Origin of the sequence: Actinokineospora cianjurensis, assembly GCF_003663795.1 — a bacterium.
Lineage (GTDB): Bacteria > Actinomycetota > Actinomycetes > Mycobacteriales > Pseudonocardiaceae > Actinokineospora > Actinokineospora terrae.
Genome location: NZ_RCDD01000010.1, coordinates 57672 through 115342, shown reverse-complemented (window position 1 = coordinate 115342; position 57671 = coordinate 57672). Strand labels below are relative to the sequence as shown.

At 71.7% G+C, this 57671-nt stretch carries 49 protein-coding genes (2 of these 49 cut by a window edge); 30 read left to right on the top strand and 19 right to left on the bottom strand.

Annotated elements, in window-relative coordinates; all coding sequences use genetic code 11:
• Window positions 1-9 carry the final stretch of a helix-turn-helix transcriptional regulator gene (locus CLV68_RS32085; protein ID WP_121394781.1) on the top strand. Its footprint begins 966 nt before the window's first position, so only the last 9 of its 975 coding nucleotides appear in the window; its start codon lies beyond the left edge, outside the window; the stop codon is at window positions 7-9.
• 173 nt (window positions 10-182) lie between these two features.
• On the top strand, window positions 183-581 hold the full coding sequence (locus CLV68_RS32080; protein ID WP_121394780.1) for an STAS domain-containing protein: 399 nt from the start codon (window positions 183-185) through the stop codon (window positions 579-581).
• Here CLV68_RS32080 and surE read toward each other — a convergent pair.
• The gene (gene surE / locus CLV68_RS32075) at window positions 578-1342 is read right to left on the bottom strand and encodes a 5'/3'-nucleotidase SurE (protein WP_121394779.1); all 765 of its coding nucleotides are present in this window, start codon (window positions 1340-1342) and stop codon (window positions 578-580) included. The genes CLV68_RS32080 and surE overlap by 4 nt on opposite strands.
• 374 nt (window positions 1343-1716) lie before the next feature.
• Here surE and CLV68_RS32070 point away from each other — a divergent pair, with 374 nt between their 5' ends.
• Both CLV68_RS32070 and CLV68_RS32065 read left to right on the top strand, forming a co-directional pair.
• Window positions 1717-2706 (top strand): GDP-L-fucose synthase family protein, encoded by a 990-nt coding sequence (locus CLV68_RS32070; RefSeq protein ID WP_246010233.1) that lies wholly within the window; start codon window positions 1717-1719, stop codon window positions 2704-2706.
• Between the two features lie 228 nt (window positions 2707-2934).
• A complete protein-coding gene (locus CLV68_RS32065) occupies window positions 2935-3690 on the top strand; it encodes a GntR family transcriptional regulator (RefSeq protein WP_245782761.1) in 756 nt (251 codons plus the stop codon).
• Between the two features lie 322 nt (window positions 3691-4012).
• On the opposite strand, the gene CLV68_RS32060 is transcribed toward CLV68_RS32065, so the two are convergent.
• Entirely contained in the window at window positions 4013-4678 is a 666-nt protein-coding gene (locus CLV68_RS32060) for a dioxygenase family protein (RefSeq protein WP_092786417.1), read from the bottom strand.
• A 212-nt stretch (window positions 4679-4890) separates the two neighbouring features.
• On the opposite strand from CLV68_RS32060, the gene CLV68_RS32055 reads away from it, so the two are divergent.
• Window positions 4891-7635 (top strand): ATP-binding protein, encoded by a 2745-nt coding sequence (locus CLV68_RS32055; protein ID WP_121394777.1) that lies wholly within the window; start codon window positions 4891-4893, stop codon window positions 7633-7635.
• 158 nt (window positions 7636-7793) lie between these two features.
• Here the strand turns inward: CLV68_RS32055 and CLV68_RS32050 are convergent, their stop codons facing one another.
• The 5 genes from CLV68_RS32050 to CLV68_RS32030 form a co-directional block, all read right to left on the bottom strand.
• Window positions 7794-8930, bottom strand: a complete 1137-nt coding sequence (locus CLV68_RS32050) for a S1 family peptidase (RefSeq protein ID WP_121394776.1) — start codon at window positions 8928-8930, stop codon at window positions 7794-7796.
• Between the two features lie 748 nt (window positions 8931-9678).
• Complete coding sequence (locus CLV68_RS32045; protein WP_121394775.1) at window positions 9679-12378, bottom strand: helix-turn-helix transcriptional regulator; 2700 nt, start codon at window positions 12376-12378, stop codon at window positions 9679-9681.
• 2230 nt (window positions 12379-14608) lie between these two features.
• Window positions 14609-15070 (bottom strand): hypothetical protein, encoded by a 462-nt coding sequence (locus CLV68_RS32040; protein ID WP_121394774.1) that lies wholly within the window; start codon window positions 15068-15070, stop codon window positions 14609-14611.
• A gap of 2 nt (window positions 15071-15072) precedes the next feature.
• Complete coding sequence (locus tag CLV68_RS32035; protein WP_121394773.1) at window positions 15073-18516, bottom strand: DNA topoisomerase (ATP-hydrolyzing); 3444 nt, start codon at window positions 18514-18516, stop codon at window positions 15073-15075.
• A 46-nt stretch (window positions 18517-18562) separates the two neighbouring features.
• A complete protein-coding gene (locus tag CLV68_RS32030; RefSeq protein ID WP_121394772.1) occupies window positions 18563-20623 on the bottom strand; it encodes a DNA gyrase/topoisomerase IV subunit B in 2061 nt (686 codons plus the stop codon).
• Between the two features lie 591 nt (window positions 20624-21214).
• Here CLV68_RS32030 and CLV68_RS32025 point away from each other — a divergent pair.
• From CLV68_RS32025 to CLV68_RS31970, 13 genes are all read left to right on the top strand, one after another.
• Complete coding sequence (locus tag CLV68_RS32025; protein WP_121394771.1) at window positions 21215-21991, top strand: lytic polysaccharide monooxygenase; 777 nt, start codon at window positions 21215-21217, stop codon at window positions 21989-21991.
• Window positions 21992-22052: 61 nt separating this feature from the next.
• Complete coding sequence (locus CLV68_RS32020; RefSeq protein ID WP_121394770.1) at window positions 22053-22694, top strand: DUF305 domain-containing protein; 642 nt, start codon at window positions 22053-22055, stop codon at window positions 22692-22694.
• 337 nt (window positions 22695-23031) lie between these two features.
• Window positions 23032-23436 (top strand): hypothetical protein, encoded by a 405-nt coding sequence (locus CLV68_RS32015; protein ID WP_121394769.1) that lies wholly within the window; start codon window positions 23032-23034, stop codon window positions 23434-23436.
• Window positions 23437-23629: 193 nt separating this feature from the next.
• Entirely contained in the window at window positions 23630-23890 is a 261-nt protein-coding gene (locus CLV68_RS32010; RefSeq protein ID WP_121394768.1) for a hypothetical protein, read from the top strand.
• A gap of 141 nt (window positions 23891-24031) precedes the next feature.
• Complete coding sequence (locus CLV68_RS32005; protein WP_121394767.1) at window positions 24032-24355, top strand: antibiotic biosynthesis monooxygenase family protein; 324 nt, start codon at window positions 24032-24034, stop codon at window positions 24353-24355.
• A 62-nt stretch (window positions 24356-24417) separates the two neighbouring features.
• Window positions 24418-25587 (top strand): acyl-CoA dehydrogenase family protein, encoded by a 1170-nt coding sequence (locus CLV68_RS32000; RefSeq protein WP_121394766.1) that lies wholly within the window; start codon window positions 24418-24420, stop codon window positions 25585-25587.
• Window positions 25587-26591 (top strand): s-methyl-5-thioribose-1-phosphate isomerase, encoded by a 1005-nt coding sequence (locus CLV68_RS31995; protein WP_121394765.1) that lies wholly within the window; start codon window positions 25587-25589, stop codon window positions 26589-26591. Before CLV68_RS32000 ends, CLV68_RS31995 begins: the two co-directional genes overlap by 1 nt.
• Before the next feature lie 86 nt (window positions 26592-26677).
• Window positions 26678-27400 carry an acireductone synthase gene (gene mtnC, locus CLV68_RS31990; protein WP_121394764.1) on the top strand — a complete coding sequence of 241 codons (723 nt, stop codon included), beginning with the start codon at window positions 26678-26680 and terminating at the stop codon, window positions 27398-27400.
• The gene (gene mtnB / locus CLV68_RS31985) at window positions 27393-27995 is read left to right on the top strand and encodes a methylthioribulose 1-phosphate dehydratase (protein WP_121394763.1); all 603 of its coding nucleotides are present in this window, start codon (window positions 27393-27395) and stop codon (window positions 27993-27995) included. The genes mtnC and mtnB overlap by 8 nt, the downstream gene beginning before the upstream one ends.
• A gap of 5 nt (window positions 27996-28000) precedes the next feature.
• A complete protein-coding gene (locus CLV68_RS31980; protein WP_121394762.1) occupies window positions 28001-28573 on the top strand; it encodes a 1,2-dihydroxy-3-keto-5-methylthiopentene dioxygenase in 573 nt (190 codons plus the stop codon).
• A gap of 368 nt (window positions 28574-28941) precedes the next feature.
• Window positions 28942-29100 carry a hypothetical protein gene (locus CLV68_RS34420; RefSeq protein ID WP_170224713.1) on the top strand — a complete coding sequence of 53 codons (159 nt, stop codon included), beginning with the start codon at window positions 28942-28944 and terminating at the stop codon, window positions 29098-29100.
• Window positions 29101-29265: 165 nt separating this feature from the next.
• Window positions 29266-29973: a cytochrome P450 gene (locus tag CLV68_RS31975; RefSeq protein WP_121394761.1), complete on the top strand. Its 708-nt coding sequence runs from the start codon at window positions 29266-29268 to the stop codon at window positions 29971-29973.
• Between the two features lie 81 nt (window positions 29974-30054).
• Window positions 30055-31299, top strand: a complete 1245-nt coding sequence (locus CLV68_RS31970) for an MFS transporter (protein ID WP_170224712.1) — start codon at window positions 30055-30057, stop codon at window positions 31297-31299.
• A 12-nt stretch (window positions 31300-31311) separates the two neighbouring features.
• On the opposite strand, the gene CLV68_RS31965 is transcribed toward CLV68_RS31970, so the two are convergent.
• Window positions 31312-32286, bottom strand: a complete 975-nt coding sequence (locus CLV68_RS31965; RefSeq protein WP_121394759.1) for a LysR family transcriptional regulator — start codon at window positions 32284-32286, stop codon at window positions 31312-31314.
• Window positions 32287-32590: 304 nt separating this feature from the next.
• Here CLV68_RS31965 and CLV68_RS31960 point away from each other — a divergent pair, with 304 nt between their 5' ends.
• The 3 genes from CLV68_RS31960 to CLV68_RS31950 all read left to right on the top strand — a co-directional run bounded on the left by CLV68_RS31960 (window position 32591) and on the right by CLV68_RS31950 (window position 36150).
• Window positions 32591-32851 (top strand): hypothetical protein, encoded by a 261-nt coding sequence (locus CLV68_RS31960; protein ID WP_121394758.1) that lies wholly within the window; start codon window positions 32591-32593, stop codon window positions 32849-32851.
• Window positions 32852-33067: 216 nt separating this feature from the next.
• Window positions 33068-35782: an FtsK/SpoIIIE domain-containing protein gene (locus tag CLV68_RS31955; RefSeq protein WP_121394827.1), complete on the top strand. Its 2715-nt coding sequence runs from the start codon at window positions 33068-33070 to the stop codon at window positions 35780-35782.
• Window positions 35779-36150, top strand: a complete 372-nt coding sequence (locus CLV68_RS31950; RefSeq protein ID WP_121394757.1) for a hypothetical protein — start codon at window positions 35779-35781, stop codon at window positions 36148-36150. The genes CLV68_RS31955 and CLV68_RS31950 overlap by 4 nt, the downstream gene beginning before the upstream one ends.
• 38 nt (window positions 36151-36188) lie before the next feature.
• Here CLV68_RS31950 and CLV68_RS31945 read toward each other — a convergent pair whose 3' ends face one another.
• The 3 genes from CLV68_RS31945 to CLV68_RS31935 all read right to left on the bottom strand — a co-directional run bounded on the left by CLV68_RS31945 (window position 36189) and on the right by CLV68_RS31935 (window position 38266).
• The gene (locus CLV68_RS31945) at window positions 36189-36575 is read right to left on the bottom strand and encodes a VOC family protein (protein WP_121394756.1); all 387 of its coding nucleotides are present in this window, start codon (window positions 36573-36575) and stop codon (window positions 36189-36191) included.
• Window positions 36576-36797: 222 nt separating this feature from the next.
• A complete protein-coding gene (locus CLV68_RS31940) occupies window positions 36798-37193 on the bottom strand; it encodes a hypothetical protein (protein ID WP_121394755.1) in 396 nt (131 codons plus the stop codon).
• Window positions 37194-37474: 281 nt separating this feature from the next.
• On the bottom strand, window positions 37475-38266 hold the full coding sequence (locus CLV68_RS31935; RefSeq protein WP_246010232.1) for a UbiA family prenyltransferase: 792 nt from the start codon (window positions 38264-38266) through the stop codon (window positions 37475-37477).
• A 102-nt stretch (window positions 38267-38368) separates the two neighbouring features.
• Here CLV68_RS31935 and CLV68_RS31930 point away from each other — a divergent pair, with 102 nt between their 5' ends.
• The 3 genes from CLV68_RS31930 to CLV68_RS31920 are packed head-to-tail and all read left to right on the top strand — an operon-like array spanning window position 38369 to window position 41048.
• The gene (locus CLV68_RS31930; protein WP_121394754.1) at window positions 38369-39061 is read left to right on the top strand and encodes a methyltransferase domain-containing protein; all 693 of its coding nucleotides are present in this window, start codon (window positions 38369-38371) and stop codon (window positions 39059-39061) included.
• A complete protein-coding gene (locus CLV68_RS31925) occupies window positions 39049-40095 on the top strand; it encodes a type III polyketide synthase (protein WP_121394753.1) in 1047 nt (348 codons plus the stop codon). Before CLV68_RS31930 ends, CLV68_RS31925 begins: the two co-directional genes overlap by 13 nt.
• Window positions 40092-41048 carry a magnesium transporter CorA family protein gene (locus CLV68_RS31920; protein WP_121394752.1) on the top strand — a complete coding sequence of 319 codons (957 nt, stop codon included), beginning with the start codon at window positions 40092-40094 and terminating at the stop codon, window positions 41046-41048. The genes CLV68_RS31925 and CLV68_RS31920 overlap by 4 nt, the downstream gene beginning before the upstream one ends.
• On the opposite strand, the gene CLV68_RS31915 is transcribed toward CLV68_RS31920, so the two are convergent.
• A complete protein-coding gene (locus CLV68_RS31915) occupies window positions 41026-42003 on the bottom strand; it encodes a caspase family protein (protein WP_170224711.1) in 978 nt (325 codons plus the stop codon). The two genes, CLV68_RS31920 and CLV68_RS31915, sit on opposite strands and share 23 nt — an antisense overlap.
• 477 nt (window positions 42004-42480) lie before the next feature.
• Between CLV68_RS31915 and metH the strand changes: the two genes are divergently transcribed.
• Complete coding sequence (metH, locus tag CLV68_RS31910) at window positions 42481-46089, top strand: methionine synthase (protein ID WP_121394750.1); 3609 nt, start codon at window positions 42481-42483, stop codon at window positions 46087-46089.
• A gap of 188 nt (window positions 46090-46277) precedes the next feature.
• On the opposite strand, the gene trxA is transcribed toward metH, so the two are convergent.
• Genes trxA through CLV68_RS31895 form a run of 3 tightly spaced genes read right to left on the bottom strand, consistent with a single transcriptional unit; the run spans window position 46278 to window position 47433 of the window.
• The gene (trxA, locus tag CLV68_RS31905) at window positions 46278-46598 is read right to left on the bottom strand and encodes a thioredoxin (protein ID WP_246010231.1); all 321 of its coding nucleotides are present in this window, start codon (window positions 46596-46598) and stop codon (window positions 46278-46280) included.
• The gene (locus CLV68_RS31900) at window positions 46595-46984 is read right to left on the bottom strand and encodes a MerR family transcriptional regulator (RefSeq protein WP_121394749.1); all 390 of its coding nucleotides are present in this window, start codon (window positions 46982-46984) and stop codon (window positions 46595-46597) included. Before CLV68_RS31900 ends, trxA begins: the two co-directional genes overlap by 4 nt.
• Window positions 46985-47013: 29 nt before the next feature.
• A complete protein-coding gene (locus tag CLV68_RS31895; RefSeq protein ID WP_121394748.1) occupies window positions 47014-47433 on the bottom strand; it encodes a DUF1801 domain-containing protein in 420 nt (139 codons plus the stop codon).
• 46 nt (window positions 47434-47479) lie between these two features.
• Here CLV68_RS31895 and dinB point away from each other — a divergent pair, with 46 nt between their 5' ends.
• Complete coding sequence (gene dinB, locus CLV68_RS31890; RefSeq protein WP_121394747.1) at window positions 47480-48676, top strand: DNA polymerase IV; 1197 nt, start codon at window positions 47480-47482, stop codon at window positions 48674-48676.
• 115 nt (window positions 48677-48791) lie between these two features.
• On the opposite strand, the gene CLV68_RS31885 is transcribed toward dinB, so the two are convergent.
• A complete protein-coding gene (locus CLV68_RS31885; protein ID WP_121394746.1) occupies window positions 48792-49346 on the bottom strand; it encodes a snapalysin family zinc-dependent metalloprotease in 555 nt (184 codons plus the stop codon).
• Between the two features lie 233 nt (window positions 49347-49579).
• Window positions 49580-49909 (bottom strand): winged helix-turn-helix transcriptional regulator, encoded by a 330-nt coding sequence (locus CLV68_RS31880; protein ID WP_121394745.1) that lies wholly within the window; start codon window positions 49907-49909, stop codon window positions 49580-49582.
• 63 nt (window positions 49910-49972) lie between these two features.
• Between CLV68_RS31880 and CLV68_RS31875 the strand changes: the two genes are divergently transcribed.
• Window positions 49973-50560 carry an NADPH-dependent F420 reductase gene (locus CLV68_RS31875; protein WP_121394744.1) on the top strand — a complete coding sequence of 196 codons (588 nt, stop codon included), beginning with the start codon at window positions 49973-49975 and terminating at the stop codon, window positions 50558-50560.
• A gap of 151 nt (window positions 50561-50711) precedes the next feature.
• Here CLV68_RS31875 and CLV68_RS31870 read toward each other — a convergent pair whose 3' ends face one another.
• Window positions 50712-53126: a chitinase C-terminal domain-containing protein gene (locus tag CLV68_RS31870; protein WP_121394743.1), complete on the bottom strand. Its 2415-nt coding sequence runs from the start codon at window positions 53124-53126 to the stop codon at window positions 50712-50714.
• A gap of 436 nt (window positions 53127-53562) precedes the next feature.
• Here CLV68_RS31870 and CLV68_RS31865 point away from each other — a divergent pair, with 436 nt between their 5' ends.
• Together CLV68_RS31865 and CLV68_RS31860 are read left to right on the top strand one after the other, a co-directional pair.
• Window positions 53563-54942, top strand: coding sequence for a M14 family zinc carboxypeptidase (locus CLV68_RS31865; RefSeq protein WP_246010230.1), 1380 nt, complete (start codon window positions 53563-53565; stop codon window positions 54940-54942).
• Window positions 54943-55397: 455 nt separating this feature from the next.
• Window positions 55398-55877 (top strand): anthrone oxygenase family protein, encoded by a 480-nt coding sequence (locus CLV68_RS31860; protein WP_246010229.1) that lies wholly within the window; start codon window positions 55398-55400, stop codon window positions 55875-55877.
• A gap of 181 nt (window positions 55878-56058) precedes the next feature.
• Here the strand turns inward: CLV68_RS31860 and CLV68_RS31855 are convergent, their stop codons facing one another.
• Complete coding sequence (locus CLV68_RS31855) at window positions 56059-56355, bottom strand: hypothetical protein (protein ID WP_147460249.1); 297 nt, start codon at window positions 56353-56355, stop codon at window positions 56059-56061.
• Window positions 56356-56727: 372 nt separating this feature from the next.
• On the opposite strand from CLV68_RS31855, the gene CLV68_RS31850 reads away from it, so the two are divergent.
• On the top strand, window positions 56728-57671 hold the 5' portion of the coding sequence (locus CLV68_RS31850) for a glycoside hydrolase family 13 protein (RefSeq protein WP_121394739.1). The gene runs 631 nt beyond the window's last position; 944 of the gene's 1575 nt are visible here — the first part of the coding sequence; its start codon is at window positions 56728-56730; its stop codon lies off the right edge, out of view.

Below are 57671 nucleotides of genomic sequence, written 5' to 3'. Positions count from 1 at the left end.
TGGTTGTGACCCACGTCGTCGCAGGTCAGCGCGGTGGAGCTTGTGCCGGTCGACCGGGGGCGTATCGTGAGGGGGCAAGCCGAACGCAAGGTGATGCTGCGTCGGAGATGCGCTTCGGGTGGCGACGACCGGGCTCGGACTTCATTTTCCTCGTGGCCGCCCCTACCTAGGGAGCGCCACACATGGACTTCCCCGCGCCGAGAATGACCATCCGACTCGACACCCTGGGCGCCTCGGGCGCGCGGACCCCCGTGGTGCGCCTGCGCGGCGACCTCGACCTGGCGACCAAGGCCGTCGTCGACGCCGCGCTGACCGTGCGGCTGGCCCGCAAGCCCCCGCTGCTGGTGGTCGACCTCAGCGGTGTCGCCTTCGTCGGCGCCTGCGGCCTCACCCTGCTGACCGACGCCCAGCGCCGGGCCAGGGGCGACGGCGGCCGGGTCGCGGTGGCCTGCTGCGCGCCGCCGGTGCTGCGGGCGATGGAGGTCAGCAGCCTGCTCGGCGAGATCGCCCCGTACGCCAGCGTCGCCGACGCGCTCGCCGCCAACCCCGGCGTGAGCGTCCCCGAACAGCGCGGGTGCTAGCCGATCCACCCGTTCGCCCGGCCGTGGACCCGGTCGTCCTCGGCCACCGAGCGCACCGCGGTCACCGTGACGTAGCCGTCGGCCAGCAAGGCGGCGTCGGTGCCGGGCTCCAGGTCGGCGTCGACCCGGACCGTGGTGACCTTGATCGACCCGTCGTCGAGCCGCTGGACGGCGCCGCGCACGGACCCGAACTCCGCCAACGTCGACCACTTCACGCCGCGCACCGCCTCGGGCGCCACATCGGGCACGTTGACGTTGAGCACCGTCCCAGGTGGACAGTCGAGCAGCAGGGCGACCGCGTCGGCGGTGAGCGCGGCCGCGGTGTCCCACCTCGGCGGGGTCGAATGACCGAACGGCACGTCGAGGGACACGGCCAGGGCCCGGAAGCCGAGCACGCTCGCGGTGAGCGCGGCGCCGACGGTGCCGGAGTGCACGATCGCGCGGCCGGTGTTGGCACCCAGGTTGATGCCGGAGAGCAGCAGGTCGGGTACCTCGCCGAAGGCGCCGTGGCAGCCCGCCATGGCGATCAGGCCCGGGTGCGCGGCGACCGCGAAGGCGGGGACGTCCAGGCCGGGCAGGGAACGCGGCTCGGTGACCACCCTGCGGTGGTCCTGCGCGGCGGTGAGCCCGGCGCCGGTGCCGCTGGCCTCCGCGGCGGGGGCGGCGACGGTGACCGCCATGCCCGCCTCGGCGGCCGCGCGGGCCAGGGCGTGCAGCCCGGGGGACTCGATGCCGTCGTCGTTGGTGACCAGGACCCGCATCGCGCACCTTCCCGTCGACCACGACCAGGGTGGCACAGATCTTCCCCGAACAGGTGATGGTCGCCGGGATCCACAGTGGACCTGCGCCGAGCTTGCCAAAGATGACCCGTTGGCGGGGTAACACTCGCTCTTCTCGGGGATAGTGGCGACTCAGCGTGAGAAGCTGCCGGTGGTATGTCCCTGGTCAGGCGATGCCAGAGGACCCGAAACTGGACAATCGGCACCGCCGGTCACACAGCGGGTGGTCACCGCGAGCGGCCCCGGCGGCACCGGCGCCCCGAGCAGCGGCGCGGCCGGGCGGCGGATGCCATCCTGGCCCTCGACCGCCGGTGATCACCGCGGCTGGCGGCGCACCTGGACGGGAAGGACCGCCGATGCACGCTCCTCGGCTCACCACGGCGAGCCGGATCCTGGTCGCAGGCCACCGCGGCCTCGCCGGGTCGGCGCTGTGCGGGCGGTTGCGCGCCGCGGGCCACGAGAACCTGGTGCTGGCGTCGTCGTCCGAAGTGGACCTGCGCGACCACGCGGCCACCGCGCGGTTCATGGCCCAGCACGCCCCGGACGTGGTCGTCCTGGCCGCGGCGCGCGGCGGCGGCATCCTCACCACCGTCACCCAGCCCGCCGACATCATCTCCGACAACCTGCGCATCCAGGTCTCCGTGCTCGACGCCGCCCGCGCGCTGCGGGTGCCCCGGCTGCTGTTCCTGGCCTCGTCGTGCCTGTACCCGCGCGAGTCCCGGCAGCCGATCCGGGAGAGCTCGATCATGGCGGGGCCGCTGGAGCCGACCACCGAGTCCTACGCCATCGCCAAGATCGCCGGGATGGCCCAGGTGCGGGCGGTGCGCGAGCAGGACGGGCTGTCCTGGATCAGCGCCATGCCGACCAACCTCTACGGCCCGGGCGACAACTTCCACCCCACCTCCTCGCACGTGCTCGCCGGTCTGATGCGGCGCATCCACGAGGCGGCGCAGGCGGGCGACGAGTCGGTGACGGTGTGGGGCACCGGAACCCCGCGCCGCGAGTTCCTGCACGTCGACGACCTGGCCGACGCCTGCATGGCGCTGCTGGAGCACTACGACGAACCCGGCCCGGTCAACATCGGCACCGGCCGCGACATCAGCATCGCCGACCTGGCCAAGATGCTCGCCGAGACCATCGGCTACACCGGCACCTTCGCCTTCGACCCCGACATGCCCGACGGCGCCCCCCGCCGGGTCCTCGACATCCGCACCCTCACCGGCCTCGGCTGGGAACCCCGCATCCGCCTGCGCGCGGGCATCGCCGCCACCTACCAGTGGTACCTCGACAGCACCACCCTCCCCCGCCAACGCGACGCCGTCCGCGGTCACGAGATGGTCGGCTGACACCCGCCCCACCTGCCCGCCTACCGGCCACACCCCGCCAAGAGCTGGTCCACTGTGGACTTCCCAGCCCGTGGTACCGGTGGCCGGTGATCGGCCCGTGTGCGGTCGAGCGGGCACGTCCACCTGCTAGGTTCGATGGGGGACGATTCGGCCAGCAGGCACGCGAGGGGGTGAGCGGCGCTGATCCCGGCTGTCGAGCGCGCGGGCGCGGCCCGGCTGGACCGGCGGTTGTCGACGCCGTTGTGGGCGCAGTTGCACGCGGACCTGTTGCGGCGGGTCGACGGTGGCGAGTTCACCCGGGTGTTCCCCGGTGAGCTGGCGCTGGCCGCGGAGTACGAGGTCAGCCGCAACACCGTGCGGGAGGCGTTGCGCCGGTTGCGGGCCGACGGCACGGTTGTCGCCGGGCGGGGGCACCCGCCCAGGCTGGGCAGGCAGACGGAGATCACGCAGCCGCTCGGGGCGCTCTACAGCCTGTTCGCGTCGGTGCAGGCCAGCGGGCTCAGCGCCTACAGCGCGGTGCGGGTGCTGGACGTGCGCGCGGACGGGGTGGTGGCCAGCAAGCTGGGGCTGGAGGAGTCGACGCCGCTGCTGTACCTGGAGCGGGTGCGCTTCGCCGGGGACGCGCCGCTGGCGGTGGACCGGGTGTGGTTGCCGCACGCGCTGACCGCGCGGTTGCGGGAGGTCGACTTCACCGGGACCTCGCTGTACCGGGAACTGGACGCGCGGTGCGGGATCCGGCTGACCGGCGGCCAGGAGCGGATCCGGGCGGTCGTGCCGACCCAGGGCGAGCGCAGGCTGCTCGCGGCCCCGCAGGACACCGCGGCGCTGGCCATCGACCGGTTGGGGCTCGCCGAGCGGACGCCGGTGGAGTGGCGGCACACGGTGGTGCGCGGCGACCGGTTCAGCGTGCTGGCCAGCTTCTCGGCCAAGGGCTACCAGCTCGACGTCCACAGTGGACACAACGGGCCCGGCTGGACGGCCTGAGCTGCGATTTCTCTCCCGATGTAGAGCTTCGGGAGACGGGACGCCGGGCCCTGCTGTGCCCGGCGCCCCTACCCCCGTGGCCGTTCCCCGGCCGGTCCGACCCGGGGGCGACCTCGAGTCCGACGTCCGCGTCACCGTGGTGGCACCGCCAGGCCCGACGCGGGCGGTGGCGGTGCGCGAGGCGTAGGTGCACGGTCCGCCTTCGGTTTTCCGCCGCGTCGGGTGGCGTCGACCGGCGGCAGGGAGCACCGTCGGACGTCTCACCGCGCCGCAGCGGCCCGAGCCGGTTCGGCCGTCCACTGTGGAGCGCGGATCAGGCTGGTCAGGCCACGTTCAGCACGAAGTCGAACGTGCCTTCCTTGGCCGAGCCCACGGTGCGGACGTTCATCAGCAGCCGCGGGTCGTAGATGGTGTCGGTGTTGTTGCGCGGCTCACCCGGGAAGTACAGCTGGGTGGTCAGGATCCGGCCGCCCGGGTTCTGCACCTTGACGTGGATGTGCCGGGTGCGGCCGGGGTAGAGGCCGGGCACGATCGTGGTCAGGGTGAACTTGCCGCTGGCGTCAGTGTACTGGTGCCCGCGGAAGGTGTAACCGCTGTTGTCGTACGCACCGCGGCTGTCGGCCTGCCAGAAGTCCAGCAGCGCGTTGGCCAGCGGCCTGCACGAGCGGCTGAACACGAAGCCGCTCACGGTCAGCCTGGTACCGGTGGTACCCGGCTGGATCAGGCTGGTGCGCTGCGGGGAGCCCGGCTTGAAGTACGGGCCCTCGGTCTGCGCGATGGTGGTGCTCTGGCCGGGGGTGCAGGCCAGGTTGATCGCCTCGGCGCCCTCGGGGCGCACCTCGGCCGGGCTGGCGGCGGCGAAGCCACCGGCGGCGGTGGCACCGATGAGGCCCGCGGCGGGGACGACGAGGGCGCCGAGCTGGAGCAGCCGCTTGCGAGTGATGTTGCCCTCGCCCGCGTCTTCCGTGGTGGGGAGCTGGTCAGTCACTTCGGGAGTACCTCCTACGACGAGACCACCGGGTTGGCGATCGTCACGGAATGGCACACCCGATGCTGTTGCAGTGACCGGGCCGTTGCAATCCGTGGCGATACGGGCTTAACTCAGGCGCTACCGTGAGCAGATCCGTGGTGGGCAGGGCGCGAAAGCCGTTCACCCCAGGCAAAAGGTGCAGCATGGAAACGGGTCCTCTGGGAACCACTGTGGACAGATCGACCGCGCTCGACCGCGCGCCGCTGGTCGGCCGCGGCGCGGAGCTGGCGCGGCTGTCCTCGGTCGGCGCGCCCGCGCTTGTGCTGGTCGCGGGCGAGGCGGGGATCGGCAAGAGCCGGATGGTGGCCGAGTTGCGCGAGCACCCGGACCTGCTCGGGCACCACTGGTTGGTCGGCGAGTGCCTGCCGCTGCGCGAGCCGTTCCCACTCGGGCCGGTGCTCGACGCGCTCAAGGGTCTGGACCTGTTCAGCCCGCCGGTCGGCCGGGTGGACCGGGTCGACGTTTTTCCCAGAGTGCGCGCGGGTCTGGCCGAGCTGGGTCCGGCGGTGCTGGTCCTGGAGGACCTGCACTGGTCCGACGAGGCGACTTACGAGTTCCTGCGGTTCCTGTGCCGGGGCCTGCCGCCGAAGCTGACGGTGCTGGTCACGTACCGGCCGGAGAGCGTGCGCGCCGAGCGGCCGGTGGTCGACCTGGCCGGGTACCTGCCCCGGTGGGCGCGCGCGGTGGAGACGACCGTGCGGCCGCTGCGGGTCGCCGAGGTCGGTGAGCTAGCGGCCGGGTTGCTCGGGTTGACCAGGGTGACCACCGAGTTCGCCACACGTCTACACGAGTTGACCGGTGGCGTCCCGTTCGTGGTGGAGGAGGTGTGCCGGGCGCTGCCCGCGGAACCGGCGCCCCGCCTCGCCGACGCGCCGAGGTCGGTGCTGGACCGGTTGACCGCGCCGGTGGCGTTGCGCGGGTCCATCGCGGAACGGCTCGCCGCCCTCCCCGCGGCGGTGCGGGACGTGGTGGGCGCCGCGGCCACGCTCGGCGCACCGGTGGACGAGCACCTGCTCGGCCGGGTCGCCGGACTGGACCGCCCGACGGCGGCGGAGGCCATCGACCACGCGCTGGCCCACGGGTTGCTGCGCCAGTGCGCGCCGGGGCTGCTGGCGACCAGGCACGCGCTGGCGACCCGCGCGGTGATCGACCTGCTCGCCCCGGACGAGGTGCGGCGGGCGCACCGGGCGGCGGCGACCGTGCTGGCCGAGGTGGCGCCGGTGCCGCACGCGCGGCTGGCCAGGCACTGCAAGCACGCCGGGCTGGTGGCCGACTGGGTGCGCCACGCCGAGGCCGCGGCCACCCGCGCGGTCGCGCTGGGCGACGGGGACACCGCGGTCGACCTGCTGGCGGACGTGGTGTCCGGCTCCGGCATCGACATCACCACCAGGGCGAGGGTCGCCGCGCTGCTCAGCCGCGCCGCGCAGCCGGGGTTGCGCCACGACGAGGCCGTCGCGGCGCTGCGGTCGGTGCTGGCCGAGGACGACCTGCCGGAGCGGCCGCGCGGGGAGATCCGGTTCGGGCTCGGCATGTTGTTGGTGTCGCAGGCGGGCAAGGCTGGCGCGGGTCGGGAACAGCTGCGGGTGGCGGTCACCGAACTCGCCGACCGGCCGGACCTGGCGGCGCGGGCGATGGCGGCGCTGGCCATCCCGTCGTCCACCTCCGGGACCGACACCGAGCACCTGGCGTGGGCGAAGCGGGCGCTGAACATGCTCGGCTCGTTCGACGACCACGCGGTGCACACTGCGGTGCACGTCAACCACGCGTCGGTGCTGCTGTATTACGGCGATCCCGACGGCTGGCCGGTGTGGCGGGCCGCGCTCGCCCGCGGGTCGACACCGGAGGCCCGGCTGCACCTGCTGCGCGGGGCGAGCAACGCGGCCGACGCGGCGCTGCTGCTCGGCCACGACGCGCGCGCCCGGGATCTGCTGACGTTGATCCCCACGCTGGTCGACCAGGACTCCGGCCTCTACACCAACCGGCTCGTCGCCGGGACCCGGCTGCGGCTGGACCTGGCCGCGGGGCACTGGGAGGGCCTGCCGGAGCGGATCGCGCACGTGCGGGCGAGCGCGGGGGCGCACCGGTTGCCGCTGCTGGACGCGGAGGCGCGGCTGGTGGGCGCGGAACTGGCGCTGGCAACCGGGTCGCTGGCCGACGCGGAGGTGGACCTGCGCGCGGTGGGCGAGCGCGCCGAACTGCTGACCATCCCCCAGGTGGCCGGGGTGGCGGCGGCGCGGGCCAGGATCGCGCTGTCGGGCAACCGCGCGCGGGAGGCGTTGCTGCTGCTGGCGCCCGCGCTCGACCTGGTGCGCAGGCACGGGAACTGGGGCTGGGCGGCGCAGGTGGTCCCGCAGGCGTGCGCGGCGATGGTGGCCTTGGGCGACCGGGCGGGCGCGGTGGCGCTGCACCGGGAGTTCGCGGACGCGGTGGTGTCCCTGGACGCCCCGGCCGCGGGCGCGGCCGCGCTGGAGGCCGCCGGGTACGTCGCGCCGCGGGCGAAGGCGGTGGACCTGTTCGCCGCCGCCGAGGGCGAGTACGAGGCGATGGGCCGCCCGTACGCGCGGCTGCTCGCCAGGGAGGCACTGGCCGCGGTGCTGCTGGACAACGGCGACAAGGAACCGATGGTCGACGTCGTCGCGGGCTTCACCGACCTCGGCGCCCGCTGGGACGCCGCCCGCTGCGCCCAGGCCCTGCGCAAGCACGGCGTCACCCCACGCCACCGCGGCGGCCGACGCGGCTACGGCGACGCCTTGTCACCCCGAGAGGCGGCGGTGGCCGCGATGGCGGCCCGGGGCAACACCAACCGCGAGATCGCCGAAGCCCTCTTCATCTCCGTCCGCACCGTCGAGGACCACGTCGCCAACGCCTTGCGCAAATGCGGCGTCCGCACCAGAACAGACCTCCCCTGCGACTGAGGTTCCCGGTGGCGGGGCGCCGTCGACCCGAGCCCGGTTGACCGCGTCCAGGTAGTGGGGCTCGGGTGAAGGAGCTCTGTCGCGGGACCTCTCGGGGACGTGGGCGAGCCCCGGCGGTGGTGGGACGCCAGGGCCGGGGCTCGCGTGGGGGGGTGGGGTCAGCTGGTCACGAGGCGGAGGCCGTAGACGGAGAGGATCTCGGTGAGGGGCTGGAAGTAGGTGGTGCCGCCGGAGGAGCAGTTGCCGGAGCCGCCGGAGGTGACGCCCTGGGCCTGGGTGCCCGCGAGCCACGAGCCGCCGGAGTCGCCGGGCTCGGCGCAGGCGTTGGTGCGGATCAGGCCGCTGACGGTGCCCTGCGGGTAGTTGACGCTCTGGTTCTTGGCCTGGACGGTGCCGCAGCGCCAGCCGGTGGTGGAGCCGGAACGGCAGATCGACGCGCCGACCGCGGCCTCGGTGCCGCCCTTGACCGCGACGGTGGTGGAGCCGCTGTAGCGGTTGACGACGCCGCGCGGGGTCCAGTTGGTGTTGGTGCGGACCCACGCGTAGTCGTTGCCGGGGAACGAGGAGCCCGCGAAGGTGCCCTGGGCGACCTGGTTCGAGCCCTTGGTCGTGGCGCCCGAGCGGCCGCAGTGCCCGGCGGTGACGAAGCCGCCCTGCACGGAGAAGCCGACGGAGCAGCGTGAGCCGGACCCGATGTAGTACGCGTCGCCGCCGCGCACGTCGTAGAGCGGGCGGGGCGACTCAGTGGACTCGACGACCGAGATCGCCGAGGCGTCCAGGCCGGAGGTGGCCACGAACTGCTTGGCGGCAGCGGCGGTGCCGTTGGCGGTGGTCAGCGTGACGGTGTTGCGCTGCACGTCGACGTACCAGCCGGTGACGCCCTGTGGCGCGGTCTTGCCGTCGAGGCCCGCGGCGGTGGCGTCGAGGTGGGCCGCGCTGTGGCGGACCACGGTGGCCTCGCCGCCGCCCGCGCGCACCTGGGACGCCTTGGTGGCGTCGGTGACACCGACGACGAGCTTGCCCTTCGCGGCGTCGTAGTACGCGCCGCCGAAGGTGTCGCTGAGCCGCCCGCGCAGGTCGGCCTCCAGCGCGGTCGCCCTGGTCTCGCTGTCGAGCCGGGCGATCGCGGCGTCGCGGGACAGGCCGAGGTCGCGCTCCATCGCGCTGAGCACCTCGGGCGCGACGTCGGTCGCGGTGGGGGCGGGGGCGGCCTGCTGGCCGGCGAACGCGGGAACGGTGGCCACCGCTGCCGCGGCCGCGGTCAGCACCACGGCGGCGACGAGTGTGCGTTTCACATGTTCTCCAACGGTTCTCGAGTGCAGGGGACAAGGGCCAAAGCCCTCCTTCCGCCGAATGCGCCAAGCCCTCACTAGGACGTATCCGGCGGGTATTTCGAATGGTGCTCGCGGACCCCGGGTACCACAAGGGGAACTTGTTACCGGATATGCGCTCGTCGGGTGAAACAGCCGCTGGTCTGCGCATTTCCGACGAACGAACTTCACCTTCCCGGATATCCCCGAGTGCGTGATCACGGTGCGCCACCGGACATCCCGGTTAACTGTGAAAGTACTCTTCGCGCGGTTGACCAGCGCTATCGCACCCGGGGCGCGGCACGAACCCCACCAACCTCAGGCGTAAGGTGGATATTACCAGCAGGGTCCGCGCCCGCCCCAGGCCGAAAAGCGCCACCCGGGGACGACAATGCCGGTCGAGCGACCACACGCTATTGCGGGTGACCCGACCAGCGCCCTCAGGCTAAGACCGCCATGCGCGCGCGGGCATCAGGGGAAACCCTCGCACACCCCGCGCCCACCCCGGCCGCCGCCCTCGCGGAGGCCGCCCCCGGAACACTCCCAGCCCCCACCCTCTCCGGGGGGCGTCCCCTAGGCCAGTCTAGTGCATGGGCGAGATCGACGGGGTGGGGTGGGCGGATCTGTGGACAAGTGCGGGGTTGTGGATGAAGGCGAGCTGGGGAAACGGGCGGGATGGGGCCGGGACGTCAGTCGACTAGGTGACTACGTCGGTGGTCGAGAAGAGAGAGGGTCAGTCGTGCAGGCGGGCGCTCAGCTGGGTCCGGGAGCGGATGCCGAGTTTGCGGTACACGCGGGTCAGCGATGCCTCGACGGTCTTGACGCTGATGAACAGGCGGTCGGCGATCTCGCGGTTGGAGGCGCCCTCGGCGACCAAGGCGGCGATGCGGGCCTCGGTGGCGGTCAGGTCGGTCGGCGCCTGGACCGGCCCGGCCAGCCGGGTCAGGACGTGCTCGGCCTGCTCGGTCCACGGGTGGGCAGCGGCGGCGGCGAACAGCGCGGCGGCCCTGCGCACGGGCTCCCGGGCAGCGGCGTGGCGGCGGCGACCGCGTTCGATCCGGCCCCGCACCAGCAGGCAATGACCCGTCTCCAACGGTTGACCCAACGCGGCGAACACGGATTCCGCGCCCCGCAACAGGTCCACCGCGCCGTCGAGGTCACCCCGGGCGGCCAGCAGGGACGCCTCGGCGCGGTCGAGTTGCGCGGAAACCCCTGCGGGCTCAGGGACTCCGGCGACCCGGTCGCGGGTGTCGGCCAGGACCGCGGCTGCCTCAGCGTGTTCACCGATCGAGACCAGGGCCGTCACCAGGTCGCCGTGCCAGCGCAGCATCGTGGGGTCGCGGATCCCGCGCGGCTGCTCGAGTTCGGGGATCCGGCGCAGCGCCGTGACCGCCTCGGCCGGGCGACCGGAGCGCAGCAGGGCCTGGCCGAGCAGGTGCAGGTGCCTGCGCAGGAAGACCAGGTCCGAGTCCTGCTCGGCGGCCCGCACACCGCGTTCGGCGTAGGTCAGCGCGCGGGCGACGCTGCCACCGGCGAGTTCGGCGACGGCGCTGGTGTGCCAGCCGGGGGCCGGGCTCAGCCTGGCCTCGCCGCCGATCCGCCGCGCCCTGGCCGCGTAGTCCATCGCCTCGCGGCAGCGGCCCAACCGGGCGGCGACCTCGGTGAGCCCGCGCAGCACGGTGACCAGTTCCTCCACCGCGCCGCGCTCGACCATGCCGAGCATGCCCAGGTACAGGGCGCGGGCGTCCTCCAGGCGTTCGTCGATGGCGGCGAAGCGGGCGACGATGAACGCGGGCGAGAAGTGCGCCCACCCGTCCATGTCCGGTGGCGGCAGCAACAACGCCTGCCGCAGCGGCTCGTCGAAGTCCCGCTCCCCCGCCAGCCGCTTCATCAGCGCGGCGGTGGCCAACGCCATGGCCTCGATGGAGGTGTCGTCGACCGAGCGGGCCAGGTCGGCGGCGCGGGTGGCCTGCTCGGCCGACACCGCGGGCCACCCGTTGATCATCGCCGCCCAGGACCGCCACAGCCACAGCAGCCCGCCGGAGCGCGGGCAGTCCCCCGCGTCGGCCAGTGCCAGGGCGAACAGCTCCTGCTCGTCGGCGACTCCTTGTCCGGCAAGGTGGATCAGCGACATCCGGACGCGAACCCGTTGCAGTGGAGCGGAATCCGCGGCGAGCACGGCGTCGGCGGCTCGGCGCACCACGTCACCGCGGGCAGCGACGGCGCCGGTTCGCGCTGCCGCGACGAGCCATTCCAGTCGTTGTGCGCGTTCGTGGCTCGGCGTTCGGTCCGCGGCGAGCAGGTACAACTCGGCGGCCAGATCGCGGGAACCCTGTCGCTGCGCGGTTTCCGCCGCTACCACCAACGAGCGCGCGACGGCCGCGTCGGGATCTTCTGACGCGAGCGCGCGGTGGCGTTCGCGGTCGGCGTCGGAGGTGACGACCTCGGCAAGCCTGGTGTGAGCGGCGGCGCGGTAGTCGCCGTCGGCGAGGTCGGCGATGAGCGATGCGGCGGCGGGCGGGGTGAATCGGATCTTCTCGGCATCGGTCACCACGAGCCCCACCTCGGCGGCCCTGGCGATGTCCCGTGCGGCGTCGGCCCTACCGGCTCGCAGCAACAGCCGGACGGTCGGTCGGGTGGCCAAAGCGCACCACAGCAACGTTTCCCGCTCGGCGGGGCCGAGGCAGGCCAGGCGCTCGCGGACGAGCAGGGCGACGGTGGGCGGCAGCGACTGGCGGTCGGTGGCGGCGCCCGCAAGGGTGAGCGCGAGGTACGGGTTGCCCGCGGAATCGGCGTGGATGGCGGCGGCGGTGCGCGCGGAGAGCCCATGGGCGTCAAGGAGTTCGGCGAGGTCGTCGGCGGTGAGCGGGGGGACTTGCAGGCGCAGCACCGGTCCTGGCGCGAGCGCGGCGGGCGGGACGGCGCGGGGACCGTCGTCGTCGAGAGGCACGGTCTCCGGGAGCCTGCCCGCGACCACCGCCCTGACCCGCGCCGACCCGACCCGGCGGGCCGCGTACGCGATCACGTCGGCCGACGCGGCATCGACCCACTGGGCGTCGTCGAGCAGGACCAGGACGGGTTCCCTGGCGGCCATGGCCAACAGCGACAGGTGCCAGGCGTGCCGCAGCGGCATCCCCCCGTCCACACGGCGGCCGACGAGCACCCCGTTGACCGCGTCCCGGAACTCGGCGGGCAACGCGGCGACGATCGCGGACGGCACCTGGGCGAGCAACTCGGCCAGCACACCACTGGAGATCCACCGCTCAGCCTCGGCAGCGGTCGCCCGCAACACCGCCCCCGGAGCGACCACCGCGTCGAGCACCGCCGTCTTCCCGATGCCGCTGGGCCCGGTGAGCACCACGCCCCCACCCTGGTCGAGCCGGGCGGACACCTGGGCCAGCAACCGCTCCCGCCCCACCAGCCCGCCACCCACAACCCCGACCCCACCTCACCGGCCCACAAGTCCCGACACAGTACAGACGCCGCCCCACCCCGGACAATGCCCGCCAAACCGGCATCGAGACCTCCCGCCACTGGGGTTCCCGGCCGAACTCCGGCTTGCGCGTCGACTCCCGTCCCGGGTCGCTGCCGGCCGTCCGCCCCCGGGGGCGCCTACTTGTCCACATCCCCGCCAACCATCCACAGCCCTTTCCGCACCCCTATTGACAAACCAGCCGGTTCGATAGGTTCAGAGATGGGCCCCCGGGCCCCGGGAGGGAGGGCCCCTGGACCGGAGTGGATCTTGGTCGGCGCGGCTTCGGGGGGCGCGGGGGCTGTCTTCGGGGGTGGTGGCTACTGATGGTGTGGAGCACGACTGGGTGGAGGGGGTTCCGGCCGCGGAGTTGATCGGGTGGGAATCGGGGCGTGGGGTGGGGCAGGGTTGGCGCTGCGGAGGCCAGATTTGGCGCATGGAGGCCGGAGGATCAGGTTGGCGCTGTGAACCGGGTTGGCGCCGCAGGGCGGGGTTGGGCCGCAGGGGTGAGAGTGGCGCGCATAAGCCGGGTGGCGGTGCGAGAGCCGCGGCGCGAACGCAGGACTGACGGCGCAGGGGCCAGGCCGCGGCGGCCAGATCGGCGGTGCAAGGGGCAGGGCGGCAGTGCGAGCGCAGGGCTGACGGCGCGAAGGCCGGGCTGATGCGCGGAGGCCGGGCTGGCGGAGCGAAGACCAGGCTGACGCGCGGAGGCCGGGCTCGCGGAGCGAGGGCCACGGTGGCGCCGCAGAGGCAAAGTGGCGATGCGGCACTGGGTGACGCCGCGGAAGGGCCAGAGCGATGCCGCGAGGAGCAGGGTGGCGATGCGGAGATCAGATTGACACCACTGAGGCAAGGTTGACACCACAGGGGCCAAGTTGCGGTGTGGGGGTCGGGTCAACACCGTAGGGGCGAGATTGGCGGCGCGAAGCTCTGTTAACACCACGAAAGGGCCAGAGTGACGCCGCAAGGGCAGGGGGCGCCGCGAAGGCCAGGGTGGTGGTGCAAGGGGCAGGGCGGCAGTGCGGCGCAGGGCTGTTCGCGCGAAGGCCGGGCTGATGCGCGGAGGTCAGGCCAGCGGAGCGAGGGGCACGATGGCGCCGCAGAGGCAAAATGGCGGTGCGGCACTGGGTGACGCCGCGGAAGGGCCAGAGCGATGCCGCGAGGAGCAAGGTGGTGATGCGGGAGCAGCTTGACGCCACTGAGGCAAGGTTGACACCACAGGGGCCAAGTTGCGGTGTGGGGGTCGGGTCAACGCCGAAGGGGCGAGATTGGCGGCGCGAAACCCTGTTAACACCACGAAAAGGCCAGCGTGACGCCGCAACGGGCAGGGGTGGCGGTGCGGCGACCTGGTTGAGGCCACAGGGGCAAGGCTTGCGGTGCTGCGCCGGGTTGACGTCATCGAAGGCAAGGGTGGCGCTACGAGAGGTCAGGGCGGCGGCGCGGAGGCCGGGGTGGCGGCGCAAAGGGCAGGGCGGCAGGGCGAGCGCAGGGCTGACGGCGCGAAGGCCGGGGTGGCGGCGCGAGGGGCGAAGTGGCGCGGCAGGGGTGGCGGTGCGGCGCTGGGTGATGCCGCGGAGGGGCCTGGGAGACACCGCGGAGACCAGATTGGCGCCATAGGGGCTGGTTTGCGGTGCGGATGCTGGGTTGGTGTGCGTAGCCGGGTTGACGCCACGGAAAGGGCAGAGTGGCGGCGCGAGGGCCAGGGCAGTTGTGCGAGCAGAGGGTCGGCAGCACGAAGGCCAGGACCGCAGCGCGAGAGCCAGGACACCAGTGCAAGCACCGGGTCAGCGGAGCAAGAGCCAGGGCGGCAGTGCGAGCACGGGGTCGACGGTGCGGAGCCAAGACCGCAGCGCGAGAACCAGGACAGCAGTGCAAGCACGGACGGAGCGAAGGCCGAGGTCGCGGAGCTAGGGCCAGAGCAGCAGTACGAACACGGAGTCAGCAGAGCGAAGACCAAAGCCGACGCGCAAGAACCAGCACAACGGTGCAAGCACAGGGCCGGCGGTGCGAGAGCCAAGGCGGCAGTGCAAGCACAAGGTCGGCGAAGCAAGAGCCAGGGCGGCGCGCGGGGCCTGGCTGGCGGGGGTGGATGTGGTCTCTGTGGGGGGTTCTGCGGCGGCGAGCAGTTGTGGTGGTCGCGGTGGCGGGGAGACGCCTGCGGGTGGGTCGGTCGGGAGTGGTTGTGGCTGGGTCAGGGGGAGCTCAGCCAGGCGGCGGTTGTGCGGTGGCGGGATAGACCTGCGGCGGCGAACTCGTCGTTGGTTGTGCGGAGGACGCCTAGTTCGCGCAGGGCCTGGGAGATGGGGGTGATGGGCGGGGGCGGGGCTTCGTCGTCGTCGTGGTGAATGGGGCCCAGGGTGGTGTGGCCGTGGTGCCAGGTTTGGGCGATCTGGATGCCGGTGCCACCGAAGATGTCGGCTTCGACGTAGGCGACGGGGCCGTGGGTGGAGCAGGTGGCCAGGAGGTCGCCCAGGCCCGGTGGGGCGTGCTCGAAGGGGGCGAGCGGAGGACCCGACGAGACCGTCAGGGCGGCGGCGACGTCCTCGGTCATCGGGAGCAGGTGCAGGCCCTGCTCGAGTTCGACCAGGGGGTGGTGTGCGGTCAGGGCGCGCAGGACCGGCAGCGCGCCGATGACCGCCCGCAGCTGGTACACGGTCAGGCCCGTTCCACGAGGTGGCCGATGACGTCGGGGCCGGGGTGGGCGTGGCCGGAGCCGTCGCGGCGGGGGTCGGGTTCGGGGAGTTCGACGGCGGAGCCGGTCTTGGTTGAGCCTGCTGGGCGGGGGCCGATCCAGGCCAGCACCAGGGCCGTCTCACCCTTGAGGAAGCGGTGGGCGCGGACACCGCCGGTGGCGCGGCCCTTGGCGGGGTACTCGGCGAACGGGGTGACCTTGACCGACTGGCCGGTGGAGGTGACCACCTGCGGTTCGCCGTGGTCCGGGTCGTCGATGCGGATCGCGCCGAAGAACAGGGCCTTGCCGTCGGCGGGCACGTTGATGCCCGCCATGCCGCCGCCCCGCAACCCCTGGGGCCGCACGAGCGAGGCGGCGTAGCGCAGCAGCGCCGCGTCGCCGGTCACGAACGCCAGCGTCTCCGAGCCGTCGGTCAGCCAGGTGGCGCCGACGACCTCGTCGCCGTCCTTGAGGGTGATCACCTCGAACTCGTCGGACCGCACCGGCCACTCCGGCGCGCACACCTTCACCACACCCTGGCGGGTACCGAGCGCGAGCCCGGGTGAACCGGCCGCCTGGTCGCCGAGCGGGGCGATGCCGATGACCCGCTCGCCCTTCTCCAGCGACACCAGCTCACTGGCGGCCATCCCGCCGGACACCGACACCGTGCCGCTCTGCTCCGGCAGCACCGGCAGCGGCAGCACGTCGGTCTTGAACGCCCGCCCCCGGTTGGTCACCAGCAGGACCTGCCCGCGCGCGGTCGAGTGCACCAGCGCCGCCACCGCGTCGTGCCGGGCCCGCCCCTTGCGGCTACGCCCCTCCGACGCCTCCTCCGACTCCGCCGCCGTGCGCGCGACCAGGCCCGTGGCGCTCAGCACCACCTGGCACGGGTCGTCGGCGACCTCCAGCGGACCGGCGGGCTTGGAGGCGGCCAGCACCTCCTTGAGGTCGCCGTCGATCAGCGAGGTGCGGCGCTCGGCGGTGAGGTCCCTGGCGACCTTGCCCAGCTCGGTGGACACGACCCGGCGCAGCACCTTGTCGTCGTCGAGGATCTTGGCCAGTTCCTCGATCTCGCCGCGCAGCTTCTCCTGCTCGTCCTCGAGTTCGAGCTTGTCGAACTTGGTGAGGCGGCGCAGCGGCGTGTCGAGGATGTAGGTGGCCTGCACCTCGGAGAGCGTGAAGCGGCCCATCAGGCCGGCCTTGGCCGCCGCGGCGTCGTCGCTGCCGCGGATCAGCCGGATGACCTTGTCGATGTCGACCAGGGCCAGCAGCAGGCCCTCGACCAGGTGCAGCCGCTCCTCGCGCTTGCGCTTGCGGTAGCGGGTGCGCCGGGTGACGACCTCGTAGCGGTGCTTGAGGAAGACCTCCAGCAGCGCCTTGAGCCCGAGCGTGCGCGGCTGCCCCTCGACCAGCACCAGGTTGTTGATGCCGAAGGACTGCTCCATCGGGGTCAGCCGGTACAGGTCGGCCAGCAGCGCCTGCGGGTTGACGCCGACCTTGCACTCGATGACCAGCCTCGTGCCGTTCTCCCGGTCGGTGAGGTCCTTGACGTCGGCGATGCCGGTGAGCCGCTTGCTCTTGTTCACCTCTTCGGTGATCTTCTCGATGATCTTCTCCGAGCCGACCTGGTAGGGCAGTTCGGTGACGGTGATGGCCTGGCGCCTGCTGCCCTCGAGGTGGCCGATCTCCACCTTGGCCCGCATCCGCACCACGCCGCGGCCGGTCTCGTACGCCTTGCGCACCTCGTCGAGGCCCAGCAGCATCCCGCCGGTGGGCAGGTCGGGGCCGGGGATGAACTCCATCAGCTTGTCGAGGTCGGCCTCGGGGTGGGTGATCAGGTACCGCGCGGCGGCGACGACCTCGCCCAGGTTGTGCGGGATCATGTTGGTCGCCATGCCGACCGCGATGCCCGAGGTGCCGTTGACCAGCAGGTTCGGGAACGCCGCTGGCAGCACGACGGGTTCGAGCAGCGAGCCGTCGTAGTTGGGCCGGAAGTCGACGGTGTCCTCGCCGAGTTCGCCGACGAGCAGCATCGCCTCGTTGGACATCCGCGCCTCGGTGTAGCGGCTGGCGGCGGGGCCGTCGTCGGGCGAGCCGAAGTTGCCGTGCCCGTCGACCAGCGGCGCGTTGAGCGAGAAGTCCTGCGCGAGCCGCACCATCGCGTCGTAGATCGCGCTGTCGCCGTGCGGGTGGTACTTGCCCATGCAGTTGTGCACGACCAGGCCCTCGACGACGAACGCGTGCTCGTCCGAGCCGACCTGGATGTCGTAGGTGGTGTCACCGTCCACCGGTTCGACCGACGCGACAGTGGACGACAACGGCGCGCTCGACTCGGCGGGAGCAGCGAAGTGCGCGAGGCCGGTGTGCTTGTCACAAGAGCGCACCCACGGCAGCAGCAACGCGGCCAGGGTGGCGGCGGCACCACCGGAGACCGTTATCCCGCGCAGACCCGAGCGGTCCCACTGGTCCGCGGGGATGCCGAGGTCCGCGAGCAGGCACCACACCTGGCGCAGCAACTCCGGGCGGGCGAGGCCCGCGATCTGCCCACGACCGCGCCGCACGTGCCCGGCTCCGTCGAGCAGACCGGCCAGGTAGGGCAACCAGGCCGCGCGATCAGCGAGCACCACGGCGGGGACGGTGTCGCGGGTAGCGAGCAGACCGGCGTCGGCGAAGGTGAGGATGTGCCGGTCGCGCTGGGTCGGGGTGCGGGCCTCGCGCTTGTCGCGGCGCGTGTCGAGCCCGGCGCCGATCGCCCAGCCGTGCACGTGGTCGACCGGTCCGGCCTCCAGCGACTCGACCCGCAGCTCACCGGCCGCGGTGACCGACCCGGACGCCGCGATCACGCCGAGGACGTAGGCGTACCCGTTGTCGCTGGCGGTCACCTCGCTCGCGCCCGCCCCGGCGATCGTCCGACGACCGGCGAGGTCCCTGGCCTCGACCCACTCGTGACCGGAACCCGAGCTCACCCGGAAGCGCTGACCGGGGGTGACCAACATGGTGTGGCCGCTGGTCCAGGTGACCCGCACCAGGTCCGACACCGGGTTCTCGTACACCGCCGTCACCGGTACGGGCCTGCCCGCCGGGTCGAGCACCTGCTCGCCAAGCTCGATCCCCTCGATCGGCCGCAGGCCCGACGGCGTCGACACCAGCGCGCCGCGCACGAAGCAGTCGCCGACCACGCGGGAGGACTTCACGTAGGCGTGGGTGGGCCGGTAGCCCTGCTCGTGCATGGAGAACAGGATGCGGCGGTGCACCGGCTTGAGGCCGTCGCGCGCGTCGGGCAGCGCACGCGAGTGGATCACCGAGTAGGCGTACTCCAGGTAGGAGTCCTCGATCTCGGTGCGCACCGGGTTGTCGACCACGGTCGCGCCCGCCTGGTCGAAGGCGGAGGGGTCGACCTTGGTGGCGGGGGCCTTGCGGCGGGCCATGGGCGCGGCTCTCTCTCGTGCTCTGGTGGTCGGTCGGCGCGGGGCGCTACAGGTCGATGGCGGACTGGTCGACGCGGGCGGCGGAGTCGACCAGCCAGTTGCGGCGCGGCTCCACCTTCTCCCCCATCAGCAGCTCCAGCGCGGCCTCGGCGGCCTCGGCGTCGCCGAGGGTGATGCGGCGCACCGAGCGGGTGGCCGGGTTCATCGTGGTCTCCCACAGCTCGTCGGCGTCCATCTCGCCGAGGCCCTTGAACCGGGGCACCGGCGTGACCACCTGCCTGCCCGCCTTCTGCAGGCGGGCCACGGTGGTCTCCATCTCGCGCTGGGTGAAGGTGAAGACCGTCTCGGCGCCCCGGCCGCGGGTGGTGATCTTGTGCAGCGGCGGCATCGCGGCGTAGAGCCTGCCGTCGTCGATGACCGGGCGCATGTACTTGGCGAACAGCGTGATCAGCAGGGTCCGGATGTGCGAGCCGTCGACATCGGCGTCGGCCATCAGGATGACCCGGCCGTAGCGCATCGCCGGGAGGTCGAAGGTGCGACCGGTGCCCGCGCCGAGCACCTGCACGATGGCGGCGATCTCCACGTTGCGCAGGGTGTCGGCCAGGCTGGCCTTCTGCACGTTGAGGATCTTGCCGCGCAGCGGCAGCAGCGCCTGGTACTCCGAGACCCGGGCCATCCGGGCCGAGCCGAGCGCGCTGTCGCCCTCGACCAGGAACAGCTCGCTGCGGGACACCCCGGTGGTGCGGCAGTCGACCAGCTTGGCGGGCATCGCGGCGCCCTCGAGCGCGGTCTTGCGGCGCGCGGCGTCCTTCTGCTGCTTCTGCGCGATGCGCACCCGACCGGCGTCGACGATCTTCTGCAGCACGACCTTGGCCTCGGCCTTGCTGCGCCGGTCCTCGGTCCACTCGCGCAGGTGCCGCTCGACGACGCCCTGGATGACCTTGGTGATGCCCGCGGTGGACAGCTCGTCCTTGGTCTGGGAGGTGAACTGCGGCTCGGGGATGCGCACGTGCACCACGGCGGTCATGCCCTCGAGCACGTCGTCGAGGGTCGGCATGTCCTCTTTGGGCTTGAGCAGGCCCCGCGTCCTGGCGATGGCCTCCTGCAGCGCCTTCACCGCGGCCCGCTCGAAGCCCTTGCGGTGGGTGCCGCCGTGCATGTTGCGGATGGTGTTGGTGAAGCACTCGACGGTGCGCTCGTAGCCGGTGCCCCAGCGGAAGGCGACCTCGACCTCGGCGTGCCGCTCCACCTTGGACCGCATCACGCCGTTCTCGTCGGCGGCGTTCTCCTGGTAGCTGCCCTCGCCGGTGACCAGGACGGTGCCGGACACCGCGCGCTCGCCGTCCGGGGACAGGAACTCGACCATGTCGGTAAGACCGTGCGGGTAGTGGAAGCTCTCCTCGGTGAACTTGCCGGGGTTCTCGGGGTCAGCCACGCGCAGCGCGTACTTGACGCCGGGGACCAGGAACGCGGTGTTGCGCATCTTGGCGCGCACGGCGTCGACCGACAGCGACGCGCCGTTCTCGAAGTAGCGGGTGTCGTACCAGTAGCGGATGGAGGTGCCGGTGGACTCGCCGCGGCGCATCTTGCCGACGACGTCGAGGCCGGAGCGCTTGGTGAACCTCGCCGTCGGGCCGTCGCCGTCGAACTCGCCGGGCACGCCGTGCGCGAAGGACATCCGGTGGACCTTGCCGTCGCGCCGGACGGTGATGTCGAAGCGGTGCGACAGGGCGTTGACCGCGGACGCGCCGACGCCGTGCAGGCCGCCGGAGGTCTTGTAGCCGGAGCCGCCGAACTTGCCGCCCGCGTGCAGGCGGGTCAGCACCAGTTCCACACCGGAGAGGCCGGACTTGGCGTGCACCCCGGTCGGGATGCCCCGGCCGTCGTCGTCGACCTGGACGCTGCCGTCCTCGTGCAGGACGACCACCACGGTGCTGGCGTGGCCCGCGACGCCCTCGTCGGTGGAGTTGTCGACGATCTCGGTGAACAGGTGGTTGATGCCGCGGCTGTCGGTCGACCCGATGTACATGCCGGGCCGCTTGCGCACCGCCTCCAGACCCTCCAGGTGCGTCAGGTCGTCGGCCCCGTAGAGGGTCTCGGCAGTCACTGGGTCGTTCTCCCGCTGGTGTCGTCGCCCCCGAGCCCGCGCTCGGCGTCCGCGCGGCCGGTGCCGCTCGAACAGGTGTCCCAAGGTACCGGAGGGTATCGGCCCGGCCCGACAGCCGTGGCGCACCGCGCCGGGCGGTCGGCGTGGTGGTCGCCACGCGGGCGGTGCCGGTCGATGGTCCGGCACGGATGGTCCAGCCGGGCCGCGGTGGTCCAGCCCGAGCCGCTGGTGGTCCGGTCGGGCGCCCGGGCGGCCCAGGTGGTGATGGCATGCGCCGTACGGACGCTTGACCGGGGGTTGAAACATCGGGGCGGTTGTGTGAATTTACCGCCCCGTGGCCGGTAGGCCCCGTCTTGACGGGTGATCAGACCCGCGTTTATGGTCTAGACCACAGCACAGCTACACCGTATTCACGGGGTGACGGGCTGTGACGCACCACCGCTTCGACCAGCACCAACCCTCCGGCGTCCGGGTCCGGCCGACGCCCGACGGGTGGCAGGCGTCCCTCTGCTCCCCGTTTCCACCCCTGCGCCGGTCGCTTCGTGGCGACCGGCGGAAACGCCGTCCACTCCTGTGGAGGAGCACGCAACCATGAAGCACAAGCGCAATTTCGCCGTCGCAGCGGCAGGGGCGACGATCGCCCCCCTGTTGATGGTCGCCCTGCCCGCGAGCCCAGCCTCGGCGCACGGGTACATCAGCACCCCGCCCAGCCGCCAGGCCAACTGCGCGGCGGGCAAGGTCAGCAACTGCGGTCCGGTCATCTACGAGCCGCAGAGCGTCGAGGGCCCCAAGGGCCAGAAGAACTGCAACGGCGGGCTCTCCCAGTTCGCGCAGCTCAACGACGATTCGAAGAACTGGCCCGCGGCCTCGGTCGGCAACTCGGTGAACTTCACCTGGACGCTCACCGCCCGGCACGCGACCTCGACCTGGGAGTACTTCATCGGCAGCGAGCGCGTCGCTGTCTTCAACGACAACGGCGCGCAGCCGGGCGCCACCAAGAGCCACACCGTCAACCTGGGCGGCAAGACCGGCCGGGTGAAGCTGCTGGCCGTGTGGAACATCGCCGACACCGCGATGGCCTTCTACAGCTGCGTCGACCTGCAGGTCGGTGGCGGCGGGACGACGACCACCCCGCCCACCACCACGACCACGCAGCCGACCACCACCACGACCCGGCCGACCACGACGACCACGCAGCCGACGACCACGACCACTCCGCCGCAGAGCGGCACGTGGGCCGCGGGTACCAGCTACGCCACCGGTGCGACCGTGACCTACAACGGCGCGTCTTACCGCTGCCTGCAGGGTCACACCGCGATCACCGGCTGGGAGCCCTCCAGCACCCCGGCTCTCTGGGCGAAGAACTGATGGCCACCCGGCCCGGGCCTCGGCGGGCCCGGGCCGGGTCCCGTCTCCCGAGGAGACCGTCTTGAAACGTCCGCTGATCCTCGCCGCCTGCCTCGCCCTGCTCGCGGGCTGCGGCGGCTCGGGGCACGACGCCGCGCACACCGGTCACGCGGGCCACGAACTGGCCCCCACCACCCCCGCGTCCGCGTCGGCCCCCGCCCCCGCTCCTGCTTCCGCCTCCGGTGCGGCCCCCGCCGTCGGCGACTACAACCTGGCCGACGTGATGTTCCTGCAGATGGCCATGGCGAACCACAGCCGGGGCATCGAACTGGTCCACCTCGCGGACAAGCGCCCCATCCGCGAGGACCTGCGCAACCTGACCGCCGCCATCCGGCTGACCCAGGAGCAGGAACTCGACCAGATGAAGAAGTGGCTGACCGAGTGGTCCCAGTCCACCGACGTCAACCCCGACCCCAACGCCCACTCCCACCACGGCGGCATGCCGGTCACCGACGCCGCCGCCCTCGCCGACCTGGCCAAGCTCCCGGACTCCGAGTTCGAGAAGCAGTTCATCGCCCTGCTCACCGCCCACCAGCACAACGCGGTCGAGTTCGCCCTCACCGAGGGCAAGGACGGCGCCAGCGCCCCGGTCAAGGCGTTCGCGGACAAGGTCGTGAAGTCGCGGTCGGGTCAGATCCAACTGCTGCTCAAGTACCAGCAGTAGGCAGGCACGCACGGCAAGGGCGGGCTCCGCACATGCGGGGCCCGCTTGGCCGTGTGCGGGCAGGTGCCGAGAGATGCCGGTCGGCTCTGGCGGCCACTGCCGCCCCCTTGCCGTTACGGGCTGGGACAGCCGCGAACCGGTCTCAATACCCCTGGAACCGGTAGTCCATTCACCAGGAGTGGTTGTCCGATCACGCACTATGAGAGCTTCAGCGCGATTTTCAGACTTTTACCGTGACTTGGTATCCGTTTGTTGCGATCACCTGCACGCTCCGCACCGTCTGCGAAACGCAGACATCCGTCTGTGTTTCGCAGACAGCTGCCCTAGGGTGACGGCCATGGCGGACATCGAGAACCGAACCGACACGTTCCCGCCCGGCGCCGCGCGAGCCGTGGCGCGGTTGCGCGGAAAGGTCGTCCCCGGCAGTGGCCTGCACGGGGAACTGCCCGCCGTACTCGCCCTCGCGCTGTCGATCTGGCGGGCGAACACGCTCGCCTGCCGCGACACCGTCGCCACCGACCGCACGGGGGCGACCACGGCGGACACCCTGGCCGCCTTGACCGTCGTGCACGACGTGGTTCGTCCGATGATCGACCAGTTGGAATCGGAGTTGATCTCCCAGTCCCGACAGCACGGTGCCACCTGGGACACCATCGCTCCCGCGGTCGGGTGTGGCGACCGCCGGGGAGCGCAGGCCTACTCGCGCAGGCTGACCACGCGTGCTCCCGAAGACCAACTGTAGGCGATGCGCGGGGGTGCATAAGACGGAGCCATAGGGTGTTTGTGATTGCCGGTGCCTTGATCATCGAAGGTACTGTTGGCGCCGCACATCCACCGACTCGTCGACGCGACCCCACCGGGACTTGTTTTTAATAGCTATAAATACAAATCCCGGTCGTGGTGGTGTCGGTCCCCAAACACCAGGAGTTCCCGTCATGGCCGAGGTCTGCCCGAAGGCCGAGCGCAGCCAGTCCACTGTGCGCAGGCTCTATCGCCACACCGCGTGCGGTGCCTGCCTCGCGGTCCTCGTGGTCGCGGGCCACTACCTCGCGCTGGGTGAGCACGAGGGGTGGCTGAGCTGGGCGCAAGTGTGGATCGCGACCGCGCTGGTGGTCGATGTGGTGGTGCGACCGGTGTTGCGCCGGGTGTTGCCGACTCGGATCGTGATCGACTACTCGCGCAACGACGCGGGTTGAGCAGGCAGGGTGGGGGCTGGGCACCCGACTCCGGGTGGTGAACCCGGTGCCGCCGGGCGCCGCGCGACACGAAGCCAACCTGTCAGGCCACGCAGCCGGAACTGGGGCGACAGGGTGTGGGGGCGCTGATTCACTGTCCTCATGGAGCTGTCCAGCACGCCTGAGCCGCCCTACTACGCGGTGATCTTCACCTCGGTCCTCAGTCCTGACGACGAGGGCTACCACGAGGCCGCCGATCGCATGCTCGAACTCGTCGCCGCGACGCCCGGGTTCATCGGGGTCGACTCCGCTCGGGGTGCGGACCGGTTGGGGATCACGGTGAGCTACTTCGAGGACGAGGCGGCGATCGCGCGGTGGCGGGAGCAGCCGGAGCACGCCGCGACCAGGGCGCGGGGGCGGGAGCGGTGGTATGACGCGTTCGAGGTCAGGGTGGCCAGGGTGGAGCGGGCCTACCGGAGCCGCTGATCCCACATGGCGGTCGTCGCCCGCTCGACCGGCATACTCCCCGGGGAGAGCGGAGGGGTGTCATGGGGCGACAGCGGTGGGTCGAGGTGGCGCGCGGGGTGGCCGGGAGGCTGGCCGCGGACGCCGTGGAGCGGGAGCGCAAGGGGGCTGAGCCGCTGGTCGAGGTGGCCCTGTTGCGCGAGAGCGGCCTGCTGCCCCTGCTGATCCCCGTCGCGCACGGTGGGCACGGCGAGGACTGGGCCACCGCGCACGCCGTGCTGGCCGAGGTCGCCGCGGCCGACGCGTCCGTGGGGCACCTGCTCGGGTACCACTACCTGCACGTCTGGCGGACAACCCTGTTCGCGCGCCCCGACCTGACCGAGGAGCTCGACCGGGCGACCGCCGAGGGCAGGCTGTTCTGGGCCGGGGTCGCCAACCCGAGGGACGACGCGCTCGCGCTGTCCGATGTGGACGGTGGACTCCTGGTCAACGGGCGCAAGTTCTTCGCCACCGGCGCCAGCGTCGCCGACCGGCTGGTGGTCAGCGGCGCGCACGCGGACCGGAAGGTGACCTTCGTCCTCGACGCGCAGGCGCGGGGCATCCGCTACCTCGGCGACTGGGACAACCTCGGCCAGCGCCTGTCGGCCAGCGGCGGCGTCGAGTTCACCGACGTGTTCGTGCCCGCGCACGACGTCCTCGGCCCGCAACCGGCCAGGACGGACCCCTGGGCGCAGCGCGACTCCCTCGCCCCGCTCGCCTTCCAGCTCGTACTCAGCCGCGTACTCGCCGCCATCGGCCGGGGCGCGCTGGTCGACGCCGCCCGCTACACCCGTGAGACCTCGCGCGCCTGGCCCGCCTCCGGTGTCGAGCACGCTGTCGACGACCCGCACGCGCTCGCCGGTTACGGCAGCCTGCTCTCCCACCTCGAAGCCGCGGACCTGCTCGTTGACGCTGCCGCAGCCGCTTTCGCCGAAGCGGACGCCCGCGGGTTGGAGCTAACGGCGGATGAGCGCGGCAAGACGTCCATCCGCATCTCGCACGCCAAGGTCGTGACCTCCGAGCTCGCCGTGGAGATCACCAGCAAGCTCTTCGAGTTCACCGGCGCCCGCGCGACCGGCGCCCGGCACGGCATGGACCGCTACTGGCGCAACGCCCGCACGCTCACCCTGCACGACCCGACGGTCTACAAGGCCGCCGAGGTCGGCAGGCACCTGCTGACCGGCGAGTACCCCAGCCCGAACGGCTACAGCTGATGCCTCGCCCTACCTTGGACGAGAGCGTCATCCTGGAAGACGACGCTGTGGCCATCCTGGACCGCCGCCGGTTCCCGTTCGAACGCGTCTGGGTGCGTTGCGCGACGGTCGACGAGGTAGCGGTAGCGATCGAGGACATGGTCACCCAGTCGTCCGGCCCGTACTTCGCCGCGCTGTTCGGCATGGTCCTAGCCGCCCGCGACGCCGCGCACCTACCTCCCGCTGACGCGCGCGCCGCGCTCGACAGGGCCGGGGGGCGTCTCATCGCGAGCCGCGCGACCAACAACCACCTGCGCAAGGCCGTGGCGGCAGTCCTCTCAGAGGTAGACGGTCCTATCACCGGCGAGGAGTTGGTCGCCGCGGCTACACGTGGAGCCGTAAAGGGCGATGAGGCGTACCGGGCCAAGAGTCGGGCTCTAGGCGAGTACAGCGCCAAACTGCTCCCCGACGGCGCCCGCGTTCTTACGCACTGCTGGGCGGACGCGTACCTCATCGAGACCGTCGCCGCCGCCGGTCGGCTCGGCAAGGACGTGTCGTTCTTCTGCACCGAGACCCGCCCGTACCTGCAAGGCGCCCGGCTCACCGCCGAGACCCTGGCCGAGATGGGCGTCGACACCACGCTGATCACCGACGGCATGGGCGCGTCCGTGCTGCAGAGCGGCGCGGTCGACGTGCTGCTCACCGCCGCCGACCGGGTCACCATGGACGGGCACGTGATCAACAAGATCGGCACCCTCGGCCTCGCCGTCGCCGCGCACGCCTTCGGGGTGCCGTTCCTCGCCCAGGTCCAGGCGCCGGACCAGGCCGCGCCCACCGCGGCGGACGTCCCGATCGAGTACCGCGACGGCAGCGAGGTCCTGCACACCCTCGGCGTGCGGACCGCCAGCGACAAGGTGCGCGGGCACTACCCGGCCTTCGACGTCACCCCGCCGCGGTTCGTCACCACGATCGTCACCGACCGCGGCCCGTTCGACCCCGACGCCGTGGCCGACTACCACCGCTAGCGGAGTCGGTACCGTGGTAGCTGAAAACCGTTGCCACTAACATCGTGGCTCGTCCCACCGCACCACCCAGTCCAGAGAGAGGCACCGTGACCGACACCCTGTCCGCCCAATGGGTCGTGCTCGACATCGAGGGCACCCTGATGCCGACCGCGGGCGTCCACGTGGTGCTCTACGACTACGCGCGGCCCCGGCTCGGCCCGTGGATCGACGCGCACCCGACCGACCCGGTGGTCGTCGCCGCGGTCGCGCGGACCAAGACCGAGGCCGGGTTGCCCGCCGACGCCGACACGGCCGCGGTGGTGGCGGTGCTGCACGGCTGGATGGCCGCCGACCGCAAGGCCGCGCCGCTCAAGGAGTTGCAGGGGCTCATCTGGCAGGACGGCTACGCGCGCCGCGACCTGGTCTCGGAGTACTTCCCGGACGTCGTCCCCGCGCTGCGCGGCTGGGACGAGGCGGGCCTGAAGCTGGCCGTGTTCTCGTCCGGGTCGGTCGCGGGCCAGATCGCGTCGTTCTCCACTACGACCGAGGGCGACCTGACGACCCTCTTCCGCCACCACTTCGACACCGTGAACGCCGGGCCCAAGCGCGAAGCGGCCTCTTACGCCGCCATCGCCGAGGGCATCGGTGGACCTACCCCGCCGCGGATCGTGTTCCTGTCGGACGTTCCCGCTGAGCTTGACGCCGCCGCTGAGGCCGGGTGGCAGACGGTGGGGCTGGCGCGCGCCGGTGAGCCGTACGCGGACGCGGACTTCGGCGACCACCGCGTCGCGAAGTCGTTCGACGACTTCCGGATCGTGCCCGATGCCTGACCTTGTCACCGCCGGTCAGGCGCTCGCCGCGGAGTCCGCCCGCTACACAGCCATGGGCTGGATGCGCGGCACCTCCGGCAACCTCTCGGTGACGCTAGGCCGTGATCCGCTGCGTCTTGCCGTAACCGCGAGCGGGTTGGACAAGGGCGAACTGACCGGGCACGACGTCGTCGAGATCGATGGCACCGGGGAGGCGTTGCCCGGTCAGCGACTGCGGCCGTCCGCGGAGGCCGGGCTGCACGCGCGGATCGCGGCGGTCGCGGGCGCCGGTGCCGTGGTGCACCTGCACATGCTCGCCCCGGTCGTCGCCGCGGAGCGCTGGCCGGGCGGCATCGAGCTGCGCGACCTGGAGATGCTCAAGGGCTTCGGCCGCCGCGCGCACGACGACCTGGTGACCGTGCCGGTCGTGCCGAACTCCCAGGACATGACCGTCCTCGGCGACGCGTTCGAGGCCGGGTACGACCCGGCCACCCCGGCACTGGTGGTCGCCAGGCACGGGGTGTACGTGTGGGGGGACGACCTGCTCGTGGCCAGGCACCGCGCCGAGTGCCTGGAGTGGCTGCTGCGGTTCACGACCGCCATCGCGGAAGGGTGAGACCCATGACCCAACTGACCATCTGGGCCGACGACGACCCGGGCACCGTCCTGACGAGCACCCGCGACGAGGCCGAGATCGGGTCGACCCTCGGCGCGCTCGGCGTCCGCTTCTCCCGCTGGCCGCTGGTGGACCTGCCCGCCGAGCCGACCTCCGACGAGGTCATCAAGGCGTACCAGACCCACGTCGACGAGGTCTCCACCCGCGAGGGCTACCACTTCGTCGACGCCGTCACCATGGTCCCCGAGGACACCGACGCCTGGCGCGCCACCGCCGCCACCGCCCGCGCCAAGTTCCTCGCCGAACACACCCACGACGACGACGAGGACCGCTTCTTCGCCCGCGGCTCCGGCATCTTCTACCTGCACATCGCGGGCAAGGTCCACGCCGTCCTCTGCGAGGCGGGCGACCTGCTCAGCGTCCCCGCCGACACGACGCACTGGTTCGACATGGGCACCAACCCCGCCTACGTCTCCATCCGCTTCTTCCACGACGACAACGGCTGGATCGCCAACTTCCTGGACGACTCCATCGCCCACCACTTCCCCACCTACGACCAGATCACCGCGCGGCCGTAGCTGGGCGGAGCGCCAACGGCTCCTCGACCGACCCGCACGCAGAACCCCGACCACGTCGGGGTTCTGCTTTTTTTCGTGATCGTTCGCCCAATCATCGCCTGGTACCTCAACACCCGGTGAGCACCGAACCACGGCTGGCGCCTGTGGGGTAACCGCTCGCGCACCGTCGACCGCCACGCATTCGGGCGCGTTCCGGTGAATCCGGAAATCATGTTCTCGATACCGGCGGTTGGCCGCAGGAGCACCAAGATGAATCACGGCGCTGGTCGGGTTGCACGCGACACAGTGGTGACTCCTCGAGCGAGGACAGTCACTTCGGATCCGCTATCCCTGGGGAGCAACAATGACCGCGCAGATGATCGACGAGCGTGTCTTCGAGGGGTGTCGACGCGCTGCTGGACGACTTCGTGGTGATCACGGGCGAGGACACCTTCGTGATCACCTACACCCCCGACAGCCGCGAGCCGGCCGCCTGGGTCGCGCTCGGCCTCAAGCACCGCGGCGTCACCGCCGCCATCGTTCCGTAGCACGTCCGCCGATTTCTTCACCAAGGCGCTCAACGGCAGTCCGGTGGAGTTGTCGTCGCTCAACGCCACGTTGCTGCACCGGATCGACAAGGCCAACATCATCAGCGACCTGGGATTCGGGCAGCACAACCAGAGCTTCTCCCGCGTTGCCTACGCGGCGAGGTCATGGCCAGGCGGGACAGCACCTCGGAAGAGCGCTACCAGGCCGATGCCACGCTCCGGGACTACCTCGGCGACCTGGTGGCGGCGCGGGTGCAGGAGGCCGAGCGGCCGGGCGCCGTTCCCGGCGACCACCTGATCGGCCGGGTGATCGCCAAGAACCGGGACGCGCGCGTCCTGCGGCAGGAGGACATCGCCGCGTTGTGCCTGGCGCTGCTGAGCGCCGGGCACGAGACCACGGCCAACGTGATCTCACTCGGCACCGTGCTGCTGCTGGAGAACCCCGAGCAGCTCGCCGCGATCCTGGCCGACCCGGCCCGCACCCCGGCCGCGGTGGAGGAGATCCTGCGCCACACCAGCATCACCGACCCGAGTGGGCTGCGCGTCGCGCTGGCCGACATCGAGGTCGGCGACATGACGGTCGAGAAGGGCGACGCCGTTGTCGTGTCCACCGCCGCGGCCAACTGGGACGACAGCGTGTTCGACCAGCCGGAGAAGCTCGACTTCGACCGCGACGGGCCGCAGCAGCTGGCCTTCGGCCACGGCATCCACCGGTGCGTCGCGCAGAACCTGGCCCGGGTCGAACTCGAGGTCGTGTTCAGCACCCTGTTCGCCCGGGTTCCCGGCCTCCGGCTCGCGGCCGGTGTCGAGGAGCTGTCGTTCAAGGAGGGCGCGCTCCTCTACGGCGTCCACACACTGCCCGTCACCTGGTGAGCAGGTGCCGCCTCGGACGTCTCGCCACACCACAGAGAGGCTCGCGTGACAACAACCCCACGCCGTGACGCGGGTGCGGCCGTGATCGCGGAAGAGCCCGCCGTGCGCTTGCTGGCCCCGCTGCGGGAACGGCGCTTCGCGCTGTACCTCGTCGGTCAGGTGCTCTCCCAGTTCGGCGACGGCATCTACCTGGTCACGCTGCCGTTCGTCATGCTCAACCAGGGTGGCGGCCCGGCGAACCTCGGTGTGGTGCTGGCCTGCTACGGGGCGGCCAGGCTGGCCTTCTCCCCGGTCGGCGGCGCGCTGGCCGACCGGCTGGGCGCCCGGCCGGTGATGCTCGTCGCGGACGCGCTGCGCGCCATCGTCGTGCTCGGGTTCGCCTTGCTCGCCGCGGGTGGTCACATCCCCCTGTGGGCGATGGTGGCGGTCGCCGTCCCGTTCGGGATCCTCGGCGGGATCTTCATGCCCGCCTCGTTCGCCGCGCTGCCGCAGATCGTGGGTCCCGAGTCGCTCGCGGCGGGCAACTCCCTGATCCAGGTCACGCAGAGCACGTCGAGGATCGCCGGGCCCGCGCTGGGCGGGACGCTCGTCGGGTCGCTCAAGAGCGGTGTGGGGCTGCTGATCGACGCGATCACCTTCCTGGTGTCCAGCCTGACCCTGCTGGCGATCCGCCCGGCCGAGGACGCGGTCGAGAAGACGTCCGCGCGGCACGAGGACGAGGACGGCGACCGGCTGCGGACGTGGCGGTCGGTGCTGCGGTACGCCGTCGGCTCTTCCCTGGTGCGGATGACCCTGCTGACCACGCTCGTGTTCAACCTCGCCGCTGTCGGCCTGATCGAGGTCGCGCTGCCGGTCTTCGCCCAGGACACGCTCGGCCGCGGCGCCCTCGGGTTCGGGGTCATGATGGCGGGCCTCGGTGTCGGCTCGGTCGTGGGAGCACTGCTGGGTCCGGTGTTGCTCCGCCTGCGCCGTCGCGGGCTGATCGCGCTCTGCCTCGGCATCGCCGAAGGACTGGCCATGACGGGCATCCCGGTGGGCTCGTCGCTGGTGGTGGCGACCGCGGCGATGTTCACGGCCGCGTCCTTGCAGGGCACGGTGAACGTCTTCTCCATGACGCTGCTCCAGCGGGCAGTGCCCGCCCGGGCGCTGGGCAGGGTCATGAGCCTGCTGGTCACCTGCGCCGGTCTCGCCTACCCCGCCTCGGCGTTGCTCGCCGGGACCGCCCTGGGCGCGGTCGACCCGCACGTCGTGATCATCGTGGCCGGACTGGGCGTGTCGGCGGCCTTCTCGGTCGGGTTCCTCAGCGGGCCGTACCGGAACCTGTGACCCGGGACCGGCTCAGCCGGTGAGGGCCAGGGAGCGGCCGCGGTCGAGCCACCACTGGTCGTAGGCGGGGTTGCAGCCGAGGCGGGCCTGGAAGGTCGAGTGGACCTGGTGGTGGATCTCCTCGATGTGGGCGGCCACCACGGTGCCGGGGCGGTAGAAGAGGCGGAGTTCCTGGTGCAGGGGGTGGTCGACGATGGGGCGGATGACCACCGAGCCGGGGCGGTCGCGGCTGCTGGCCAGGGCGGGGCCGATGGCGAGCTTGGCGTGGACGAGTTCCAGCAGGGTGGCCAGGCACTGGGTGCTGTGGGGTTGGTCGAGCACCACGCCGTGGTCCCGGCAGACCTGGGTGACGTAGGCGCCCCAGCGGGTGGTGCCGGGGGGTTCGTCGACCCAGGGGTGCTCGGCCATGTCGGCCAGGGAGATCGCGGGGAGCGCGGCGAGCGGGTGGTCGTGGGCGAGGGCCAGGAAGACCGGTTCCTCGGGGTGCACGACCACGCTGCGGACGGTGGGGGGTTGGGCGTGGCCGGAGAGGGGCGCTCGGTAGACCAGCGCGAGGTCGAGGGCGCCGATGGCGACCTTGTCGATGCTGATGCGCTCGTCGAAGTCCTCCTGCAGGCTCACCCCCGAGCACCACGGTTGGTCGCGCAGCCAGCGGCTGATCTCCACGTGCAGGAAGCCGCAGTAGCCGCCGACGCGCAGCGGGTCCGACGGCAGGCCGCGGCGGGCCCACTCCCCCACCCGGTCGGCGATGGCGGACATGCCGCCGAGCACGACCCTGGCCTCGGTGAGGACCTCGGCGCCCAGCGGGGTGGGCAGGCAGCCGTACTCGGCGCGGAAGAAGAGCCTGCCGCCGATGTTGCGCTCGATGCGTTGCAGCAGGCCGGACAGGGCGGGCTGGGACATCCCCAGGCGGCGGGCGGCCTGGGTGAGGCTGCCGGTCTCGTCGATGGCGGCAAGCGCGCGCAGGTGCCGGATCTCCAGCTCCACGGGTCCCTCCGCATCCCCACCGCACGACCGGCGGTCCAGCGACGGTACCCCTTGCGCGCGCGAAAGAGGAAGGGGTCACCGGTTGGCGACACCTCCCCCGCCGCGCGGCAACCGGGTGGTCTCCGGGGCGTGCGGTGACCGTCCCCGCCCGACGCGGTGGTGAACCGACGGTAAACCCGTTGTGATCAGCGCGAACAGATCCCGGATGGCCATAGCGGCCACCCGGACCGCGGCGGACACGATCGGAGTAGCGAGCCGAACCCGGTTCGGCCGATGGAGATCATCCGCACTAACCTTGGCGGGTATGGCGGGCGTGGAGGAGATGCGTTCCTGGGTCGCGGTGGCCACGGAGAAGGCGCGGTCGGGGATCGCCGCGATCGCGCAGGCGAGCCTGGAGCTCGACGAGGCGCGCGGGGCGTTGGCGACGGCCGGATCCGGGCGGGAACCGGCGGAGCTGGCCCGGTCGCAGAGCCTGCTCGCCGAGGCGGGCCGGTCGCTGGCCGAGGCGCGGGACTCCCTCTACGCGAGCATCGCCGCCGCCGAGAGCTACCTGGGCGGGCGCTGAACCGGCGCGACCGGCGCCGCGCGGGAGCGCGTGCGCGATGATGCCGGGGACGACGCGCGACACCGCCGTGGTCCCCCGAACCACTGACCGACACTGGCACAGCAGGCACGACTCGCACGGCAGGCACGACCCGCACGGCAAGCACGACTGACACACCTGGCACGACAACGAGGACCGGGCCACGAGCACCGGCGCGACGAGCTGATGGGGCCCTGGATGCTGGGTAAGCGGGAACGCAGGCAACGCGCCGAGAACGCGCTGGCGCGGTTGCGTTCGGTGCTGGGCCTGGCCCTCGGGGCCGCCGCGGGCGCGCACGAGCGGGCCGCGCTGCTCAAGCGGCAGTTGGAATTCGAGCGCTCGGTGCAGCGACTCGGCCTGGCCAGGGCGAGCCGGGACCGCGAGGTCGCCGAGCAGGTGACCGACCCCGACCTGGCGCCGGTGTGGGCGCGGATCACCGGGGAGCGCGACGACAGCTACGCCCAGTGGCGCCGTGAAGGCCAGGGCGCGGTGCGCGCGCTGGTCGACGCGGAGACCCCCGGTCCGTCCGGGCGGCCGTGGCAGGACTGGCTGGGGACGCTGGGCACCGACCTCGGGGTCAGCGCGCCGCGGCTGTGGCGGATCGGGACCGCGCACGTGGAGCACGAGTCGCCCGACGACGGGTTCCCGCTGGCGGTGCCGCTGCTCGAACACGCCCACCTGCGGCTGAACTCCGCGCGCGGGACCAGGGCCGCGGTGGACAGCATCGTGGAGACGGTGCTGCTGCGGATGATCAGCACGTTCACCCCCGGGCTGGTCCGGCTGCACCTGTGGGACATCGGGCACCTCACCGGCCCGCTGCCCAACCTGCACCCGTTGACCGCGGCCGGGTTGCTGGTGGTGCACGACCCGACCCGGCTCGACGACCTGCTGGCGCTGCTGGCCGGGCACATCCGCAAGGTCCACGCGAACGCGCTGCGCGCCGGGCGGACCACGCTCAAGGACGCCTGCCTGGCGGCGGGGCGCCGGGTGGAGCCGTGGCGGGTGGCGGTGCTGTTCGGCAACGGCGAGCGGCTCGACGAGGAGCAGTACCGGGAGCTCAACCGGATCGCCCGCACCGGGCCGGACGCGGGCGTGCACCTGATCCTGGTGGACATGCCGGTGTCGGCGAGCAGTCCACTGGAGACGGTCACCTTCACCGACGCCGAGGTCGCCACCTCCAGCATGACCGGCTCCGGTGTCGTGGTGCGGGCCGACCCGCCGGTGTCGCCGTCGGTGGCGAGCCGGGCGGCGGCGGCGATCCGCGACGACATGGTGGTGCGCCGCGGGAAACCGCGCTCGTTCCACGACCTGCTGCCCCGCGCGCTCGGCCGCGACAGCTCCCGCGAGGAGTTGCGCACGGTCATCGGGTTCGACGAGGGCGACCCGATCGAACTGGTGCTGGGCGACGCGACCCCGCACGCGCTGGTGGCCGGGCCGAGCGGGTCGGGCAAGACGAACCTGCTCTACGCGATGCTCGGCGGGCTCGCGGCCAGGTACTCGCCGGACGAGCTCGAGCTGTACCTGTTGGACTTCAAGGAAGGCGTGTCCTTCGCCGGGTTGACGCCGGGCACGAAGGACCCGAGTTGGCTGCCGCAGGCGCGGCTGGTCGGGGTGAACGTCAACACCGACCGCGAGTTCGGGTTGGCGCTGCTGCGGTACCTGGCGCGGGAGCTGGCCAGGCGCGCGGAGGCGGCGAAGCGGCAGGAGGTCACGAAGCTGGCCGAGCTGCGCGACGCCGAGCCGGAGGCCAGGTGGCCGCGGGTGGTGGCGGTGATCGACGAGTTCCAGGCGCTGTTCTCCGGCCGCGACCAGATCACCCAGCAGGCCGCGGCGCTGCTGGAGGACGTGGCGCGGCGGGGCCGGTCCCAGGGCATCCACCTGGTGCTGGCCAGCCAGGACATCGCGGGCATCGAGGCGTTCTGGGGCAAGCCCGCGGTGTACGACCAGTGCACGCTGCGCATCGCGATGCCCAAGGCGAAGCGGGTGCTCTCGCAGGACAACCTGGCGGCGAACACGCTGCCGCGCTGGCACACCGTGATCAACCACGACTCCGGTGTGCCGCACGGCAACGAGGTCGCGCACGTGCCGGACTCGTCGAGCCGCGGCACCTTCGACGAGCTGCAGCGGCGGCTGTGGCGGGAGACCCCGTCCGTCGCGCCCCGGTTGTTCGACGGCGCGCACCAGCCCGCGTTGCTGACCGCCGCCGGGTACGTGGCCGGGCAGGCACCGCTGCTGGGGCAGATCATCGACGTCGAGGACCGGGCGGCGGTGCTGCGGCTGGAGCCGGTGCCCGGCCGGAACCTGGCGGTGCTGGGCACGGCCCAGGACGACGCGCTGTCGGTGATGGCCAGCGCCGCGCTGTCGCTGGGTCGGGCCACCGAGCCGCGCTCGTCCGAGTTCGTGCTGCTGTGCCCGGTGAAGTCGTTGGAGGCCAACGTCACCGCGGTCGTCGAGGCGTTGCGCCGCATGGGGCACACCGTGCGGCTGCTGCTCGACGATGCCGTCGTCCAAGCCGTGCACGAGGAGACGGCAGGCAAGCGGTTCGTGTTCTTCTGGGCCGTCGACGCTGCCACGCAGTGGTTGGAGCACAAGGAACTCGGGGCGCCCCGCAGCGGGCTCGACGCGTTCCGGCTGATGCTCAAGCACGGGCCGGCGAACGGCGTGCACACCTTCGGCTGGTGGCGGGGCGTGGCGCGGCTCAAGGACACCCTCGGCTTCGGCGGCAACGACGACGTCAGCGCCTGGGTCGCCCTGGACGTGCAGGGCAGCGAGCTCAACCAGCTGGCGGCCGGGCAGCTGGTCGACTGGTCGCCGCGGCCGAACCGGGCCGTGTTCTTCGACCGCACCACGCACAGCCGCCCCGACGTGCTGATCCCGTTCGACACCGCGAGCGCGCTGGAGGCGACGTCGTGACCGCAGACCCCGTCGACCCGGTCGCCCGGTACAAGGAGCTGCTGGAGACCGCGCACCACGCCGCCCGCGCGCACTCCGAGCACGAGCGCAGGCGCGCGGTGGAGCTGGTGGCCGAGATCCACGCCGCCGACGACCGGGTGAAGGCGGCCGCCGAGGCGCAGGCTCAGGTCACCGGCGAGATCAACGGCTGGTGGCGGCAGGTCGTGGCCACCGTCGGCGAGCTGAAGTGGCTGACCACCACGCCGCGGCCCGCGCCGGACCCGGCCGGGCGGCCGGAGCTGCTGCGCGAGTACCTCGGCCAGATCGAGCCCGCCACCAAGGAGTTCTACGCCGCGCTGCGCAAGGCGACCTGGCCGCGCCGCCGCTGAGCCCGCTGGGGCCTGCCGAGTCCTGGCGGTGCCGGGTCCTAGTGGTGCTGGACGATCTGGATCAGGTTGCCGCAGGTGTCGTCGAGCACGGCGGTGGTGACCGGGCCGAACGCCTGCGGCTCCTGGGCGAACCGCACGCCGAGCCCCTGGAGCCGGGCGAACTCGGCCGCGACGTCGTCCACCTGGAACGCGGTGAGCGGGATGCCGTCGGCGAACAGCGACGACTTGAACGCCTTGGCCGCCGGGTGGCGGTCGGGCTCGAGCAGCAGCTCGGTGCCGTCGGGGTCCTGCGGGGACACCACGGTCAGCCAGCGGTCCTCGCCGAGCGGCACCTCGACCTTCTTCACGAAGCCGAGCACCTCGGTGTAGAAGCGCAGGGCCTTGTCCTGGTCGTCGACGTAGACGCTGGACAGGTGGATCCTCATGGGTGCTCTCCGGTGGGTCGGACCTGGGCGGGCACGTCACGGTACCCGGCGGCACCGACACCGCCCGGCGGTCCGCGGGCAGGCGCGTAAAAGGCCCCGCTCCCGGGCCGGGGGGCCAGGAGCGGGGCCGCGGGCCCGCGGTGCGACCGGGAGCATCGGGGTCGCGGGCCCGGGGTGGCCACCCGGCCGCGCGGGGTCAGGGCGCGGCAGGGTGGCTCGCGGTCACGGGTGCAGCAGCGGGAGTTGGGGGAACGGGAACGGCAGGGGGATCAGCGGCAGCTGCGGGGGGCGCAGCTGTTCGATCAGCGCGGCCAACAGGTTCAGCAGGCCCGGCAGCAGCGCGGTCACCACGCTGATCGGCAGGTCGGCGGCGGTGCTGACGAATGCCTGGGTGTTGGCGAGCACGTGCAGCGCGTCCTGGCTCTCGGTGACCTCGCCCAGGTCGTCGAGCACCGGCGGCAGCGTCGCCAGGACCTGGTCCACCTGGGTGGCGGTGGTGGCGGCGGCCAGTTGACCGGCCAGCCGGTCGAGGTCGGTGACCGGGTCGGCGGTGGCGGGGACGGGCAGCAGGGCCAGGGCGGTGGCGATCACGACGGCGCGCGTCGCGGGGATCCTCATCAGGGGGGCGCCCTTTCTGGTCGGGTGAGCGAGGTACTCGGGCTGCCCCAAGAGCTAGCAGCGCGCCGCGGTGGTGACCAGTCCTGGAACATGGGTGTTGGCGCAAGCACATAGCTGAACCTGGCCCCACCCCGGGTCGACATAACCGCTGGTCAGCCCCATCGGGGGCGCGGTGCCCGGGTGGGGCGGCGGGGGTGGACACGCTGCGCTGCCGTCGACCCCGCGATCGGCGACACCCGCGTCGATCGGGTGAATTCGGGCGCGTCACCCGCCCGTGCGGCCTATCCGGCGACCAGGACCGCCGCGTCGAGGACCGCGACGACGAGCATCGCGTGGAAGGTGGCGCGGGAGCCGGGGCGTCGGCCGAGCGCGAGACCCACGGCGGTGACGATCACGGCGGCGCCGAGCGCGAGGAAGCCGAGCACGGTGGGTAGTCCTGCCACCAGGGTGGCGGACGCGGCTAGGACTAACAGTGCCGCTGCCACCCGTGAACCAGTGGGCCCGATCCGGTGCGGTAGTCCCACCACTCCGGTGCGGCGGTCGTCGGCGAGATCCGGGAGGACGTTCGCGAAGTGCGCGGCGCTGCCCAGAAGGGACGCGGTTGCCACTAGCCACCACGGTGGCCAGTACGGCGACGGCAGGCCGAGGGTGACGAACGCGGTCAATAGTCCGAACGACACGGCGTAGGGAACGAGAGAGAAGGGCGTCGCTTTCAACCGGAGGTCGTACGCCCATGCCGACATGAGCGCGACGACGTGCGCCGCCCCGGCGACAGGTCCGGATAGGAACGACAGTCCGACAGCGGCCGTAGCGCTGATAAGGACCAGGGTTCGCACCAACGACCTCGACACCGTCCCGACGGCGACAGGCTTGTCAGTTCTACCGACTCGGGCGTCCCGCTCGGCGTCCACCACGTCGTTGAGCCACCCGACCGACAGTTGCCCGGTGAACACCGCCGCCGCGACCGCGACCGCTCCCCACGGGGTCTGCCCCAGCCCGATCGCGAGCCCGGTCGCGGCGAGGGTCACCGCGACGGCGGGTTCCGGGTGGGCGGCGCGCAGCAGCGGGATCACCGGACCAACGCTACGCAGCACAGACCTGTCGAGCAGGCCGGACCTGTCGACCAGCCGCAGACCTGTCGAGCAGGGCGGCTACCCGTGTGTAAGCCTCAGACGGTGACCGCCCTCTACGACGATCTCGCCGCCGAGTGGTGGCGACCGCGCGGGGCGTTCGCCGCGCTGCACTGGCTCGCACAGGCCCGTGCCCAACTGATCCCTACCGCGCGCAGGCCAGGGGCGGTACTGGTGGACCTAGGGTGCGGCGGTGGGCTCCTCGCGCCGCACATCAGCGGTAAGGGCTACCGCCATATAGGCGTCGATCTCTCTCAGCAAGGTCCACGGCTAGCGGCCGCGCACGGCGTGACGGCTATCCGGGGCGATGTCCTGAACGTCCCACTGCGGTCGGCGTGCGCGGATGTCGTAGTGGCGGGCGAGGTCCTAGAGCATGTGCCAGACCTACCGCGCGCGGTAGAGCAAGCCTGCCGTCTGTTGCGCCCCGGGGGGCTGCTGGTGATCGACACGCTGGCGAACACCGCATTGAGCCGGTTCCTCGCGATCACTGTCGCGGAGCGGCTGCCCGGGGTGCCGCGCGGCGTCCACGAACCGGAACTTCTGGTAGACCGGGAGGTGCTGGTCGACGAGTGCGCGCGCCACGGTGTGCGGTTGGCGCTGCGGGGTATCCGGCCCGCGGTGCTGGACCTGCTCGGCTGGGCGCTCGGCGCGCGCGCCGGGGTGCGGATGGTCCGGGTGCCGACGACCGCCGTCCTGTTCCAGGGGACGGGGACCAAGGAGGAGCAGTGGCCGCGGTGACCGGGATCGGGGTGGCGACCCCGCCGCCGGTGGCGCAGGAATCCCTGTGGGAAGGCTACTTCCGCGCGCACACCGGGGGCGGCGGGGTGGCGCGGCGGATCTTCGCGGGCTCGGGGGTGCGCACCAGGCACACCGTGGTCGACCCGTTCACCGAGGACGTCTCCGGGTGGTCGACGGCGCGGCGGATGGACCGGTTCGCCGAGCAGGCACCGGAACTGGCCGCCGCCGCGCTGACCGACGCGCTGGCCGCCGCGGGCCGCTCCCCCGCCGACCTCGGGCTGCTGGTGGTCGCGTCGTGCACCGGCTACAGCACCCCCGGGCTCGACGTCGCGCTCGCCGAACGCCTCGGCCTGGCCGCGGACACCCAGCGGCTGCTGATCGGCCACATGGGCTGCTACGCCGCGATCCCCGGGCTGGGCACGGTGTCGGACTTCGCGACCGCGCGCGGTCTGCCCGCCGCGCTGGTGTCGGTCGAGCTGACCTCCCTGCACGTCCAGCCGCCCACGGCCGACCCGGAGCAGGTGGTGGCGCACGCCCTGTTCAGCGATGCCGCCGCGGCCGTGGTCGTGGAACCGGGCGGCAGGCCGGGGTGGGAGGTGCTCGACGTCGCCGCGCACACCGACACCGACAGCAAGGACCTGATGACCTGGCGGATCACCGACCTCGGGTTCCGGATGGGACTGTCCGCGCGGGTGCCGGACGTGCTGGGGGGAGCGGTGCGACCGGTGGTGGACAAGATGCTGGCCAGGCACGGCGCCGACGTGGACTCGGTGGCCGGGTGGGCGGTGCACCCCGGCGGGCCGCGGGTCCTGGAGGTGGCGCGGACCGAGTTGGGGCTGTCCGAGGCGGCCGTGGCACCATCGCGGGCGGTGCTGGCCGAGCACGGGAACTGCTCGTCGGCGACGGTGGTGCTGGTGCTGCGCGAGATCGCCGCGCGGCGGGAGTCGGCCGTGCGGCCGGGAGAACTGGTGGTGGCCATGGCGTTCGGACCCGGGCTGACCCTCTACGCGGCGCTGCTGCGGCGGACCGGGTGAGCACCACCCGCGCCTACCGCGGCGCCGCCCTGTCCGAACAGGACTTCCCGCTCGACGCACTCGGCGAGCGGCTCGCCGACGGCGACACGATCGTCTGGGTCGACATCGACCACCACGACGCCGCGGACCTCGCCTCGGTCGGCGCCGAGCTGGGCCTGCACCAGCTCGCGGTCGAGGACGCCGAGCAGCGGCACCAGCGGCCCAAGCTGGACCACTACCGCACGCACCAGTTCCTCGCCGTGTACGGCACGACGGTCGCCGGGGACGGCACGCTGAGCACCTGCGAGCTGTCGGTGTTCGTCACCGACCGGGCGCTGGTGACGGTGCACGACGGGTTCGACATGTCCCGGGTCACCCGCCGCTGGGACGACTCGGTGGTGCCGTGCGACCGGGTCGGGGTGCTGCTGCACGCGCTGCTCGACGTGGTCGTCGACGGCCACCTCGGCGCGGTGTCGGCCATCGACGACCGGATCGAGGAGCTGGAGGGCACCGTCTTCGCCGACAACCCGGACGTGCGGCGGTTGCAGCGCGAGACGGTGCGGCTGCGCAGGAGCCTGTCGCGGCTGCGCAGGGCCGTGCTGCCGATGCGCGAGATCATGACCGGCCTCACCAGGGTCGACGGGCTGGTCGACGAGGAGCTCGACCCGTACTACGGCGACATCCGCGACCACGTCGTCCATGCGAGCGAGTGGGCGGAGTCGTTGCGCGACCACGTCATCGCGCTGCGCGAGACCCAGCTGACCATCCAGGGCAACCGGCTCAACCTGGTGATGAAGAAGGTCACCGGCTGGGCGGCGATCATCGCGGTGCCGACGGCGATCACCGGGTTCTACGGCCAGAACGTGCCCTACCCCGGCACTGGTGAGCCGTGGGGGTTCTGGGTGTCGAGCGCGGTGATCGTGGTGGTGGGGGTCTGGCTCTACGCCATGTTCAAGCGGAAGGACTGGCTCTGAGCGCCTCGGCCCGGCGCAGGTACGCCTGGGCGATCTCGGGTTCGTCGGCGGCCTCGTGCAGCAGGCAGTAGGTCAGCATCACCTTCTCGGCCAGCGCCGGGTCGGTCGCCGCCGTGTCGAGGTGGCCGCTGACCGCCCGGATGGCCGCGCGCGCGTCGGGCGCCTGCGCGATCACGCGTTCGGCGATCGTCAGCGCGGCCTCGGGGGACAGCGCGGGGTCGGGGTCGGGGTCGGCGGTCGGGGTGCGGGCGAGGGCGACGGTGTCCACGGCGTCGTCGAAGCGGCGTTGCGGGGTGGACAGGCGGGCGTCGGCCATCCGGTGGGCGATGTGCTGGTAGAGGTCGTCGACGGTGACGTACCCGCCGGTAGCCGGGTGGCCCGCGGCGAGGCACTCGGCGGCGTGGCGGGTGAACGGGCTCGGCTCCCCGGGCTGCTCGGCGTCCCTGGTGAGCTGGACCGACAGGCTGCTCGCCAGCACGAACACCCCGCGTCCGCCCAGGTGGCGGGGCAGGTCGGGGGCGGACTTGAAGCCACCGGAGTGGCAGCAGTCGAGCAGGACGACCTTCGCCCTGGCCCGGGAGGCGGCCATCATCTCCACCACGGCCCTGGCCGCGACACCGGTGGACATGATGCGGTCGGCGCGGGTGTCGCGGGCGGCCAGGTGGAGGTTGCCGTGGGCGTCGAGCTTGCCGTGGCCGCTGTAGTAGAGGAGCAGTTGGTCGTCGCGGGCGGCGCCGTCGAAGAACTCGTCCAGGGCGACCATGACACCGCGCTGGTCGGCGTCGGCGACCACCCGCACGTCGGCGGGCAGGTGCAGGCCCGAGTGGGGGTCGGTCAGCGCTGACCGCATCAGTTCGGCGTCCCGCGCGGGTCCGAGCAGCGGCGCGAGCCCACCCGGGTCGTCCGGGAACGTCCCGTTGGTCACCAGCAACGCCCGGTAGGTCCGCTCGGCCACCGACACCTCCTCCGTGATCCGCCCATGATGGCCTGTCCACCGGATGGCCTAGTCGCGCTTCTCAGACTTGATGATCGAACCACCGCCGCGGTGCGCGGCGGAGCGGGAGGGCGTTCTCATATCGTGGACGGGTCCGCAACCTGCCGATCGACCGCGGGCGGGATCGGGACCGCCCCGGGTCACGCGGGCGGCGCGCACGCGGCGCAACCGGGGAGAACAGCGGCGCCGCAACGGTCCCCGGGGTCGCGCGGCTCGCACGGGCGCGCCGCGGCGTGCGGGGCCGGGACCCACCGAACGGGTGGCTCGCGCGCCGGGACGTGCGGTCCGGGCGTACCCGGTCCGGTAGTGTTGAGCACCGAGGCCGAGAGGCGCTGCAACGGGCCAGGGGGTGTCCCAGCCCGCCACGCTCGGCTCCGGCTCCCCCGGTTCGGGAGCCAACCAGCAACAAGGGCGCCTCCGGATACCGGAGGTGTGCGCGTGACCGATCAGGCTCGGATCCAGCGGCTGCGGGAGCTGCTCACCCGGCGCGTCGCGGTGCTCGACGGCGCCTGGGGCACCATGCTGCAGGGCGCCTCGCTCACCGACGCCGACTACCAGGGCGACCGCTTCGCCGACCACCCGCGCGATGTCGCCGGTGACCCAGACCTGCTCAACCTGACCCGGCCGGACCTCATCCTCGACGTGCACCGGCAGTACCTGGCCGCGGGCGCGGACATCACCACCACCAACACCTTCACCGCCACCACCATCGCCCAGGCCGACTACGGCCTGGAGGACTACGCGGCCGAGATGAACCTGCGCGGCGCCCAACTGGCCCGCCAGGCCGCCGACGAGCTCGACGGCGACCGGTTCGTGGCAGGCTCGGTCGGCCCGTTGAACGTGACCCTGTCGCTCTCGCCCAAGGTCGACGAACCGGCGTACCGCAAGGTCACCTTCGACCAGGTCAAGGCCACCTACGCCAACCAGATCCTGGCGCTCGCCGAGGGCGGGGTCGACCTGCTGCTGATCGAGACCATCTTCGACACGCTCAACTGCAAGGCGGCCATCGCCGCGGCCCGCGAGGTGGCCCCCGAGCTGCCGCTGTGGATCTCGGTGACCATCGTCGACCTGTCCGGGCGCACGCTGTCCGGGCAGACGGTGGAGGCGTTCTGGCGGTCCATCGAGCACGCCGAGCCGATGGTGGTCGGGGTGAACTGCGCGCTGGGCGCCGAGCAGATGCGCCCGCACGTGGCCGAGCTGTCCCGGCTGGCGGGCATCTACACCGCCAGCCACCCCAACGCGGGCCTGCCCAACGCCTTCGGCGGCTACGACGAGACCCCCGAGGAGACCAGCGGGCAGCTCGCCGGGTTCGTCGGCGACGGCATGGTCAACATCGTCGGCGGCTGCTGCGGCACCACGCCCGCGCACATCGCCGCGATCGCCGAGGCGGTCAGGGGATTGGCGCCGCGGGTGGTGCCCGAGGTCGAGAAGGCGAGCCGCTACAGCGGGTTGGAGCCGTTCGCGATCGGCGCCGACACCGGGTTCGTGATGATCGGCGAGCGCACCAACGTCACCGGCTCGGCGAAGTTCCGCAGGCTCATCGAGGGCGACAACCACCAGGCCGCGGTGGACGTGGCGCTCGACCAGGTGCGCGGCGGAGCGAACCTGCTCGACGTGAACATGGACGCCGACCTGCTCGACAGCGTCGAGGCGATGACCACGTTCCTCAACCTGATCGCCACCGAGCCCGAGGTGGCCAGGATCCCGGTGATGGTCGACAGCTCGCGGTGGAGCGTGCTGGAGGCCGGGCTCAAGTGCGTGCAGGGCAAGGGGGTGGTCAACTCGATCAGCCTCAAGGAGGGCGAGGAGACCTTCCTGGAGCAGGCCAGCAAGATCCGCGACTACGGCGCCGGTGTGGTGGTGATGGCCTTCGACGAGAAGGGCCAGGCCGACACCACCGAGCGCAAGGTCAGCATCTGCGGCCGCGCCTACGACCTGCTGACCCAGAAGCTCGGCTTCCCGGCCGAGGACATCGTCTTCGACCCGAACGTGCTGGCCGTGGCGACCGGCATCACCGAGCACAACGGCTACGCCAAGGCGTTCATCGACGCGCTGCCGCTGATCAAGCAGCGCTGCCCCGGCGCGCGGACCTCCGGCGGCATCTCGAACCTGTCGTTCTCCTTCCGCGGCAACGACACCGTGCGCGAGGCCATGCACTCGGCGTTCCTGCTGCACGCGGTGCGCGCCGGGCTGGACATGGGCATCGTCAACGCCGGTCAGCTGGTCGTCTACGAGGACATCCCGAAGGACCTGCTGGAACTGGTCGAGGACGTGCTGTTCGACCGCCGAGAGGACGCCACCGACCGGCTGGTGGAGTTCGCCGAGACGGTCAAGGGCTCCAAGACCAAGCGCGTGGTCGACCTGGCCTGGCGCGAGGCGCCGGTGGCCAAGCGGCTCTCGCACGCGCTGGTGCACGGGATCGTCGACTTCATCGAGGCCGACACCGAGGAGGCGCGCGCGCAGATGGCGCGGCCGCTGGAGGTGATCGAGGGCCCGCTGATGGACGGCATGAAGATCGTCGGCGACCTGTTCGGCTCGGGCAAGATGTTCCTGCCGCAGGTGGTCAAGAGCGCGCGGGTGATGAAGCGCTCAGTGGCCTACCTGGAGCCGTACATGGAGGCGGAGAAGGAGAAGGCCCGGCTGGAGGGCCGCATCGACACCAGCCGCGGCCAGGGCAAGGTCGTGCTCGCCACGGTCAAGGGCGACGTGCACGACATCGGCAAGAACATCGTCGGAGTGGTGCTGGGCTGCAACAACTACGAGGTGATCGACCTCGGGGTGATGGTGCCCGCGTCGGTCATCCTGGACACCGCGGTCGCCGAGGGCGCCGACGTGGTCGGGCTCTCCGGGCTGATCACCCCGTCGCTGGACGAGATGGTGACGGTCGCGGGCGAGATGCAGCGGCGCGGGCTGAAGCTGCCGGTGCTCATCGGCGGCGCCACCACGTCCCGCCAGCACACGGCGGTGCGGATCGCGCCCGCGTACGACGGCAGCACGGTGCACGTGCTCGACGCGTCCCGCGTGGTCGGGGTGGTGTCGGACCTGATGGACACCACGCGCGCGGACGTGCTCGACAGCAGCAACCGGGCCGAGCAGGCGACGCTGCGCGAGCAGCACGAGAACCGGCGCGCCAAGCCGCTGCTGGAGATCGGCGCGGCCCGGTTGAACCGGGAGCAGGTGGACTTCTCGGACCTGCCGACGCCGTCGTTCACCGGGGTGCGGGAGGTCAGCCCGACGCTGGCCGAGCTGCGGGCGATGGTCGACTGGCAGTTCCTGTTCCTGGCCTGGGAGCTCAAGGGCAAGTACCCGGCGATCCTGGACCAGCCGGTGGCCCGCGAGCTGTTCGACGACGCGCAGGCGATGCTCGACGAGATCGGCCACCGGTTCGTGTTCAAGGGCGTGTACGGCTTCTGGCCCGCCCACAGCGAGGGCGACGACCTGGTGGTGGCCGACAAGGCGTTCCCGATGCTGCGCCAGCAGACGCAGAAGCCGGAGAACCGCCCGAACCGCTGCCTGTCCGACTACGTGGCCCCGGCTGACGACCACCTGGGCGGCTTCGCGGTATCGGTGCACGGCGCGGAAGAGATGGCGCACGAGTACGAGGCCGACAACGACGACTACAAGGCCATCATGGTCAAGGCCCTCGCCGACCGCCTCGCCGAGTCCTTCGCCGAGTGGATCCACCTGCTGGCCCGCCGCGAGTGGTTCGAACCCGGCGCCGAGCCCGAGTTGGCCGACCTGCACGCCGAGCGCTTCCGCGGCATCCGCCCCGCGCTCGGCTACCCGGCCAGCCCGGACCACACGCTGAAGCAGCCCCTGTTCGACCTGCTGGGCGCCGAGGACCTGGGCATCGGCCTCACCGAGTCCTTCGCCATGACCCCCGCCGCCGCGGTCAGCGGCCTGATCTTCGCCCACCCGGACTCCCGGTACTTCACCGTCGGCCGCATCGGCAAGGACCAGGTCTCCGACTACGCCAAGCGCACCGGCACCTCACTGTCCGAAGTAGAGCGCTGGCTGCGCCCCAACCTCGCCTACGAACCCAAGTAACCCCGCACGCGGACGCGAACTGGCGCTGGACGCCCACCCCCAGGTGGCGCCAGCGCCAGTCCCATATCCGTCCCCCGACAGCCACCCCCCGAGCGGCCCCACGAACGCTAGCGACCTCCACCGACATAAACCCGGTCCAGTGCTCTGCCGGTCGCCGAGCCTCGGACGAGAACGACGGGTGCACGACGTCAGGCGACCGGGGTGAGGGCTTTGTCCAGTTCCTCCAGCAGGCGCGACTTCGAGCGGGCGCCCACCCAGGTGGCCACGGGCTTGCCGTCCACGAAGAGGATCAGTGTGGGCAGTGACATCACCTGGTAGTCGCGGGCCACGCCGGGGTTCTCGTCGGAGTTGAGCTTGACCACGGTGATGGGGCGTTCCTCCGCGACCTGCTCCAGGACGGGGACGATCATGTGGCACGGCGGGCACCACTGGGCCCAGAAGTCGACCAGGACGGGGCCGTCGGCGGCGAGCACGGTGTCGGTGAAGGTGGTGTCGGTCGCGGTGATCACGGGGTCTCCTGGACGGTGCAGGTGGGGTGGGGTTCGCGGGCCAGGGCGGCGGCGAGTTTGCGGGTGAGGTCGGTGCGCAGGTCGGTGAGTTGCGACAGGCACGCCTCGACCTCGGCGAGTTTGCGGCGGTAGACCTCGACCGAGTCGGCGCAGGCGTCGCCGTCGGGGTTGCCCGCGCGCAGGCAGGCGACGAAGGGGCGGGTGTCGGCGAGGCTGAAGCCCGCGGCTTGGAGCGCGCGGATCTCGGTGACGAGGCGGAGGTCGTGCTCGTCGTACGAGCGGTAGCCGTTCGGGGAGCGTTGGGCGGCGAGCAGGCCCTGGGCCTCGTAGAACCGCAGGGTGCGCGTCGTGGTCCCCGTCCGTCGAGCCAGTTCACCGATCCGCATAGGACTGACGGTAAACCTTGCCGTGCGCGTTAACGCAAGCGTCGCTTGGCAGTGTTGGCAGCCTTGGCGACCGCGGCGACCTCATCCGAGTTGGCCTTGAAGTAGTCACGCTTGGCGACGGCCTCGCGAACATAGGCGCCGACCTGGGCGGTATCGATCTCCGTGCCGATCGGGATGTCCCAGGTCATCAGGGTGGCGGTGCCCGCGCGGAGCACGCCGAGCGGGTCGTCGAGCAGCACGCCCCACAGGAACCGCAGGCAGGCGCCCTTGCGGGTGACGTTGATCCCGGCCACCCAGTGCTTCCAGCCGCCGTCCACCGTGTACATCAGCAGCCCGTACTTGACCGCGACGTCCAACCCGGCCGCAGCCAGAACGGCCTCGTGCAGCGCCAGCACCGCGGCGGCCTCCGCCGGGGTGTGCCGGTCCGCGTACTCCTGTGCCACGGTCATGCGCACACGGTAGCTGACCTGCGCCGTTGACACCTCGTGCGAACATGTGTTCGTGTCGAACGACGGTCCCATCCTGCACGCCGACCTGGACGCGTTCTACGCCTCGGTCGAGCAGCGCGACGACCCGGCGCTGCGCGGGCGGCCGGTGATCGTCGGCACCGGCGTGGTGCTGGCGGCGAGCTACGAGGCCAAGGCCAGGGGCGTGCGGACGGCGATGGGCGGGCGGCAGGCCAGGCGGCTGTGCCCGGACGCGGTCGTGGTCCAGCCGAGGATGGCGGCGTACTCGGCGGCGTCGAAGGCGGTGTTCGAGGTGTTCCGGGACACGACGCCGCTGGTGGAGGGGATCTCCATCGACGAGGCGTTCCTGGACGTCGGCGGGCTGCGCAAGATCGCGGGCCCGCCCCGGCAGATCGCCGCGACGCTGCGTGCGGAGGTCGCGCGGCGGGTAGGTCTACCGATCACAGTTGGCGTTGCCCGCACGAAGTTCCTCGCCAAGGTCGCCAGCGGGGTAGCGAAACCGGACGGCTTGCTGGTCGTGCCGCACGACGCCGAACTGGCCTTCTTGCACCCCCTGCCAGTAGAGCGGCTTTGGGGCGTTGGCGTGGTGACGTCGGGGAAGCTGCGCGCGATGGGCATCACCACGGTCGGCGAGGTCGCGGCGTTCGACGTCCGCGAACTGGTGAGCATTCTGGGTGCCGGTTCCGGTCGGCACCTGCACGCGCTCGCCCACAACCGCGACCCGCGCCGCGTGCGGGTCGGGCAACGCCGCCGGTCGATGGGCGCGCAGCGGGCACTGGGCTCGCGCAGGCGCGGCCTGACCGAGTTGGACGAGTTCACCGCCGGGCTCGCCGACCGGCTGGGCCGCCGCCTGCGCGCCGCGGACCGGGCCTGCCGCACGGTGACCCTGCGCCTGCGGTTCGCCGACTTCACCCGGGCGACCCGCTCGCACACGGTGGCCAAGCCGACCGACGGCACCGAGGTCATCCTCGCCGCCGCGCGCACCCTGCTCACCGCGGCCTGGCCGATGATCGCCGACCGCGGCATCACCCTGATCGGCCTGTCGCTGTCCAACTTCGACGACGACGCGATCCAGCTGGAACTGCCCTTCGACGGCGGCCCCGACCGCGCCGCCCTCGACATCGCGCTGGACTCCCTGCGCGGCCGCTTCGGCTCCGCCGCCGTGACCCGCGCCGCGCTGCTGCGCCACGCACCCCAGGACGAGATGCCGGTCCTGCCGGACTGACGATGTCCACAGAGGACAGCACCGAGGCCCCGGCTGGTGGGACTACCCGCCGGGGCCTCGGTGTGGTGCGGTCGACGCGGCGCGGGACCGCCGGGGGACAGACCGCGGGGGTGGGTCAGCCTGCGTAGACCCGGGTCTCGCTGAGCGGGGCGAGCTGCGCGCGGCCCGCGAAGAGCTGGTTGACCCGGTTGGACTCGGTGGCGTTCGGGTACGGGTTGCGGCAGGAGGTGCCCGCGCTGCCACCGGACATCAGCTGGGAGCAGACGCCGTTGTAGTTGTCCGGCAGCCCGAGTGCGTGCCCGATCTCGTGGGCGACGATGCGCAGCGCGTCGTTGCCCGCGGCCACGTCCCGGTTGTCGATGTAGATCGTCCCGCAGCCCAGGCCACAGGGGTAGGCCCGGGAGCCGCCACCGTTGGTGGCGGAGATGCGGATGGTGGCGTTGCCGCCGCGGACCAGCCGGAGGTTGGGCACCCGGGAGTTCCAGATCTGGGCGGCCTGGTCGGCCTGGGAGCTGTAACCGGTGGCGCTGTAGTAGACGGTGCGGGCCGCGACGGTCGGCGCGGCCTGCTGGGCGGCCGGGGCGGCGGCCGCGGCGGCCGTCATCCCGGTGAGGCCGAGCACCATGGCGGCACCGGCGATGAGGACGCGCGTGTATCCACGGAGGGACATAGGGCTCTCCTGGTGTTGCGATGCAGGGAAAAGTGTTCTCGCGAACACTTCGGCTCCCCGAGTCTAGAAACAGACATCACGGTCAGATATAGGTCTGACACATAAAGCGACGTTATTACGCCGGTCTTGTTCCCATCACCGCAGGTGGCACCACCCGACGAACCGCCACAAGTGCCCCAAGTGGGGATTTCCCAGATGTAACGGGTGCATTGTCCAGCGTACAAGAGAATTTCTCAGCCGAGCAGCGCGTCACCATGTTCGAGTACCCAGTCCCCCACTGCGCGCAAGGGGCCGTCCACCAGTGTCACGCCCAGTGCGCTGAGCCGGTAGGTGACCCTGGGCGGCGCCTCGGCGTAGCGGTGGCGCTCGACGAGACCGCGGTCGAGCAGGCGGCGCAGCGACTCGGTGAGCGCCTTGTCGCTGATGCCGCCGACGTGCCCGCGCAGGTCGACCCGGCGCAGCGGACCCGGTCGCAACGCGGCCAGCAGCACCGGGTCCCACCGATGGGCGAACAGGTCGGTGCCCGCCCGCAAACGGCAGTCCGCCACCCACTCCTCGCACATGACCCCATTGTGCCCGCCCGACACCTACCGTTCGGTGCGCGTCGAACTGCCTACCGTCGCGGCATGCGAATCGGAATCCTCGGCACCGGCGCGGTCGCGACCGCCCTCGGCGCCCGCTGGGCCACCCACGACCTGACCGTCGCGGGCCGCTCCCCCGCCAACACCCGCGCCCTGGCCGACCGGCTGGGTGCCACCGCGGCGACGTTGCGCGAGGCCGTCACGAACTCGGACGTCGTCCTGCTGGCCGTGCGCTGGGAGGGCGTGCCGGACGTCCTGGCGGCCGTCGGGGACGCGCTGCGCGGCAAGACGCTCATCGACCCCACGAACGCCGTCGAGCACGGTGTCGGCGTCCTGCTGCCCAGCACCTCGGCGGCGGAGTTCGTCGCCGAGGGCAGCGGAGCCCGTGTGGTCAAGGCGTTCCACCTGTTCCCCGCCGCGCACTGGGCCGACGCGGCGGGCACCACCGTCGCGCTCTGCGGCGACGACCAGGACGCGCTCACCACCGTCGCCGAACTCGTGCGCGAGACCGGCGCCACCCCGGCGGTGCTCGGCCCGCTGAGCCGCGCCAGGCAACTGGAGGAGGTGGCCGGGTTCGTCATCGGCCTCGCCTTCGCGGGCGTCAACCCGAACTCGGCCATCCCCAGCACGTAACCACAAAAGGAAGACCGGCCCTGGGGCAGGGTTCCCAGGGCCGGTCCGAGTGGACCGCGGGGCGACCGCCGGGCCGGGTACACCGGCGATCGCCCCGCGTTGCTCTCACTCCGGGTCCGCCTGCACGGCGGACCCGGCTACCTCAGGTGGATCAGCAGGGACCGAGGTCCTGCCACACACCCCACTGACCGCTCAGGTCCGGGCGGTCGCCCTGGGTCCACCACTTGTTCTTGTACTGCCGACCGTTGTAGGACACGGTCGTCCCGCCCGCCGCGTAGACCTTCGCCGCGTCCCACGCTGCCGCGGTGCACGTCGGCGGCTTGGTGGTGGTGGTGGTGGTCGTCGTGGTCGTCGTCGTCGTGGTGGTCGACGTCGGCGGCGTGGTGGTCGTGCTGGTGGTGGTCGTCGACGACGGCGGGGTCGTGGTCGTCGACGTCGGCGGGGTGCCGCCCGTGCCGCGCAGGTACTCCTGCGCCGCGGTGTAGGACTTGCCGCCGAAGGTGATGGTGATGTTCGACGGGGTCGCCACCGGCAGGTAGTAGGACAGCTGCACCTCGGCGCTGGCGCCCGGCGCCAGGCTCTGCCACGACGGCAGCTTCAGCGAGAAGCGGTGCAGGTCGCCCTTGAGCCCACCGATGTTGTTGCCGGTGTGGCCGGTGGAGACCACCGACAGGCTCCAGCCGGACTGCTGCCCGATGGTCGGCGGGGCCGAGGTCCCGTAGTCGAACTGGATCTCGGTGCCGCCGGGCAGGGTCGTGGTCGAGGAGTTGGTGACCTTCGCCTTGGGCGTGATCGGGTAGTTCGCGTCGCCGACCGGGAAGCCGGCGAGGGTGAACCTCACGTCCAGCACATCGCTGGGCATGGTGATCTTGGCCTTGGTGTTGCCGTAGGGCGAGGCGGTCTTGAACTTGTCGTAGAGCAGCGTGGTCAGCGTGTTGCCCATGAACCACTCGCCCTTGGTCTGGTCGTAGGCGTAGTCGCCTGCCAGCTCCCAGATCATGATGCCGCCGAGGCCGCGGTCGACGACGTACTGCGCCTTGGTGGCCAGCGACTGCTCGTCCTCAGTGGACAGGAAGACCTTCTTCTGCGCGTTCCACAGCCACGGCGCGACCAGGGTCGAGTCGTAGTTGCGGGCGTAGGTGCCGGTCAGCCGGTCCTCGGGCTTGTTGGTCGGGTCGAGGCCGTAGGCGGGGCCGTAGCTGCCGACCTTGCCCTCGGCGAGGTTCTTGGTGTGCCACAGCGGGTTGGAGCCCGCCGGGACCTCACTGCCCTTGGTGTCCTCGTCGTGCCAGAGGTTGTCGATGCCGACCGCGCCGTTGCCGCACGAGGTCTTGGAGCCGACCGTGCCGCCGGTGCCCGGTGGGCACTTGGTCTGGTCCGGCAGCGGCGCCGAACCCCACAACCCGTTGGTGCCGCCGGTGACGTTCTGCCAACCCCGGGTGTAGTACGGGACGCCGAGGTTGATCCGTCCCGCACCCATGGCGCCGCGGAAGTAGTGGTAGGACCAGTCGCTGTTCAGGTAACCGAGTCCCGCGTACTGCGAGGTCGTGTAGTACTGCCAGAACTGGAGCTCCGCGTCCTTGCCGTCGTCGTAGAGCGCGGCGTTCGGGCCGACGAAGTTGTTCCACGCCCCGTGCAGGTCGTAGGTCATCATGTTGAGGTAGTCCAGGTACTGGGTGACCTGGTAGGTGTCCATGCCGCGCAGCATGTAGCCGGAGGACGGCGCGGCGACCGAGAGCGTGTAGTACTTGTTGTCGGCGACGGCGGCCGCGTCGAGCTTCTCGCGCAGCGTCTTCATCAGCGTCACGTACCCGGCCATCAGCTTGGCGCGGCGCGGGTTGGAGACGGTGAAGTCGTCGGGGTTGCCCGAGTTCGACATCGAGGTGGCGTACTCGTAGTCGATGTCGACGCCGTTGAAGCCGTACTTGCGGATGAAGTCCACCGCCGAGTCGGCGAAGGTGTTGATCTTCGCAGCGGAGTCGGTCATCGCGTAGAAGCCGCCGTCGGCGACACGCTTGCCGTCGGCGCCGATGTAGCCACCGGTCTCCGCCCAGCCGCCGACCGAGATCAGCGTCTTCACGTTGGGGTACTGCTTCTTGTACTTGTTCAGCAGGTTGAAGTGCCCCTTGTAGGGCAGCGACGGGTCCATCTCGGCGCCGGGGACGCCGGGCCAGGTCAGACCGGTCGCGGGGTTGTCTGCGGTGTCGGGGCCGACCGAGACCTTGCCCGCGCCGTCGATGTGCGCGAACGCGTAGTTGATGTGGGTGATCTTGTTCCACGGGATGTTGCTGGCCAGGTACGCGGGCTGGCCGTTCTTGCCGGTGCGCCAACTGGTGAAGTACCCGATCACGCGGCGCGGGTGGTCGGCACCCATCTTCTCGCGGCCGTCGGTGTCGTAGGCGAGACAGTAGGGCACCGCGAGGTTCGCGGTCGTGGCCAACCCGTCCGGGCGGCAATCGGAGTTGTCGGCTGCCACGGCGGTGTTGCTTGGTGCCACGGCGACCGCGAGGGTGATACCGGAGAGCAGAGCCAGCAAGAGGAGCAAGGGGAGGCTCTTTCTGACCACGCTTCACCTCCTGGGGACACGAGCAGGGATGCAGGGATGTGCATGAGCGTAAGTGGTCTAAACCACATAACTCAACCGGTCTAGACCAATTATTTCCTTCCCAGTTCCCATGTCCGTCACCCACCGGACATCGGATGATCGCGTGAATCGGCGCCGGCGGTGTGGATCTTATGGTCCTACGTGGACGGTCAACCGGCCTCCGCCGACCGCCGAGTTGATCCCATTTTCCCAGTACAGGGCATAGGTGGCCGCTATGCATAGTTGAGATGTGCGCCCGTCGTCAGCCATAGGGCAACCTCGGTGAGATCCGATCGCGCGCTGTGCACCGCGGCGCGCGAACCACCGGCGACGCCCGGCCCCACCCTGCCGACGGGGACCGGCGTCGCGACGCGAGGAGGTGCGCAGGGTGTCCCTCACCCGACGTTCCGCTCTGGCCATGACGGTTGCCGCAGGCGCGGCCGCCGCCGTGCTCGCCGGTGCCTTCCCCGGGGCTTCCGCCGCCCCGACCCCGACCGCGCCCACCGCGCAGCAGCAGAGCGCGAGCTACGTCTACCGGGTCACCGGTGGCGTGGCACGCGCGGAAGCGTTGCTGCGCGAGGGCTTCGACGTGCTCGAGGAGCGCCAGGGCGGTGACCTGTTCGTCATGGGCTCCGCCGAGGTGGGTGCCCGGCTGCGCGCCGGTGGTCACCGGGCGTCCGTCGAGCAGGTGCTGCCGCCGGTGGCCTGGGCGCCGCCCGCGCGCAGCGGCCAGGCGGCCGTGCTGGACGCCGCCGCGGCCGAGGAGACCTACGCGGGCGGGTACCGCACGGTCAACGCGCAGTACGCGCACCTCGACCAGGTGGCGCGCGACCACGCGGCGCTGGCCACCGTCGTCGACTACGGCGACTCGTGGCGCAAGAGCCGCGGCTCCGGCGGGTACGACCTCAAGGCCATCTGCATCACCAAGAAGAACGCGGGCGACTGCGCGCTGAGCACCGCGGCGCCCAAGCCCCGGCTGTTCGTCATGGGCCAGTTGCACGCCCGCGAGATCACCACCGGTGACGTCGCCTACCGCTGGATCGACCACCTGACCGACGGTTACGGCACCGACAGCCAGGTCACCACCCTGCTCGACACCACCGAGGTGTGGGTCGTGCCGATCGCCAACCCCGACGGCGTCGACATCGTCCAGCGCGGCGGCTCGTACCCGTACCTGCAGCGCAAGAACGCCAACAACAGCAACGGTGCGGGCTGCGGCACCACCGGCGGGTCCAGCCAGGTCGGCATCGACCTCAACCGCAACACCAGTTCCGGCTACGGCACCGGCAGCAGCACCTCCCCGTGCTCGGAGACCTACCGCGGCCCGAGCGCCAACTCCGAGGTCGAGACCAAGGCCCTGCAGTCGCTGTGGCGTTCGCTCTACCGCGACCGGCGGGCCACCGGCACCGGCGCTGCCGCGCCCGCCGACACCACCGGCATGGTCATCAGCATGCACAGCTACTCGAACATGGTGCTGTTCCCGTGGGGCTTCAACTCCGCGGTGAAGTCCGGCAACGACACCAGCCTGCGCGCCATCGCCAGGCAGATGGCGTCGCTGGCCGGTGGCTGGCGCTACGGGCAGCCCGGCGAGATCCTCTACAACGCCGGTGGCGCGACCGACGACTGGGTCTACGACGACCTCGGCGTGTCCAGCTTCGTGTGGGAGATCGGCAACCCGAGCGGCAACTGCTCCGGGTTCACCCCGGCCTACTCCTGCCAGACGAGCCTGTACTGGCCGAAGGTCAAGGGCATGCTGCTCTACGCGGCGAGCAAGACGGCGAGGCCCTACGCCGGCTGAGCCACACCGGGGGCGCGCGGTCGAGACAGGGGCGGCGGCTCCCCCACCCCCGCGCGGGCGATGCCTGCGTTCACGCGGGGGTCCCGGCGAGGGCCGGGCGCACCCTCACGCGCCCGGCCCTCGCGATTTTTTCCCGGGTTTCTTCCCAGACCGGCTGCCGCAGACCCGCTCGGACGCTCTATGGTGTACCCGTTCCCCCGGGAGGGCGCCCGAACGGTCGGGAACGCGTTCGCGGGTCCGTGCCCTCGCTGAGACCCGAGCGCCGGGTCTGGTCGCGTCATGCAGGGGCGCGACCAGACCCCGAAAACTCCCCCGCGCGGTCGATGGCAGCGCTCCCGACCCCCTCGATCCGGTGGACCGGTCCACTCGACGGCGGATGTCCACCTGTCGGACCCCCGGCGTCCACCTGCCGGTCGATTTCCTCCAGGTGTAGAACAACCGCTAACCTGTCCGACGTGGACGCCCCGCTGACCGCCGCCGCCCTGGACCTCGGTGGCGCCACCGATGTGGTGGGCGCCGTGGCCGCGGTGCTGGCGGGCCTGGTCGCCGGGCTGTTCCTCACCTTCTCCGTCGTGGTCATGCCCGCGCTGGCCCCGCTGCCCGCCGCGGTCGGCGTCGCCACCATGCGGTCGGTCAACCGGGTCATCATCACCCCGCTGTTCCTCGTGCCGTTCCTGGGCACCGGTGTGCTCGGCGTGCTGCTGGCGATCACCGGGCCGTGGCCCAGGGTGCTCGGCGCCGCGCTGTACCTGCTCGGGGTGTTCGTGGTGACCGGGGTCCGCAACGTGCCGTGGAACACCGAGCTGGACGCGCTGGAGCCGGGCACCGCCGAGGCAGCCGAGTACTGGCCCGGCTACCTGCGGCGGTGGACGGCGTGGAACCACGTCCGAACGGTCGCCTCGACAGGGGCGGCCGTGGCGTTCGTGGTCGGGTGACCCACGCTCGGGTGCGGCTCGGCGCACTGAACTATCGCGCCGGTCGGTGATCACCGCCAAGCCGCCGGGGGAACCAGTCGGTTCGTCCGCGGTCGCGGTCGGACCGCTTCCCTTGTCGTGGGCATCGAGGCGCCGCACGCGCCAATAAGCCGCAAAAGCCAGAAGGCGCGCTAGCGCCGAATCAGTCGCACTCGACCAGCGGGACCATCGGAACCGGGATCGGCGCGGCCACCGCGCGGGAGTCGCGCGAGCGGCGGCAGAACTCCTCGACCAGGTAGTCGTTGGCGTCGTGGTCATTGGCGTCGGCGTTGGAGAGGAAGAAACGCAGCAGCGCCTCGGCGGCGTCCGACCTGTCGACGATGACCGGATCGTTGATGGACCTCGGGTAGCCGGTTCCCTCGAAACAGCCGGCCGCATCCTCGTAGGCATTCTCGCGCATATCCCCCACCCCCTCGAGGTACCGCCCAGTGGCGGTCACACGGTAAGAATGCCACCCGAACGCCACGGGGTGATCACGATCGGGTGAATTGGCTCGATCTTTTTCGAGACCGCCGGTCGGGATACCGCCACCCTACCGCCATAACACGGCCGAACGGGGCATCACTCAGCAAAATAATAAATTCAAGTCTGCAACTTGCAAGCTCATTTTTGCGATGCAGGCCCATAACACGTAGCCATTACATGGACGATATATTAGCGTGGGTGAACAATCCGGTGTGGAACGTCGGATCCGACCATTGGATCGAACCCCTGGATCGGGGTCGGATCAGCGCGCGGGCAGCACTAAGGAAGTTGTCGACTCTACCCATGACCCAGGTCACACCGCCAGTACCCGGTGGTAGCTTTCAGCATGAGCCCGACTGGAGCGACCGATCCGCGCTGGTGGCGGCACGCGGTGATCTACCAGGTGTACGTCCGCAGCTTCGCCGACAGCGACGGCGACGGGATCGGTGACCTGCCCGGCATCCGCTCCCGGTTGGGCCACCTGGCCCGGCTCGGGGTCGACGCGCTGTGGATCACCCCGTTCTACCCCTCCCCCATGGCCGACGGCGGCTACGACGTCGCCGACCCCCGCGGCGTCGACCCGGTGTTCGGCACCCTCGACGACGCGCGCGGCCTGGTCGCCGACGCGCATTCGCTGGGGTTGCGGGTGATCGTCGACATCGTGCCCAACCACACCTCGGCGGCGCACCCGTGGTTCCAGGAGGCACTGACGGCCGCGCCGGGGTCACCGGAGCGCGGCAGGTACCTGTTCCGGCCCGGCCGCGGCGACGGCCCGCCCAACGACTGGGAATCGGTGTTCGGCGGCCCGGCGTGGACCGGGGTCGCCGACGGCGAGTGGTACCTGCACCTGTTCGACGCCAGCCAACCCGATGTGGACTGGTCCACTCCCGAGGTGCGGACCGAGTACCTCGCCGTGCTGCGGTTCTGGCTCGACCTCGGCGTCGACGGGTTCCGGATCGACGTGGCGCACGGCCTGGTCAAGGCCGACGGCCTGCCGGACGCCGGTGACAGCGACCAGCACGGCGTGGCCGTCACCCAGCGGCTGCCGTACTTCGACCAGGAGGGCGTCCACGAGATCTACCGCTCGTGGCGCGCGGTGCTCGACTCGTACTCCCCGCCGCGGGTGGCGGTGGCCGAGGCGTGGACAAGGGACCCGGCTCGTACCGCCCGGTACGTCCGCCCCGACGAACTGCACCAGGCGTTCAACTTCCACTACCTGCGAGCCGACTGGTCGGCCACCGACCTGCGCGCGGTCATCGTCGGCACCCTCGCCGCGACATCCCCGGTCGG

Coding starts and splice junctions, on each gene's coding strand:
- surE (WP_121394779.1), bottom strand. CDS start 1,342: ATGCGGGTCCTGGTCACCAACGACGACGGCATCGAGTCCCCCGGGCTG.
- CLV68_RS31900 (WP_121394749.1), bottom strand. CDS start 46,984: ATGCGGATCGGTGAACTGGCTCGACGGACGGGGACCACGACGCGCACC.
- CLV68_RS31955 (WP_121394827.1), top strand. CDS start 33,068: ATGCTGGGTAAGCGGGAACGCAGGCAACGCGCCGAGAACGCGCTGGCG.
- CLV68_RS31865 (WP_246010230.1), top strand. CDS start 53,563: ATGACGGTTGCCGCAGGCGCGGCCGCCGCCGTGCTCGCCGGTGCCTTC.
- CLV68_RS31895 (WP_121394748.1), bottom strand. CDS start 47,433: ATGACCGTGGCACAGGAGTACGCGGACCGGCACACCCCGGCGGAGGCC.
- CLV68_RS32000 (WP_121394766.1), top strand. CDS start 24,418: ATGGGGCGACAGCGGTGGGTCGAGGTGGCGCGCGGGGTGGCCGGGAGG.
- CLV68_RS31975 (WP_121394761.1), top strand. CDS start 29,266: ATGGCCAGGCGGGACAGCACCTCGGAAGAGCGCTACCAGGCCGATGCC.
- CLV68_RS31940 (WP_121394755.1), bottom strand. CDS start 37,193: ATGAGGATCCCCGCGACGCGCGCCGTCGTGATCGCCACCGCCCTGGCC.
- CLV68_RS31885 (WP_121394746.1), bottom strand. CDS start 49,346: ATGTCCCTCCGTGGATACACGCGCGTCCTCATCGCCGGTGCCGCCATG.
- CLV68_RS32010 (WP_121394768.1), top strand. CDS start 23,630: ATGGCCGAGGTCTGCCCGAAGGCCGAGCGCAGCCAGTCCACTGTGCGC.
- CLV68_RS31980 (WP_121394762.1), top strand. CDS start 28,001: ATGACCCAACTGACCATCTGGGCCGACGACGACCCGGGCACCGTCCTG.
- CLV68_RS32035 (WP_121394773.1), bottom strand. CDS start 18,516: ATGGCCCGCCGCAAGGCCCCCGCCACCAAGGTCGACCCCTCCGCCTTC.
- CLV68_RS31880 (WP_121394745.1), bottom strand. CDS start 49,909: ATGTGCGAGGAGTGGGTGGCGGACTGCCGTTTGCGGGCGGGCACCGAC.
- CLV68_RS32080 (WP_121394780.1), top strand. CDS start 183: ATGGACTTCCCCGCGCCGAGAATGACCATCCGACTCGACACCCTGGGC.
- CLV68_RS32005 (WP_121394767.1), top strand. CDS start 24,032: ATGGAGCTGTCCAGCACGCCTGAGCCGCCCTACTACGCGGTGATCTTC.
- CLV68_RS31995 (WP_121394765.1), top strand. CDS start 25,587: ATGCCTCGCCCTACCTTGGACGAGAGCGTCATCCTGGAAGACGACGCT.
- CLV68_RS32025 (WP_121394771.1), top strand. CDS start 21,215: ATGAAGCACAAGCGCAATTTCGCCGTCGCAGCGGCAGGGGCGACGATC.
- CLV68_RS31875 (WP_121394744.1), top strand. CDS start 49,973: ATGCGAATCGGAATCCTCGGCACCGGCGCGGTCGCGACCGCCCTCGGC.
- CLV68_RS31945 (WP_121394756.1), bottom strand. CDS start 36,575: ATGAGGATCCACCTGTCCAGCGTCTACGTCGACGACCAGGACAAGGCC.
- CLV68_RS32070 (WP_246010233.1), top strand. CDS start 1,717: ATGCACGCTCCTCGGCTCACCACGGCGAGCCGGATCCTGGTCGCAGGC.
- CLV68_RS32015 (WP_121394769.1), top strand. CDS start 23,032: ATGGCGGACATCGAGAACCGAACCGACACGTTCCCGCCCGGCGCCGCG.
- CLV68_RS31960 (WP_121394758.1), top strand. CDS start 32,591: ATGGCGGGCGTGGAGGAGATGCGTTCCTGGGTCGCGGTGGCCACGGAG.
- mtnB (WP_121394763.1), top strand. CDS start 27,393: ATGCCTGACCTTGTCACCGCCGGTCAGGCGCTCGCCGCGGAGTCCGCC.